We start from the raw sequence: 57,671 nt of genomic DNA on the forward strand, positions 1-57,671 counted from the left end.
TCTGCGAAAATATGTAAATTGGTTCGAAGCTCATCAATTCCTTTTTTTAACCAGGACGAACGGAGGGCAAAAGTTTGGTGACCTGTAAAGCTCGGAGCCTTCATTAGTAAGTCTCTTCCCGGAGAGGCTATTTTAGATGGTTTAATGATTGAGTTAGCTTGCGCCGGATTTTGCATTGAATAATATTATTTGAATAAAGAAGCACTACATTTTGCTGGAAGTTCGTAAAGAAAAACCAAAATAGCCTCCATTTCTATTTGTTTTTTTCTTATTAATTTATGGTTTATTAGCTTTATTACATAACCAATTGTGTGGCTTGAATTTACCAATGCTTGGGATGCAAATGGCTTGAAAAAATTCGAATTATTAATTTCTAAAAACGTATAGTATTTCGACATAATATGCCAGGGGACCTTATGTAAACAAGTAATCGCAAATTTTTAAAAGACACCTTCAGTGAATTGGAGCTGCTGAGGTATGTAATATGCTTTGGACACCATCCATGATTACTACTACCAATACTAGAAAACCGGTGTAGTGGTCATTGCAGTCCAACTTGAAACATTCCACAGACAATACTAAAGGACAACCACTCATTCTATTCCTAAAAGGCCGGTCTACCCAATATAACCTTCATAAGTTAAATTTAAATGAATAATTTAGACTTGGGAAAATATCAAAGATTTTATTCATTTTGACTATTACTTCTAGGTTCTGGAACGGTAACTAATTCCAATGTTTCACCTAGTATAGAGTCATTCTTATCTGTAGCTTTTGACATTTGCCCCTTTTTTGCAGAATTAATACTGGGCTGCTTTTCTGATTTCTTTTTATCCGTCTTTGATGCAGGTTTAACTTTTTGTTCTTTACCTAGTAAAGTCTCTTGCTGAATAGATTCACTTGCTTCAGTTACTATTATAGGGACCCCTGATTGAACATCACTTTGATTAAGCTCTCGTGCTGAACCAGCGAATGTTAAGTCTAATTGCTCAATAGTCTTTATTTTTCCTACTCTTGATTCTTTTTTTGTTTTTGGAGAAACAGACTTACCCCGTTCCTTAAGAAGGGCCTTCTTAACCGTCCGGTCCTCCTTTAAAATTTCTAATTCAGGTGTTAAAGTCTGTTCCTGCATTCGAACATCATCTGCAGAAATGGTATGTTCCGTAAATTGTTGAGTTGTTTGCCCTATCTCGGTGGCAGTATTTATTGATATTACTTGATGTTCCATTTGCTGGGGTACACTAGCAGTTGGAGTGGCTTCATCTATTTCTTTACCTTCAGTAAGGTCTTTATTTATTAAACTTTCCTCTTTCTCATTACCATTTAGGCGCTTTGTATCGATTTCTGGAGCTTTAAAAAATGCCTTTACCGCAGGTAATTGAGGCTGTGCTTGGTAAATATCCAGGTTAAGTATATTGTAATATTCATCATAAAACGTTTTGAACTTAAAGAAAGCACCCAACAAAATTATAGCTGCTTTAAATTCTAGGGGAAAGGTGGTTTTAGCATAAGAGAAAGCTGGGGAGCCTTTAATAGCAGTAAAACTTTCAGCATTTCTTATTTCTTCTTTTAAGAATAAGAAAAGTGGCGCCAATACATAAAGTTTAAGCTCACCAAATTGAGATTTAGATTTATATCCAGCCGCCAATGGGTCATTTTCTATCTTTTCAACAATTTTTTCAAAATTTAATTTTTGGTTTAATGAAAAAAGTTGAGTTAGCAGGTTATGTAGTTTGCTGCCCTCAAAAGCTATTTCTTTGGAATAAGCAAATAATTGCCCCGCATCAAAAAAGTAACCAATTCGTTCTTTTGGAAAATAGTCGTACCGTTCGTAAGTAAGCAAGTATGCCCAGTACTCTTCATCTTCTAGCTCGCTCGCTTTTTTGCCTTTGCTTCTTAAGTCTAAACCATGAAATATTTTTTCAGGTCCTATAAGTGCTAAAACTTGGTCTTTATCAGTGGCCTCATCAAGGTAAATTTCCCAAAGCGCTTCAATCCCCTTGAGGCATTCTTGTTTAATTATAAATTCTTCGGCTATTGCCAGACTGGACTCAAACAAAGGTTCTCCCAAAACAATCCGATCATCTATCTTTTGAGAAATAGATAACTTAGCATGTTTAGAAAGCGGATAAACAGTAGTTAATTGTTGTATTTCAAACTTAGTATTACCTGGTTTTAATTCGCCTTCCTGTTGTAAATGGAGTATTACATATTCCTCATCATACTCGAAGGGGGTAATTTGGCTGAGAAGCTTTAGAAGTTCATCCTTTTGAGATTGCTGTATTGCTCCTTCAAAAGGTATAAGTAGTGCATCTGGCACAAAGGTATATCCAAATCTGTAGAATAGGGTAAATTGTTGCCTTAATACAGGCGTTAAGAAATGATTTCTCATAGCTAAAATTAAAAGTCAAAGTCGCTAACTGTCTTTTGTGGATTTTTAGGTTTTAAAAGGTTAGCAATATTAATTTCGGTACAATCATTTTTAAATTTGTCGAGGAAATCATGGGTGTACCCAAAATAGGTAAAGTATAAGTTCTTTCTACTGCGGGTCATTGCTACCATAAATAAGGTTTCTACCTTATTAGACCCTATATAAAGGCTGCTATTCACGAAAGGAATAAACACATTGTCAAAATCTAATCCCTTAGAGCTATGGTAGGTCATGATAATAATATCTCTGTTTACTTCTGCGTCGGTTAAAGAGCCATTTCCATTACCAATATATTGAGCTTTTATGCCATTGCTTTTGAGATGCCTATTCATTTTTCCAAAGTCTGGTTTACCATAATAATTGTTTACTACATTCCAGACTGGCTTATTCTCAGACGCGAGAAGTTCGTTTACAAACTTAATTATAAGCTTTGCTGTAGGAATAAGGATGGCACACGTATCACCTATACTAGCTCCATTTTTTGCTTCTTTGTACACATACTTTATTTCTTCTTCCGTAGAAGAAGCCTCGCATATTCGAATATTCACGTCAACTTTGGTTAAGTCTCTTTTAGCACCCCAAATATTTATAGAAGGCAGAATCTTTTGCACAGCTACAATAATAGACCGGGTTAAGCGGTGTATGGTATTAAGCATGAAAGGGCGTGCCTTAATAAGATCCCCTATACTATCGGGGTCTACTGTTGCATCACGCCATTTAGGGTCCTGGTCGTAAATGGACTGGTTGGAATCTCCAGCAACAATAACTTTCTTAGCTCTTGTTTGCATGGCATAAAGTACCCGTGATGGAAGGTCCTGTACCTCATCGCAAAACAGATAGTCATAGAAATCATGCCGCTTATCTACAAATTCATAATAAGTCATAACAGGAACTTTGTTAGAAATCCCCAGTTCTCTTAATCCTGCCTCAAACATATCTTTGAGAGAATGTGTGAAGACTATAATGGCAGCCTTGGCATTTGGCTCTTTTCTTAATATGTCCCGGAGAGAGTGGACCAGCAGAACAGATTTCCCACTTCCGGCAAATCCTTTAATCCAAATGTTACCTACCTTCCTTGACTCTGTATTGACAAAATCCCGCTGATCGGGATCTAATTGGTCTTCTCTAATCATCCAGGCCATATTATTTTTAATTAAACTTTTTTAAGTTTGTTTTCTACTGCGGTTTGGGTAAGGTTTTCTGAATTGTAGAGCGAATCACCTTTAAATCTTGGTGCAGCCTCTCTTACCTGCTGAGCAAAATCTTTCATATTCAGTTTCTCAGCAGCTGATGATAGCCAACCATAATTGTTTCGGGATAATTGATTTGTATCATATTCCTTCTTCCAGATATCAAAGGCTTTCTGTATCATCTTAACTCCTTCAGGATTTCCCTCCGTTTTATACAAAGAGCCTAGTTCATATAAGCTGTGTGGTTTCTCGGGGTCTAGTTCGATTGATTCCTCTAATATCTCTTTAAATTTTAGTTGGTCTTTATGTTTTAGCTTATAAGCATAATTGAAAGCAACTGTAGCATCTTTATCCTTTTCAAATGCTTGCTCATAATACTCTAATGCCTTGTCATCATAACCTGCACTTGAATAAAGAACCCCTAAATAATTAAAATTAGAATTTTGGGGATATAGTTGATTTAATAATTCAAGTGTCTCTGCGGCCCGTAAATAATTTTCTACCCTCTCATAAGCTTTAAAAAGAACCTTAAGTCCATCTTTAGTGGGTTTGCCCCCATTCATTTCAGCCTCTACGTTAGCTTGCCTCTCAGCTTTAAGCACAATACGTTCTTCAGCGGTAAGGTCCTTGTTGGCAAATGGGTTGATAGGTTCTACAATTACCATTTGTCCGGCAGCGGATGCTCTGGCATGCAGAACTTTATCTGAATTAACCTCCAGCTCAAGCCGTACTGCGGTATTTTTCTTAAAACCTAGCGGGTCGCCACTTACTATTTTTATATTATAAAGCAATTTGCTGGTATTTCCCAAGCACACAGGGAGCTCAATGGCTTGCTGGCCATCTGTGTGGGTTACCAGATCATCAATTACAATCAGGTCGCAAGGTATAGTGGTACCAGCCCTTAATATTACTTTCGGGGTTTCGTCTTTTGTAATAACCAATATAGGCTCACTCGTTATAGGTTGAATAATGTTTTTGTTAAAACCATTATAAACTAAAGAGTGGATAGCAGCACCTGCAGATACATGTGTTTGCAAGTCATTTGGAATTAATAATTCTGACTCAGGAAAATAATCTTTTAAAGAAGCCTGGATATAAGGGTTTTTAGAGCTTCCTCCTATAAAAAGTACATAATCAACATCATTTTTAGGAAGGTTAGCTTTGTTAAGGGCGCTGTAAATAGGGTTGTAGACACTGATAAATTCATCCTGACCAATTCCTTTTGTGGTCGATCTTTGATTTCCGACCTTGGTGAAGACAGCCATTGCATCGGCGAATTGTTTATATGTTAACTTAGGTTCCGTTAAGGTTAATAGTCCTTTGCTGGTGTCAATTTCTATAGAATAACCAAGAGATACGGTAGTGGTACTGACCGCAGTAGCCGGAAGTATTCTCTCAGACATTTGCAAGCCAACCGTATTACAAATCATTATTTTTAGCTGTTCTGCTGCTTTGAGCAGCTTAGGTACAAGACTTTTGTTAATTTCAGGTGTTCTGAAATCCTTTTTCGTTAAACCATTCTCTATCCAAAGCTGTGGTAATAGATATTCCAGCACTAAGTACCGGTCAATGTCGTCACCACCCAACTTCTCAAACTTTGAAATTGATAGGTTTTTAGAATAGATTCCCTGGTGGTCTTTACCAATTTCCAAAATAGAAACATCACAAGTTCCCGCACCAAAGTCAAAAACCAAAACATTTAAATTATAATTATCGGGCAATTTCAACGCTTGGCCTGTGGCTGAAGATTGTTGCACATAGCTTAGGAATGCTGCGTTAGGCTCGTCTATCAAAGCTTGTTTGTTGACCGATATGCCATTTTGCTCAAGGGCCTGCACCAATTCTTTCCTTTGGTTCGCTTCAAAAGATGCTGGTATACTTACTGCATATTGTATATGAGTAGGCAAGTTTTTACTTGCTATATACCTGTCTATCTGAGCTTTTAGATAGGTAAAAAATACTTTCGCTGCATCTTTTGGTGTTTGGATGGTATACTTGCTACTCTTATTCAGTTCGCTGTTAAAGTATTTTGGACCTAAATCTTCACCAAGCTCCATTTTAAAGGAATACCAAACATTAACACCTTTTTTTAACACATATTTTAAGTCTGATGCTCCTTCACCTACTAAAAGCTGTTCGTTATACCACGCAACCACCGTTGGTATTTTCTCCGAGGACATAACTGTGCCATCAACAAGCTTCTGATTAAGCCAGATTGCTTCAGTACTTAAACCTTTTTCTCCGCTGCCTAAAGTAGCTATTGTGACAACAGTAGTGGATGTTCCAAAATCTATACCGATGAAAGTCTTATTAGATAAGTTAACACTAGGTGTTGATAGGTTGTCATATTTTAGAGCTGGAAATAGACTTTGTACTGATATATTAGTTGGCATGTGATAAAAATATGGATGCTTAAGGGAAGGTTGATGCTTCAGTAGCAAATATTAATTTACTGCTGAAAAAAACAGTTTACTCTTTTAAGATAGTTAATATAGGTATTTCGAGTTTATGGACTGAGAACCTTTAAATAGGAAATTAATCATAAAATAAACAAATTTTTTTATTATTATTAATTAGCTATACTTAATACTTCCACTTAATTCAATAGCCTATCACCAGAGCGTTCAGGCAAAAGCTTTTCAGAAGCAGGTATATTATTATCGTAAATACATCAAATATCAATACCCTCCGGGCGAGTTGGGGCACTTACCGGATTTCCGTGGATGCAATTGAAAAAAAAGCCAGCAATAATTTACTTACTGCCTTGCCGGACCAGTTACAAGTAACGCTGTAATCTAAAGCAGATACTGGTCCCACGCAGTAATATTGTACCTGATAAAGTTAGACTTTAGGATTATCTCTATTTTATGTATAGTTTAGGTAAGCTAAGCTTATTATCAAACTAATAAGGTATCTTTAGATACACTATTAATTTCTAGCCTATGAAATTTCTACCCAATCTTTATTTGCGGCAAAGTCTTGTTTTTTGGCTATTCCTGGTCGCACCGGTTGTTCCTATACTGGCTCAGGAGGTAAACACCTACCAGACCCCTCCTAAACCACTGGCAGACTTGGTGACTGTGCCCCCCACGCCAAGAGTAAGTGTTTCGGATAAGACCCAGGTCATGCTCATCCTGGAACAGGCTGCTGCTCCTTCTATTGCCGAACTAGCGCAACCCGAACTTAGACTGGCGGGGTTACGAATGAACCCGGCCAACAATGGCCCTACCCGGACCCGCTATATTACCGGCATAAAAATCAAAAAACTTTCGGGCAAAGAGGAAGTGGCTTTGAAAGGATTACCTGCCCAGCCCCAAATTAGCAATGTGCAGTGGTCGCCGGACGAAACCAGGTTTGCGTTTACCAATGCTACTGATAACCAGATTGAACTTTACCTGGCCGATGTAGCCACTGCTACCGCTCGGAAAGTAGGCAACCTTGCCCTGAATAGTGTATTGGGTTCACCTTTCTATTGGGTATCCGATGGGAAGAGCCTTATTGTAAAAACTATTCCAGCCGGCCGGCCCCCCACTGTTACGCCCAGCCGCGTGCCCGCTGGCCCCACTACGCAGGAGAACCTGGGCCGCAAATCCCAGGCACCCACTTACCAGGATTTATTGAAGAACCCTTCCGACGAGCAACAGTTTATTTACTATGCCACCAGCCAAATCATGCGGGTAGGTTTAGATGGTCAAGCTACCCCTATTGGCAAGCCCGGCATTATTGCCTCCGCGGACCCTTCGCCGGATGGGAAGTACGTGTTGGTGGAGACCTTCCACACGCCTTTTTCCTACTTGGTGCCGGTGTACCGGTTTCCGCTTATAACCGAGGTTTACACCATAGCTGGCGCGCTTGTTAAAACCCTGAACGATTCTCCATTACAGGATTATATTCCCTACACCCCCGATGGTGCGCCTACCGGCCCCCGGGATTTTAACTGGCGGGCGGATGCGCCGGCTTCCGTGTACTACACCGTAGCCCAGGACAAAGGAGACCCGAAGGTGAAAGTGGACATCCGGGATAAGGTGTATCTGGTGGAGGTGCCTTTTACGGGTGAACCAAAAGAAATTTACGCTGCCCAGTACCGGTTCGAGAACTTTGCCTGGGGGAGCGAAACTGTAGCCTTAGCGCACGAGCAATGGTGGCAAACCCGGAAAGCCATCACGAAAGTAGTTAACCCGGGTACCTGGCAAGCGACTACCCTTTTTGACCGCTCGTATGAAGACCGCTACACCGACCCGGGAGAACCCGATATGAAGCACAACCAATTTGGCCGTCCGGTTCTCAACTTACTGGCCAATGACCAGGTGCTGATGCTTAACAACCTGGGCGCATCACCCGAGGGTGACAGACCGTTTGTCAGTTTGTTAAACCTGAAGACCAAGCAAGCCAAACAACTATGGCGTTCAGCGGCGCCTTACCTGGAACGTCCTATTTCGGTACTCGATGCCGGCAAGCAGGTAATCTTAACCACCCGCGAAACTCCCAGCGAGAACCCGAACTATTTCATGCGCAGCCTGAAAGGCCGCAGCAAGCCGGTGCAAGTGACTAGCTTTGCCCATCCTTACCCACAACTCAAAAACGTGCAAAAACAACAACTCCGTTACAAGCGGGCGGACGGGGTAGAGTTAACCGCCATGTTATACCTGCCGGCTGGTTACAAAAAAAGTCAGGGACCTTTACCTACTTTTCTGTGGGCTTACCCAGCTGAATTTAAAAGTAAAGATGCGGCGGGCCAGGTATCCGGTTCTCCTTACCAGTTTAACCGGATTAGTTATTGGGGAGCCGCCGCCTTTGTAACCATGGGCTACGCTATTCTGGATAACGCCAGCATTCCGATTGTAGGGGAAGGTGACAAAGAACCAAATGATACCTACGTAGAACAATTAGTATCCAGTGCGAAAGCTGCTGTTGAAGAAGGCGTTCGTTTAGGGGTAGTAGATTCTACCCGGATAGGTGTGGGTGGTCATTCTTACGGGGCATTCATGACGGCTAATCTCTTATCCTACAGCCGCATGTTCAAAGCCGGGATTGCCCGCAGTGGTGCTTACAACCGGACCTTGACGCCTTTTGGCTTCCAGAATGAACAGCGTACTTACTGGCAGGCACCTGAGGTATATAATAGAATGTCCCCTTTTATGAATGCCGATAAGATGAAAACGCCCTTGCTGCTTATCCACGGGGAAGCGGATAACAATACCGGTACTTACCCCATCCAATCCGAACGTTACTTTAATGCCCTAAAAGGCTTTGGGGCCACCACCCGGCTGGTGCTACTGCCTTACGAAAGCCACGGCTATACGGCCAAAGAATCCCTGCTGCACATGCTCTACGAAATGAATACCTGGTTAGACCGGTACGTGAAGAATGCCAAGACAAATGCCACGTTAACAGGACAGGCAAAATAGGTATAGGTTGTTATTTTTTTCTTTAAGATTACTTATCAAAGCCCTGGCACATCCAAGCCGGGGCTTTCTTATTGCCTAGACTTCATTAGTTAAGTTGAAGAAATCTACCAATTACTGCTCGGCCGATTAACTAATTACATCCGATAAGTCCACCAAATCCAAATAAGGCTCCAGGCATTGTTGGCACTTGAATGTTCGCACTTTAACAATATGATTCTGCACCTGGTCAAACCAGACCTCGGCAAAGAATTTACCCATATAGTAAACTATTAAGGTTGGCTAGGATATGGATTATTATCAGCAGGAATAAATTCTTTTGGCCTTATAATTTGAAATGCTATTTGGGGATTCTTGGTAGCTAACCATTGAAAAAGTTCTTCGGCTTTACCAACCCTGTGGGGACTAGGTAATTCAACCTTCTTATTATCTACATAAACCCATAGTTTTAAAGCTTTATTATGGGTAAAGACCATCTTGCTTATTTCTGAATAATTTACTCTAACCTCCTTTTTAAAGAGACCTTCTTTTAGGAGCAGAAATGAATCCTGGAACCCGACAACTGAGTCAAAAATGGTAAAATACTGCCGAAAGAAAAGGAATAGTATAGTTATTATTCCGGCATCCATTAACGCTACCATTCCAAACTCAAATTGGCTTTGGAGGTAACTTACTATAAGGCTGTTAAGAATTATAAATAAGAAAAATGTTTTCCAATTTCCCTTGGAGAATTTAAATCTGGTCATCCTTTCGCTCCTTTACCATTTAAACAGAAAAGATAAATACTTTATTTTATTAATGCACAAACCAAAATCTTTCTTCCTATTCAATTAATTGTCATCTTACTAAATTACTTATTTATTATCTCCTAGTTACCAGAATTGTATTATCAGTAAACAAATAAAATGTAGAAGCAGGTGCCTGTTTGCTTCACTAAAAACCCTCTCTTTCCGTAACCTTTTTTATAGAATTATTATAAGTACGATTATACTGTAAAAAATAATTATATGTGCGGACGTTACTCCTTGGTTAAAAAGAGCATTCCCAAAGAACACCGATATGCGGCTAAGTTTGCTGGCATTGAACCGGAGCCTACATACAATGCGGCCCCTTCCCAACTACTGGCTGTTATACCAGCTGCCACGGATATAGCCCAGTTCTTTTCCTGGGGTTTGCTGCCGAGTTGGGCCAAAGATGCAAAGATGCACCGCCCCATTAATGCCCGGGCTGAAACGCTGACCACCAACGGCATGTTTCGGAATCTGCTCTCCCGCAAGCGCTGCCTGGTACCCGCCGATGGCTTTTATGAATGGCAAGTACAAACCCAACCGCAGACGGATATGTTTGGCAATCCCCAAGCCAGCAAAGGCAAACCTAAGAAGCAACCTTTTCGGATTGCCTTGAAGAATGAGGAGCTGTTCAGCTTTGCCGGCTTGTATGACTCCTGGGTAGATAAAAGCAGTGGTGAAGAAATCAAAACCTTTACCATCATCACCACTGAGGCCAATGAACTGGTCAAACCCATTCACGACAGAATGCCCGTTATTCTCACGCCGGAAGCCGAAGAACTGTGGTTGAACGAACAGGAGAAAGACGTAAAAGACTTGCTTAAGCCCTATGATGCAGACAAAATGAAAGCCTTCCCCATTTCTAATCTCATCAATTCTCCCACCAACAACAGCCCGGAGGTGCTAAATTCGTTATAGGAACTACCATTAATTTTCGCCCAAGAATCTGTTGGTATCTGGTCTAACGTTTTATGGTATTGACTTAGTTAAGCCCTGGCAAAAGCTACTGGATTACCATCCGCATCGGCAAAAAGAGCCCCTTGGATATATGGTCTTTCACCTTTACCCTGTTTTAGATACAGCCGATGAAACTCCACCCAGAAAGCAGCATCATACCCCAAATACTGCTGTTCTATTATGCTATTTTGCGCCTTATAGACAACCTTCTCAATCTGGTGCTCCATAATTTGGCCATTATTAGGCAGCCGTTTCATCACCTCCAAAAGCTGGTCTATTTTTTCTTCCCGGCTGCTGGCGGGCAGTTCAACCACATCAGCGAAAATTTCTACTGCTAAGCGCTCGCTGATAGATTCGGGAATAGGTAACTCACCATTTTCGTAATGGCTAATTATCTTTTCGTCTGCTAAGCCTAAGAAAGTAGCCATTTGCAACAAAGACAAACACTTTTTTTTGCGGAATGCTCTAAATTGTTCTTTTTTCATAGTCGTAGTTATGGTTAACTGATAAGCATTGATTCTGAATAATATAAAGCTAATATCTATAGCAAATAAATAGTAAATGAAAATAATTGCTAATAAATATTAATATTAATTTCTCTTATATATGGCTTTTTTGTTCTTAAGTTTCGTATTTGCTAAATATTTTAGCTTATATAACTATGAAAAACGCGCCTCCTTTACTCGTGGATACTTCCGGTGTGAAGTTCCTGCCTATTAGTTTAGACAGCTCTTTGCTTTTGCCGCTGTATGGTTCCAGGATTTCGGCTGGCTTCCCCAGTCCCGCCGAAGATTACCTTGAACTTAGAATTAGTATAGGCGAGTTAATTACCAGTAACCCCACCAGTACTTTCTTTGTCCAGGTGCACGGCGACTCCATGCAGGATGCCAAAATCTATGAGGGCGATATTTTAGCCGTGGATAGGTCTGTTAAAGCCCAATCCGGGGATGTAGTAGTGGCTAAGGTATACAATGAGTTTACGGTTAAGCGGCTTATAATCAAAGGCCAGAAATATTATCTGGTACCCGAGAATAAGAAGTATCAACCTTTGGTGATAACTGAAGAGATGGGCTTTGAGGTTTGGGGGAAAGTAGTTACGGTGCTGCATAAACTATAAGCCCATGACCAACTTATTTGCTTTGGTGGATTGCAATAACTTTTATGTGCGTTGCGAGACCCTTTTTAGGCCGGACTTATTAGGTAAACCGGTTGTAGTGCTGAGTAATAATGATGGCTGCGTGATTTCCCGCTCCCAGGAAGTTAAAGATTTAGGCATTAAGATGGGAACGCCTTTCTTTGTGATGAAGGAGTTAATCCAGCAGCAAGGTATTACTTACTTTTCCAGCAACTACGAACTCTACGGCGATATGAGCCTGCGGGTCGTGGAAACCTTACGTACCTTCAGTCCCAATGTAGAGGTTTATTCGGTGGATGAATCTTTCTTGGACTTAGGAGACTTTAAGTTTATAGACCTGCCGGCATATGCCCGCAACATCAAAGAAACCCTCTACCAGAACTTAGGCCTACCCGTCTGCGTGGGGGTTGCGCCTACCAAAACCTTAGCCAAGATTGCGAACCGGCTTGCCAAGAAATCAAAGAAAGCAGAAGGTTGTTTAATCCTGACGGACCCTTACCACATCGAAGAAGCCTTAAAACGAACGGCAGTGGAGGATGTCTGGGGAGTAGGCCGTCAATATGCTAAGTTCCTGGAGAGTGCTGGGATTAAAACGGCTTATGAACTACGAAATACGACAGATGCCTGGATAAAAAAGCATTGCAGCGTGGTGATGCTGCGCACCGTGAAAGAACTCCGGGGAGAACCCTGTGTAGACCTGGAGTTAAACCCGGCCGATAAACAAAACATCTGCACCAGCCGTAGCTTTGGTAAACCAGTAGCTGAATTCGATGCCTTACTGGAGGCAACTACCAGTTATGCCGCTAAATGTGCCTATAAGCTGCGTAAACAAAACAGTTGCGCGAAAGAACTAGTTGTCTTTGTTACCACCAACCGCTTTGCCGATACCATCCAGTATTTTAACAGCCAAAAGATAAAGCTGCCCACAGCTACTAACAGTGACCTGGAATTAATCCGGTATACCAGACAGGCCTTGGAAAGCATTTATAAGCCTGGGTATCAGTACAAGAAAACTGGTGTAGTGGTAATGGACATCGTGCCAGAAAAGAACGTACAACTAAATCTGCTGGATACGACCGACCACGCTAAAGAACAAACCCTCATGCATTTTCTGGATGACCTTACGGCCAAGTTTGGAAAAGATACGGTGAAAGTGGCTTGCCAGGGTACGAAGCAGAAGAAAGGCTGGAACCTGAACCGGGAATTTCTTTCCCCCTGCTATACTACCAGGTTTCAAGATATACTGACAATAATTATATAAGGCTATCTCTTGAAAGAAAAAATAAAAGACCAACAGCAAAGTAATAGTATTATATAATTATTTTAGCAAGATATAAAAGTCATAATACTTAATTGATTATTAATAATTGTAAAATATTTTTATAAACATTTTAATTAATAATTTTAAAATACCTAAATATAGGTATGGATAAATATTAAATATCCCTCTATATTGCCACTTTCATGCATTCAGAAACTTAACCATTGAAGTGAGCAACTCTTTTTCAAGCCTATTAATTTATTACCTCAAGAAAGTACATCCTAGTTAAAGTACATCCTAGTTTTAGCTGTCTATCTTAACCTTGGTCTATGGCTCCGCTTTTTATGCCGTAGGGTACTATTCTTTTGTGCTTTCAAAAAATCTAAACCTAAATATTTTTATAACACATGGAACACTTCAACGAAAATTTAAAACGGTACTATCCTGAAAATTCTAATAAAGTAAGGTCTATTGGTTTAACGTGCAGGAGTCCTAATAAATCTAATACAATAGCAATAGGCCTTTCTTGTCTATTTTTTTAATAATAAGGGCAAGCTGCTCATAAAGCTTTAAGCATGCGGTGCAGCTTCCAGCTAAGATTAACTCAATCTAAAAGGAGCAATTTTTCAAATCTTAAATCAATATTAATTTAGTTAGATACTACATGAAAATAAAATTTATACCCATATCTCAATTCCTTAACCTAAATATTAACAATACATTACCCTCTATTTTACTATCCCTAGTTTGTTTTCTTACCTTAAGCCAATCACTTTTTGCCCAGTCATTAGCACAAGGAGGAGGAGGTGTTAGCTTTAGCTCCTTAGTTGTCACAGCAGATGGCAGAACCTTCACTTGGGGAGGGGAATCTGATGTACAATTAGGAAATGGAACTATAGGTAATAGTACCACCCCTATTGACATATCAGCTTATGGGGACCTTGCTGGGAAAACTATTGTGAAAATAGCCAGCGGTCGTTGGAATTCCCTAGCACTTGATTCTGATGGTAGTGTTTATGCTTGGGGAAAAAATAGTCTAGTGGGTTTAACGAGCGGTAATAATGTAGAAAGTGACAAACTGCCCCGGAAAGTGGATGGGCTTTCTGATATTATTGCTATTGCCGTAGGCTTTGAACACTCTCTGGCCCTTAAATCTGATGGTACAGTTTATGCCTGGGGATATAGTTCAAAAGGAGAGTTGGGGAACGGCCTTACTTATCAAAACAATAATCCCTATTATCCTTATTATTATAGTTTTTACCCAGTGCAAGTGAAGGACCTTGCCGGGGTTACCGCAATAGCAGCGGGTGCCTGGACTTCTTATGCCGTTAAATCAGACGGTACCGTTTATGCCTGGGGTTATCATACTGGCAATTTATTAGAAGATGGTACTTATGGTAATAGCTCCGTGCCGGTCATGGTAAATGGAATCAATGGAGTTACGGCCATAACAGCTGGCCCTGACAACATTCTGGCTCTTAAATCTGACGGAACAGTATATAAATGGGGATACCTAAGCGAAGTTGGAAGTAATCCATTAGCATTTGGCAGAGTGCCGGAACAAGTTCCTGGTTTAACAGATATTATTAAAATAGCATCCGGCACCTACCATGACTTGGCCGCTAAATCAGATGGAACTGTTTATGCGTGGGGTAATGGTAGTAGTGGTCAATTAGGGGACGGAATTGTTTACAATGGGCCCGACGTTTATGGCAGTGCAGTGCCAGTGTTAGTTAAAAATCTAACAGGAGTTGTTGATATTGCTGCTGGCTTTACCCACTCTCTTGCCATCAAGGGAGATGGCAAAATGTATGCTTGGGGGAATGGATATAATGGTGAATTAGGAGTTGGTACTTCTGAGAATAGTGCCGAGCCTGTGCTGGTACCAGTTTCACTTAAACCTTCGATTGCAACTAATTCTTTACCGAGTAACATGTTTTACGCGGGACAAAAACTCAATGTAGGTTTCACAACGGACAATTACAAAGATAGTGATAACTATTCGGCTCAGTTATCCGATGCAACCGGCAGCTTCAGTTCACCTGTAACAATTGGCACCTCATTTGGATGGACAGGAAATTATTTTCAGATTATCTGTACTATACCTGCTAATACACCTCCCGGAACCGGGTATCGTATCCGTGTAATAAATTCTAACCCTGCTTTGTATGGCTCTGACAATGGAGTTAACCTCACTGTTCATGCCTCACCTGCAAGTATTACCTGGCAAGTACTAGAAGATTTTGAGCGACCTAATCCTTGGTCTTGGTTACCATGGAAGGGGCCTGGGGATAACGTGCCAGTTTCCGGAACAATTTCCACTTCTGCGGCCCATTCCGGCCAAAATGGAATCAGAGATGTTTATTGGGGTTATAGAGCTGATGTGGCAATTGGAAATTCAGGAGACAAAATTTCGATGTGGGTTAAAGACAGAGCATCTATTGGATTTCAGGCACATTATTTAGAAACTCATTCCTTTGCTGTAGGCGATAACAAAATTTCCTTTAACTATCTTCCAGGGTATTTGTGGTACCCATGGCGGGAGCTGAGTTCGAAAGAATTCGAAATGCAGCCTGATAAATGGTATAGGATTGAAGTTACCTTTGTAGGGGGAGCTGTTGAGGGAAGAGTTTTTGATACGGATGGGGTAACGGAATTAGCCTATTTAAGGTCCAGTTATTACTACAGAGGAACAACAGGTATAGCCATGTCAGGCAACTATATAGATGATATTTCCTATTATCTAGCACCTCAAAGTTCAATTGCAACTTCTTCCATATCGGGTGATGCTTTTTGTCAAGGACAGGCCATTCATGTACCGTTTGTAGTTACAGGACTTTTCAATTCAGATAATACCTTTACGGCACAATTATCTGATGCGGAAGGGAATTTTAGTTCTCCGGTAACTATAGGAACTATCACCGGCACGGCCTCTGGCACTATCAGCGCCACAATTCCGACTAATACACCAGTTGGAGCAGGTTACCGCATTCGGGTAGTAAGTTCAAACCCTGTAATTACCGGCACAGATAACGGCGTTAATTTTAAGGTAAACCCTGCTCCAACCTTAAATAGCATTACAGCCCCAATTACACCGGTACAGGTTAATGCCCCTATCACAACTAGTGCTACCTTTAACGAGATTAACCTCAAAAATGCTAGTTGGGCTTGGGGAGATGGCCATACGTCTGCGGGAAAAGTAAATGGTTCTGTAATATCAGGCAATCATTCCTATTCTTCTCCGGGTGTATATACCGTATCATTAACAATTGAAGATGCCTGTGGCAATACCGCCACCAGTGAGTATCAATATACAGTAGTCTACAACCCGCAGGGCTATTTTGTAACCGGCAGTGGATACATCAATTCTCCGAGCGGTGCTTTAAGAGGCCAAACTGAGGTGAAAGGTAAGGCTATTTTTGGTTTTGAAGCTAAGTATCAGAAGAATGTGGCTACTGGTCCGGGAACGTTACAGTTTCAGGTTGGCAATTTCAACTTTAAGAGTACCTCTTACGAAGAATCTGTAACCACAATTTCCGGCAATAAAGCTTATTACAAAGGTAAAGGGACAATAGCTGGTAGAGCTGGTATTTTTGGCTTTATGGTCTCTATCATAGATGGCCAGTACAATGGCGGTACTGGTCCGGACCGGTTCAGGATTAAGATATACGAATTATTAGCCGGAGGAAAAACTGGCAAAACAGTATATGATAACTTACTACCGACTAAAAAAGGGGAACAGGCTGATAATGCTGATTTAACCAAAGATAACAACACCATCATTGGTGGAGGCTCCATTCTGATTCAAAATTCAACTGGCAAGAAAAACGAGAGGGTGGCTGACCAGGTAGATTTAGGAACAGTAGCGTCCATGCTGACAACCTATCCTAACCCATTTAAAAACAAGACTACCATTGCAGTTTCATTTAAGCAGGATGAAGAATATACCTTAGATGTCTATGACCTGAAAGGTGGTTTCGTAAAACACCTCCAAGTTGGAAAGGCGAAAGCCGGGACATCAATCCAAGTCACATGGGAACCCAAGGAGTCTGTTAAAGGTGTTTATTTAATCCGGTTAGTTACCCAAAATGGTGTTCAGCATTTACGAACGGTGAAAGAATAAAAGCCTACACAAACATTTTCAAAATAGCCGTCTGAATTAATTAGACGGCTATTTCTTTTTATTTACTATTTTATCTTACAAGGGGTTTGGAATATGCCCCAATTGATTGGGAAGAATATGTTATTTCCTCAATTATCCTTTCATGAAAAAAGTTAATTCCAACAACTGCCTTTTGCTGATGTTGCAATAGAACAATCAATTACGTTGCAATAGAACAATCAAGTACAAGAACAAGGCAACTGAGGATATTGTTAGGGCTTAATAATAACACAAAATAACCAATAGGGTATTAACGGATATTGTGCTGTAAAACAGGGTGCAGCTAAACCTGCTGGATACCACCGACCACAGCAAAGAACACATCCTGAAGCAGTTTCTGGATGACCTTACGGCCAAGTTTGGGAAAGATACGGTGAAAGTGGCTTGCCAGGGTACGAAGCAGAAGAAAGGCTGGAACCTGAACCGGGAGTTCCTTTCTCCCTGTTATACTACCCGGTTATTAGAAATCTTAACCATCCAGATATAAAAGAAGATTGTTGCTAAGACAGAAAAACAATTCTTCTGATAGAAGGTAATTAAAAACTCATCCAGCCATTCCATTGCCAATGTGTAACCTTCTTTAAATACCCGCAGGGGTACGCATGTTCCAACGGGCATGGGCGCTCCACCAAGAATCTCAAGGGAACTCTGCGCGACATCCGTCACCGATGGCATTGTTGCCCTCCGTCCGGGTGGTGCGCCCTGCCAAGTAAACAGCAGCGAACCGAACTCGTTTCAAGAAACACTGTGGCCTGCCCCGTGGTCGGTCCTAATACAGAGTCGGTCTACCACACAGAGCAACCAAGGTCCATCGGGTCTCCGCAGTTGATTTACTTAGCGATGAGCCGCTCGATTGCAGCGCGAACCCGACCCATGTCATTCGCGCACATCGCGTGCTGCTCGGAACCGTTGTTATCGTGGTATTCCATGCCCGGATGGACGAACTGGATAACCCCGGACTTGTCCAGGATGAACGTCACCGAGGTCGCCGGTCTCTCGGGTCCCGTCAGCCACCACTCCTTGAGGGTTTTAGTCCGCCACTCCCAGTCTATCGCTACCGGGAACTGGAATTCCCTGGCATTGACCGCACGCTGAACGCGCTCGACATCGAGCGGATCATCCCTCCCGGCCTTCGGATGGAACACGCCGATTACTGTAAGGCCGCGGTCTGCGTATTCCTCGTGCAGCGCTCGAAGCGCAGGGGCGCTGCTGGCACAGAAGGGACAGGTGTCCGTCCACCATCGAATCAGCACAACCCGTCCCTTTAGGTCCTCCAGTGACAAGGGCTCAGAGTTGAGCCAGGCATTGAACTGGAACGGGGGCGCGGCAACACCGATGCGGTCGTCACCGGCAGAGCGGTCCAAGGCGGCTAGGTCCGTTAGCCCCTTTACGATTTTGGCATCCGCATCAGACGCAGACATTCCACTCGCGATGTAGATCTCCCGTTGGTGCGCCCAGGACATCACAGGTGTGTATTTGTTACTGGTGGCCGCCTCTGAGTGGTGTGCCTCGTGGTTTTCAATGGTGGGGGCAGGCGTGATACACGAGAGCATCGCACTACATAGTGCCAGGACCAAAATTCCCCCGAGTACATCTATTCGCTGTTTCATTGGGTTTTTCTTTTAGATATGGTTAGTCATTTATTCAATTTTTGTCACTAATTACCACTTACTTGTGTGTAAACACCATTATTACTTTTAGCTACCCTTATCCTAAAATTTCAACTATATTATACTTACTAATATACAATATTTTTATGTTAAAGTACAGTACTAAAGGGTGAGAGGATTATGTTTGATTTTCTAGGGAAAGTACAAGAAAAAGCCATCGAAAAATTGCCGCTCAGAATGCTGGAAAGAGGTTTCTGCTGATAACTCCTATTATCCTATGTTTGTAATGATGGTTATATTAGGGTAAAAAGAGAAGAAAGGAAGGAGTAAGATTTATCCTTTTATTTGGCCTGAAGAGCCTGTTTAACATGAGAATCCCTTTCCTTTTCTATGGTTACTTTGGACAGTTCCATTAAGCCTTTAGAGCTTGCATCAGGATAGAGAAAGCCACCATAGTCTGCTCTTTTCAAATTATTTTTCTTCCCTTTACTAAAAACTTAAAGTTATGGCTACCCCAGCCAAACCCAAAGTAGTAGGTATTGATGTGAGTAAAGATTCCTTAGCCATCTGCCACCTGGTAGAGGAGAAGGTGCAGCACTTGGAAATGGAAAACAGCAAAGCTGGCTTCCAGCAGTTGGTTAAGCAATGCGGCACGGAGAGCCTTTATGTCATGGAGGCTACGGGTATTTATTACCTACAGCTGGCTTATTACCTGTATGAGCAGGGAGCACCGGTAGTGGTAGTGAATCCGGTTATTATCAAGCGCTTCATCCAGATGCATCTGGGTAAGGGCAAGAGCGACAAGAAAGATGCCCAATGGATTAGGCGTTATGGAGAGCAGACCCAAGTGGCTTACTGGCAACCAGAAGAGCAGGTAATTGTGGAATGCCGGCAACTAGAGCAGCTTACCGAGCAGTTCATCAAGCAGAGGACTATGGTCATCAACTCCCTGGAGGCGCTGGAGCGGCAACCTGTGGTAAGTGAGCTCGCTGTTAAAAGTCTGAAGCAAACCCTCAAGATGCTGGAAAAGCAAATAAAGCAAATTCAGGATAAGTTACTGGTCACACTGGAAAAGGCTTTTGCGAAAGAGATAAAATTGCTCTCTTCGATTCCAGGGATTGGCAGAAAAACGGCCGGCATGCTGCTTTTATTTGCCGGTGGCTTTCGGAACATAACCAACTATCGGCAACTGATTGCCAAAGCTGGTTTGTCGCCTCGGGAGTTTACCTCTGGTTCTAGCATCCGCGGCAAGGTGCGTATCACCAAGATGGGCGGCAGCTTAATTCGAAGCAAATTGTTTATGTGCAGCTTCTCAGCTAAGGGGTCCAATGCGGCATGCAAAGCGCTCTACGAGCGGCTGGTAGCCAAAGGCAAGAATGGAAAAGTGGCTTTAATTGCGGTCTGCAATAAGCTCCTCAAACAAGCTTTCGCCATTGTCAAATCTTCCATTCCCTACCGCCCTGATTTTGCTAATATTTCGGCCTGAAAACCTTGACTTTTAACACAGTTCATGTTAAACAAAGGTGGTTCTCTGGGTTTAGTTATATTATAAAGAGGGACATTGGGTGAAGACTTAGAGCCAGGAAGGGCTAAAACACGAGTAGTCGTGCCAACAAGCGTAGCTTAATGGAGAGGTGAACCTTTACACTATTTGAAGTTGCCGAAACTTAAAGCAGGTATGTTATTTGAATTACTGAAATATATCTTAAATTACTTCTATTAATATTGAAGGTGCCCAAAATTTGAGCTTGATTCCTCTTTCTTATTGGCAGATTAACGTATGGAACTACATTCATTATCCGCTGGCATATACGAGTTCCGCAATTCCTATCTGCACCTGGTGGTAGATGATGCCATTAAGCTTTTGTATTCAGAGTGGCTCCGCCCGCCCTCCAGTCAGGAATATCGGGAAGCTGCTACTATTTTTGCCGGTTGCCTGCAGCAGAAAGGTATCAAGTACTGGATTCAGGATACCAATAACTTGGGGGAGGTACCAGTGGAAGACTTAAAGTGGGTGCTCCAGGAGTTAGTACCAGTTGGGGCCGCATCCGGCCTCCAGAAATTAGCGCGCATTACCTCGGACGATAGAAATCTAGGAAGATTTATGGAAACAGCTGCCCAAACCCAAGCGAAGCTCAATGCCGCGATTGAAGTACAACAGTTTGAAACGTATCGAGAAGCCGCTTCCTGGATTGATGACCAACTATGATTTACTTTAACCTTAATCCAGTAAAACCCTTAACAATGTTCGTTAGATTAGTTCTCCAAAGGATAAAGCAATTTGTCTTTATATTTATGCTATTCCTAACATACCTTATTATGGTAATAGGAACAAATTTTTTACTTCCTTAAAAAAAACTTATTAGTTTATTTAGGGGCATGGTTCTTTTCAATGAAAAACACCTGAAGCTAACTTTAGACCTGAAGGCAGAAATCTTAATAGCAGATTGGATAGGCTCTACCGATGCGGAGGAATTTAAACAAACCAACCGCATTACGCTTCTGGTGCTGAAAACCTTTGGAATTAAGAAGTTCCTCATGGATGCCCGCCAATCAGTAACCCCCTCGCATTTAGCCATGGATTGGGGAAGTGAATTATTTTCTGTGCATTTCAAAGACACTACTTTGCATAAAATAGCCCGGATAGAATCACCTAATTTGCAAAAAGAAGCCAATCTAAAATCCTTAACCCAGCAGTTTGAAAACAGAGATGGTTTGGGATTGGAGCTAAGGTATTTTTATTCCTATGAAGAAGGCTACCAGTGGCTCCTGTTGCCTTAAGCTCTTCTAAGAGACCATTTTGATTTATGCCTCAATCATAACGGGTATTTAAATAAAAATGATGTGTATACTACATCTTCAAGCTTGTATGAATTAGGCAACCTTGAGAACGGTTATATAGATTAGGGTCTTAGTACATGTTTTTATAAAACTACTTTGCTTTGACCAATAAGTAAGAATATGTAAAGTCTCCCCTCCTCATCTCAGTATTCTATAATATAGGATGGTTTTTGAGATGCCCATTTGAGATGGAATTACAGCAAAAAAGCCCTGACAGCCCCAGGTCTTTTTCAGTATCCTTTTTCCGTCGTTTTATGAGACATATTTCACCTCTTATTTTTTGTTGACTCGTCCTGAAAAAAGTTGACAGTTTACATTGTTAATCCTATACCAGGTTGACAGCTGTTTCTTAATCCTGCCAGCCCTTTACACCTTATACCGTCACCCTAGGTAAAGGGTTCTGGCAACGGCAAGCCTTCTTGGCCTGCACCTTACTGCATGGGCACCTCCTTTCCCTTCTTGGCTGTATAATAGTTTTTCCAGTGTCTCTTCAGCTCGCCGGTCCTGCCGTGTGCCTCCACCGGCGTGAGCATGTCCACGCTCGAGTGCGGGCGCTGATAGTTGTAGATGCTCACTGCCGTGGCCACGGCTAGCTGAGCCGCCGCCATGTCAGGGTACACTGTCTCCAGGAGCTCCTGTTTGAGGACACCGTTCACCCGCTCGGCCAGCGCATTCTCCAGTGGGTCGCCGCTCTGGGTCATGGAAATAGCAATGCGCCGATCCTGGAGCAGCCTAACATACCCTTGGCTGCAGTACTGAATACCCCTATCAGAGTGATGGATCAAATAACCTTGCCAGGGACAGTTAGCAAGGGCCATCTCCAGAGCCCGGATGCATCCCATAGCAGAAAGATCTTCATTGAGAAAGAACCCGACGATCTTGCGGCTGTAGGCATCGGTGATTAGACTCAGATAGGCAAAGCCTTCCTCCAGGTGAATGTAGGTAATATCGCTCACCCATAGCTGCCCGGCCGCCTTGGGTACAAAACCCACCGTCAGGTTCTCGTACTTGTGCAGCCAGTGACCTGAGAAAGTAGTCTGGGGCTTAGAGCGCCTTCGTTTCCTGACTAGCAGATCGTGCCCACGCAGGAGTTCAAAAAAAGCGTCTCGGCCTATTTCAATGCCATGATCAGCCATAAAAGAGGACATCATCACCAGCAACTTGCGCGCCCCCAGCCGCTTCTGCGTGCGACGAATTCGTAGTACTTCTTGCACAAGCAAGTCCTCTTGCAGCGCTTGCTGCTGCCTGGTTTTGAGATGCTGGTAGTACGCCTGTCTACTGTAACCAAACAACCGGCAAAGCACTCCAACTACTTGGAAGGGCGTTCTTTGCTCTACTCTCAGGATTGCTTGGTACCAGACTTTTTTAAGATGGGAGTTCCGAGTTCTTCCTCGGCTATAAGGATCGCCTCCTGTAGGGCCTGGTTGTAGAGTCTGGCTTTGCGTAGCTCCGATTGCAGGGTCTCGACATTGGTCGGCAGCTTGTCTGTGGGCAGTTCCCGCAGCAGCCTGGCTCTTCTGATTTTGTGTGGTTTTTTCATGCGCCCTTGGTACTCTTTAACCCAACGGTGCAGGCTACGGTAATCAACTCCACATCTATCGGCCACTTCTCGATAGCTCTGCCCGGAGGTGAGATACTCTGCTACAATACGTTCTCTTAATGCTTTGTCCTTCATTTTCGTTGACTTTTTTGTCAACCTATTTCAGGACTAGACATGTTGTTAAGCGGTGAGCTGCTACTCGAAAGCAATTGATAGAAAATATCAGTTTTGCTTTGAATGTTCCATTTTGAACATAAATTGTTTTAAAATAATATTTTGCTTATATTCATATGACCTATAACTGCCGGGCTTTGCTTTTAGGTTGAAGAATCCAGGTACTCGTCCAAATTATTTTATAGTATCGTGACTATTGGCATGGGATTTCCTAGTGTATACAATGCCTAAATAGAAGTTACTAGTGAAGAACACCCACAAAAGCCGGAAAATCAGATTGCGGAAAATGCCATAGCAACCAACTTTAGCTTTACGAAATATACTTATGCGCCAACTTGCTGCCATAATGTTTTCCGATATGGTTGGTTATACTGCACTTATGCAGCAAAACGAACAATTAGCAAAAGAAAAGCGTCGCAGGCTGAAAGAAGTTTTGGAACATTCTGTTTCGGGTTACCAGGGAAAAATTCTGCAATACTATGGTGATGGTGCTTTAAGTATCTTTAACAGCGCTATTGATAGCGTTCATTGTGCGGTGGCAATACAACAAACATTACTACAGGAACCCAAAGTAGAGCTGCGAATAGGTATCCATACCGGAGATATTTCCATAGAAGAGGAAACGATTTATGGCAATGGCGTTAACCTGGCCTCCAGGGTTGAATCCTTAGCTGTTCCAGGTTCCATATTTATTTCAGAAAAAGTGTTTGATGAAATCAGGAACCAGGAAAACCTTTCCGCTCGTGAAATGGGTTACTTTGAATTTAAAAATGTACTAAAGCCTATCCGCATTTTTGCTATTGATAACAAAGGTCTTATTGTTCCTTCCCGTGATGCCCTGAAAGGAAAAACCAAAGAGCCTACTAATCGCCTGGCGGTGTTGCCTTTTGTAAACCTGAGTGCCGATGCGGAAAATGAATATTTCAGCGACGGTATTACCGAAGAATTACTCAATGCCCTTACGAAAGTAGATGGGCTTCAGGTAACCTCCCGCACCTCAGCCTTTGCTTATAAAGGGAAGAATACCGATATCCGTGAAATTGGCATCCAGCTAAACGTAGACAAAATATTAGAAGGAAGTGTACGGAAAGCGGGAAACCGGGTCCGCATTACAGCGCAGTTAATTAATGCAGCGGACGGCTATCATATCTGGAGTGAGAATTATGACCGAAACCTGACGGATATATTTCAAGTGCAGGATGAGATTAGCAGTATTATCGCCAATAAGCTTCGGGAGAATTTAACGACGAAAGAGCATGAGGAAACACTGGTAAAAGTACCCACTCAAAATCTGGAGGCTTATACGCTTTTTTTGCAAGGCTTACATTTTTATAATAAAATAACGCCCAAGGATGCTATAAAAGCAATAGCCTGTTTTGAAGAAGCAATAGCCCTTGAACCGGATTATGCCCAAGCTTACGCCATGGCCGCAGCTAGTTATGCTTTTCTGGGGGGAACCGGACAAATGCAACCAAAGGAAGCTTTTGAATTGGTGCATACCTACAGCGATAAAGCCTTACAACTGGATAGTTCCTTGGCAGGAGGATATGCGGCTAAGGGTGCGGCTTATTTACTTTACGATTGGAAATGGCAACAGGCCTATGATGCACTGCTAAAAGCGATTGAGCTTAACCCGGCTACCACGGGCGCTCACCAGCTCCTTTCTTTTTATTATATGATTACCGGGCAAAAGCAAGAAGCAGTGGCTATTATGGAAAAAGCCTTGCAGGTAGACCCCTTATCACTGTTAGTTAACAAGTCCCTTATAGATGCTTACAACAATGCGGGAAGAACAAATGAAGCCTCAAAACAAGTGGATTGGTTGTTAGACATGCATCCGCAGTTGCCGGTAGCATTAGAGTTAAAAGGTTGGTGCGCCGGCGTAAAAGGAGATTGGCAGCAGGCAGCCGAAATATTTGAAGAAGTCCACCGCTTAATAAAGCATCCCTTAAAAGGGCTTACCCCATTAGGATGTGCTTATGGTAAATTAGGAGAAGCCGAAAAGGCATTAGCTTGTATTCGAAAGATAGAGCAACGGCAGGCGGAAGAACCGGGAGTTGTTCTGGATGCAGACTTGGCCATGATTTGGTGGTCATTAGGAGAAAAAGACAAAGCTTTTTATCATTTATTCCAATGCGTTGAAAAAAGGATGGGGCCGGTAGCCATTATAATGGAGCATCTATTGTTCAAAGTAGCGGCGGATGACCCCAGGTATCAACAACTAAAAGAGAAGCTGAACCTGGTTGAATATACTCAGTCAATTAACTGAGCTAATAAGAGTTAAGTAAGGGATAAGCGAAATTAGTAATGCCAAAAGGTAAAAGTGAATCTTCTTCCAAAATGGGGTTGAGCATCCACCTTTGTGTTACAAATGACTGAAGAGAGCTCATTTTTCCTGTTTTCATTAATACCATTCTGACCCACATCCCTCCAAAAATTAGTTATTCTTTTTTCATCAAGTAGTTTTAGTTTTAACCAAAAATGAGGTAAAACATGAAAACAGACAAAAGAATTGGCTACTTGCTGATAGTAGGGGCCATTGGTGTTTTTGTGCCTTACTTCATTCTAACCATTACTTTCAATTATCCCGATATACTCCGGCAGGAAAGTGGTTTTATACTTACCGAATTTCACAAAGGCGGATCAGCGCTTATTTTTACCTGGTTGGCCTTTGCCTTATTCGGGTTACCCTTACTGGTAGCTTATTCCTTAATTGGTCAAAAGCTAGAATCCAAAGTGCCGAACCTTCGTTGGATAACCACCATTGGCATTATCTCGGGCGTGGTACAAATAATTGGGCTTTTACGTTGGGTGTTTGTAGTGCCGGTTTTAGCTACTGATTTTGTAAATACAACTAATCCTAGCGCGCAGGAAGCTATTAAAATTTCATTTAAAGTAATCCATCAGTTTGGCGGCGTTCTATTGGGGGAACATTTAGGACAACTCTTTACCGTCATCTGGACTGTTTTTATTTCGTCTGCCTTGCTGAAAATTAAACTTATTCCTGAATGGTTGGCCTGGATGGGCTTTATTTCCTCCTTTATTTATCTTTTGGCTCAAGCAGAGTTATTGGCAACTGTTATTGCTGGCTTTCCCATGATTGATGTTGCTGGCTTATTAGGAAGCACACTTTGGTTGATATGGCTAATTTTGGTAGGTGTGAATTTTATTAAAAACTAACAAATACTGCGACATATGCCAACGAATTTACAATACATTTAAAATAAGTAAGACAGAGATATGCTATTCTTTTAATTTAGGAAAAAGTGCAACAATATCCCTACAAGACCTTTATATATAATGCTGTTGGGCAAATTTAGCCCCTAACAAAGGTTACCGTCCTCCTTCTTTACATAATCCGGTTTATTGGACTATTTGCAACAAATGTCATATACTTTTAGATTTATTAAAAAGCTCTCCCTCTCTCCTATTAAGCCTTGTTGAACTTTCTTTTGAAAAGATGGGGCACAGGAAAAGATAATTTTATTTCAATCCTTTTCTACAAAATAATGAAAGAAGGCTTTGGCAAAATCAGAGGCCAGCAAAGTTTTATTAAGGTTGGAACGAAAGGGATTAAAGAAGCCGAAGCCCGGTACAGGTTGTACCAGGTGGTAAAAGGGCCGGCTTAAGTCCTGGGAATTGGCCAGCACAATAAAGGTAAGTGCTTGCTCGGGAATTCGGATAAACAAAGCCGAATAGCCCGTCCACCAACCCGTATGCCATGCCACCTTTACGCCCTTATAGTTTTTCACGTATCAGCCTAACCCGTATTGAATCTCCTTTCCTTTAGGGGTTACAAATGGTGTAAATACTTTTTCCCAGGTTTGAGGCTGCAAAAATTGTTGCGCATCTAACCCATTGGCGTAAACGGCTAGGTCCGCTACACTGCTCATCAGGCCGGCCGCTGGGCCAAAACCATAGGTATATTGCACGGGAACCAGTTGCTTTTTCTGCCAATCATAAGGCTTTGCTACTATGGTTATAAAGCTGTCCAGCTGGTAGCCGGTTAATTTAAAATTAACACTGTCATCCGTACTGGGAACTGTATTCTGTAAGCCTAGTGGCCGGATGATATTTTGCAGCAGTATTTCCCCAAACGATTGGCCCGCTGCTTTTTCTATCACCAAACCTAACCGGTTATACCAGTCCCTATTGTGGCGGAAGGTATAGCCCGGTTTGAAGGCATTCAGGGAATTAACCATGGCCGTATGCGTCAGCAGGTGCTTTACTTTAATCCGTTCATCACTGCCCCAGCGGGCACCCAGGTTAATATTGTATTTGGCAATAGGGTCATCCAGACTTACTTTGCCCTTTTCTACTTGTTGCATCAGCAAAATAAAACCAAACGTTTTGGTTACCGAAGCAATTTGATAGACCGTATGTTCGTCCGGCACTATTTTTTGTTCTACATCCGCATAGCCAAAGCCTTTCTGCCAAGCTAATTGTTTATCTTTTACAATGCCAACAGATATGCCTGGAATATGATTTCGCACCCGCAAGTTTTCTATTTCTTTCTCAAAGGCAGCTAACCTGGCTTGGGTCCAAACGTTATTATTCGCCAGAACAGGCTTTTTACAGGAATGGCTTTGGCCGTAAATATTGAAAAACGGGAGTAAAAAGAGGATTAAAATAAAGCGCAATTGGTTCATCTTTATTTTGAGAAAAGGTTCCGCTTGGTTAGGCACTTAATGCAGCCTGAAGCGCAATAGAATAGTAAAAGTCAATATAGAAAGAAATGATATAATTTCCTTTTTGCCATAGTATCATTTATTTAAACAGCCCCACTGGAGAGCATTAACGCAGTCCTTTCCTGCTGTTCTATAGAGGCAGCCCATTTAGCTTATAACAGATGTTATCCTATGTTTGCTTTAGATGATTAACTTGTATAAAAGAGAAAAAAGGAAGGAGTAAGATTTAAGCTGTTATTTGGTCTTGAGAACCTGTTTAACATGATAATCCCCTTTCTTTTCTATGGTTACTTTGGACAGTTCCATTAAGCCTAGAGCTTGCATCAGGATAGAGAAAGCTACCATAGTCTGCTCTTTTCAACTTATTTTCTTCCCTTTACTAAACGCTTAAAGTTATGGCCACCTCAGTAAAACAAAAAGTAATAGGTATTGATGTGAGTAAAGATTCCCTGGCTATCTGCCACCTGGCAGAGGAGAAAGTGCAGCACCTGGAGACGGAAAATAACCAGACTGGCTTCAAGCAGTTAATTAAGCAATGTGGCACCGAGAGCTTGTATGTGATGGAAGCCACCGGCATCTATTATCTGCAACTGGCCTATTACCTACATGAGCAAGGAGCGCAAGTAGTAGTGGTGAATCCGGTTATTATCAAGCGCTACATTCAGATGCACTTAGGCAAAGGCAAGAGCGACAAGAAAGATGCGCAGTGGATTAGACGCTATGGCGAGCAGACCCAAGTAGCTTTCTGGCAACCAGAAGAGCAGGTAATCGTGGAATGCCGGCAGCTGGAGCAGGTTATTGAGCAACTCATCAAGCAAAAAACCATGATCATCAACTCCCTGGAAGCACTCGAAAGACAACCAGTCAAGAGTCAGTTGGCAGCCAAAAGCTTGAAACAAACGCTTATGACACTTGAAAAGCAGATAAAGCAATTGGAGGAGCAACTACTTGATAATTTAGAAAAAGCTTTTGCCCAGGAGATAAAACTACTTTCTTCTATTCCGGGTATTGGCAGAAAGACCGCGGGCATGCTGCTTTTATTTGCCGAGGGCTTTCGGAACGTAACTAACTATCGACAGCTAATTGCTAAAGCCGGTTTATCACCCCGGGAGTATACCTCCGGTTCGAGCATCCGAGGGAAGGTGCGCATCACTAAGATGGGCGGCAGCTTAATTCGAAGCAAATTGTTTATGTGCAGCTTCTCGGCTAAGAAATCCAATGCTGCCTGTAAAGCTTTATATGAACGGTTGGTGGCCAAAGGCAAGAACGGGAAAGTGGCTTTAATTGCCGTCTGCAATAAACTCCTCAAACAAGCTTTTGCTATTGTAAAATCATCCATTCCCTACCGCCCCGATTTTGCTAATATTTCGGCCTAAAAAGCTTGACTTTTAACACAGTTCATGTTAAATTTCTAAAAACAAGTACTTCGGGTGCTTACTTGCTAAGGTGGATTAATGTATAGCCAGTTTTGCTGTTAACGTACAGAAAAACGGTAAAAGAGACGAAGTACTACTATTTACATTACATCAAACCCTCATCGGCAAAACTAAAGTAAGTATCATATGGGGTTATGATTACGTGGTCCAGCACTTTGATGCCGAACAGCTCCCCCGCTTCTTTGAGCTGTTTCGTAAGCTGCTTATCTGCTTCTGAAGGCTTTAGTTGTCCCGAGGGATGGTTGTGAGAAATGATGATGCCCGTACTCAGGCCTTTAAGCGCAACCGCCAGAATCAGCCGTATATCGGCCACGGCAGCGGTGATACCGCCGCTAAACCCTTTGTATACACCCAGTACTTTGTTGGCATTGTTCAGGTAGAGCACAATTATCTCTTCCCGAATGGCCAGATAGTCCTGGTCATAGTGTTCCTTCAAAACCTCATAGGCCTTCTCGGCAGAGGTGATGATGGTTTCGTCCGCACCCATTAATTTTGATTTGTATTGCAGCCGTATTTCTCGTACCGTGTTGTTCTTTTTGTTCATGACTTATAATTTAAAAAGCCCACCCCGCTATGCTGCGGGGTGGGCTCGTGAGTTAAGGTTTTACATTAAGTTATCTCAATTCAGAAACCAGCTGGTATTACCGCCATCCAGTGCCTGCTGTACCTGGATGGTGAACTCCAGTGCGTTCACCGACCTATCCAGGAACTGGTCAATGTAAGTAGACTTATTGGCTCCGGTAAACAGGTTGTACAAGCGCCAAAGGTTAATATTCCCGTCCGCTTGCCGGCAGAAGCTGCTATCCTTGTAGTAGTCATGGCACACCGCGTTCAGCTGCTGGTCACCATATAATAGCGATGGAATTTGCTTCTTCTCCTCCCCTGGTAAATAATGATACATCCGGCAGCGGCCTAATAGATGGGCAAACTGCTGTTCGGTAATGGCGTACTCCGATAAGGTCTGCATTTGCCGCAGGTGCCGGTGCTGGTCATAGTTATCTAACAACCGGTAAATACCTGACCTTAGTCCGCCTAAGTCCGTTACTTTTAAGTCCGCCAGGTAACCATCCGTTCTAACACACAGATTGGTGCACACCAGGTTTTGAAAGCCAACGAAAAGCTTAAAGTGCTCCGCGGCTCCTTTCCTGTTGTAAAGGTTATCCTGGTTGTAAGCTTTAACCCCACCTACTAATAAGGTTAAGGTATTCCCATCAATGGTATCCATAATCGTGGGAATTTCCAAGCAGAACATCATGCGTTCGTAGTAGATGGTGCGCTCCCATTCCTGCAGCTGGTTAGCTGGTTTGTCTTTGGCTTCGGGAATCCGGCCCTTGATGGGGTGAGATACCCGTATCTGTGGCGAGAGTATCTCCTCTCCCCGGAACAGCTCCGTTACAATGTCATGGGTAGCGTTGATAAAATCCGCCTGGCTAATCAGGGGTTCATTGTCTTTGACGAACACCGGGATGATGTGGTCTTGCCGGAGTTCCCGGTAGCTCATGCAAGTGGTATTCGCCTCGATAAAAGCACGAGAGCTGGATTGTTGGTCCAGCTCTCTATTTACATACATTTGGGCAGGTTGATTAATCCGGCTGAGGGTTGTTGTTTCCATTTTGATTTAAGGTTTGGTTTAAAAGTTGATTGGTGAGTAAGGAGGATTGAATAATGAACTGTTTCTGCTGCTGGAATAAGTTGAGCAAGGTTTTCTTTTGCTCATTGGTGCAGCGGTGAAAGATTTGGGTCAGCTCGTTCAAACTGGTACACTGGCTTACCTGCTGCTGAATAGCTTCATCTTCCAGGATGGCTATGATAGGCTCTGATTCGGCTGCTTCGGCACTCTGGCACCAGGCTAGTATTTGCTTACCGGTTTCTACCGAAAGCTTTTGCTCGGGTTTGCCCTGAAACAAGCTGGTGCGGTCCTTAGAAGCGACCGCTTGGTTTTTCATGTCCAGGTCAAAAACTAAAGTAAACTCGTAATCCATACCGTCCCGCTGAATAGTTTTGAGGCCTACTTTCTCGGGTACCATTTTGCCGTTCTTATCGGTTAAGACATAGTCCTGCTTGGTGCGGGCGGTGGCAATGACATGACAAGGTGATTGGAGGATGGACTGCACAAACCTGTTGTGCCGGGGGGTGACTTTGCTCCAGTTGGTAAAGCTGTTTCCGGTTAAATTGGCGTGGTAATCGAGTAAGTATTCCCATTCAAAGGAGATGCCATCAATAACAATGACTTCCATGCCAGCATCCTGGCATAGCAATAAAGCTTCAATGTACTTCTCCGGGGAGAACGGCTCTCCTAAGGTGAGCACGTTGTATTCGCCCAGTTGGTTATACAGGGAGGCCGAGCCGTGCTCGGTGTCAATGACAGCTACCCTGGTCCAGTTGGCACATAGCCCGAAAGAGACGAGTAAGGCACTGTAAGTTTTACCGGAACCAGATGGCCCTTGCAGACACAGGCGTATACGGGCCTGCGTTCGTTTTGCTTTTTGTAGTTGCATAAAGAGTTAAATTAAGTTGAGAAAAGAGGATAATCCAATACCAGCTACTGGTACTGTTAAGTGATTAGGTAAAGGCTGAACCGGCTTAATGATTCACTGCTTGCAGGTAGTCAATGACGCGCTAGGCTAGCTTTTCATAGAAAGGCAGCCATAACCTTGGAATAGATAAAGGAAAGTTGAAGGAGATAGAATAAATGACGAACTCTGCGGATGAGCCTGAAATCTCATAACAAGTTGCCTGAAAAAGAGCTTAAAGGTTTGCACCCGTAGGGGTGCAGACCTTTAGAGCTGAACAATATCACCGATGCCCTGCCAGGTGGGAACCTTTAGGGAGCGCGGTACACCATCCTTGGTGTAGTTCACGCAACGGGCATCCGGATTAGCGGTATCTAACGTGCATTTGTACTGGGTGTAAATAATGCCGCTGCCAGCATAAGCCAATGAGCTCAGGTCTTTGGGCGACATCTTCTCAATGTCCGCTTTGTTCCAGGGTTCCGGAGCAGGATACCTCTCGCCTTCCCGGATGCCCAAAGGCAGAATGCCCATTTTACTTTTCACTTCTTTAACTGCCTTGCGTTGTTCTTCGCTTAGGTTTACTTGAATTGCTCTTGCCATAACTTTAGTGTTGGTTAAGTTGAAACTGATTTTAAATTCCGACTTGGGTGGGGGGGTATGGCCAGGTTGGTTGGCCGTCTTGAAAAAATTTATAAATTTTTTTTCTTAGCACCATGGTAGGACTGGATAAAGAATACCCTATGAGCACAGAATTTTCCTGTTCATAGGGTTTAATTATATTACCTTTTTGAGTCGCTTGGATTTCATCCACAAGACCCAACTACGCATTTCTTTTTATATTCGAAAGCATCAGGGTACAGGCGGAAGCTCATTCCCCAGAATAGTTTACAAAAAGGGCTAACTGCACATTTTTATTTATTTCCAGAACCATTAGAATTTCTTGTTAGCCTGAAAAAGGTTAAAAAGGGTGAGTGTCGGACTACTGCCGCGTCGCCTGAGCCAGCATGAACTGTTAACGGTTTTGGTCGGCACACTAGATAAATTCCCGATTCAAAAGGGACTATGATAATGATGGTCTAGTTTAGAGGGTTAGTAGTTTAAAGTAGTTATAAAAAACTACCTCTTGGACTAGTTTAGTGGTTTAGTGGTTTACCTGTATAAATACAGGTAAACCACTAAACCACTAAACTAGACAGGTACTGGTTCAAGTTGGTAAAAGCAGCCCTTCGTTTTTTCCTTGCCCTGCTTGGAGATGTGCCCATTACTCTGGTACCAGGTTATGAATTCTTTGGCTTTATTATCCCCTAGGTTGAGCCTGCATATACGGGATGCGTGTTTAACCTGGGTTAGTAATTCATTATACTTCAAATGAGGATTTTCCCTAAATACCAATTCCAGTAGTTGTTTATGGGTTTCAACAGAAACTTCGCCGGGTTCCTTACTTTTGGCTAAATTCTGGCTGGAATCTGGCGAGGTACTTTTACCGGGTTTAAAAGCTTCATCCTCTTCTGAACTCATTAACTCTTTTGGGTCTGCAGGTACCGGTATTCCATTTTCATCTATCCCAAATGCAAATGGCTGAAAATCCATATCCCGGCACAATACCGGCTCAACAAGTGACACTTCATTTTTCTTGGTAATAGAAAGTACCGTTTCGGCTTTATTCTGCAGTTCGGTACCCAAGTGGCCTCTCGCATTGGTATCACCTTTATTCTGATGCAGAACACTCATAATATGGATGTCGCACTCTTCGGTCCACTTCAAAAATTTATTAGCAATCATAGAGGCCTGCTCTTCGTCATTGATGGAGCTTGTTAAATCCCGCACCCCATCAATGACTACTAAGCCTAGATTTTTGGTTTTATAAATAGCTGTTTCTATTATCTTTAATCTTTCCTTAATATCATACTTCCGTAAGTAAACCACCTGTAAATTTTCAGTTGCAGATTTAGCTGCCATTTTTAAAACTCTTTTCCCAGCTTTCTGCACATCATGCTTACCTTGTTCCGTATCGAAGTACAACACCTTTCTTTTATTAGCCGGCAAGCTTCCTTTAATTAGGCCCAGTACTGGTTCCGAGTTTAAACTTGCTGCTACCACTATGGACAGAAGAAAGGTTTTTCGGCTCTTGGGTTTGCCAATAAGTAGGGAAAAGTTACCTCTGGTACCAATAGTTGATTTAATTTGGCCTTGGACTACTTCGAGGCAGACGGGTGGTGGTGCCAGTTCTTCATTCAGGTCAATTGTTGCATCCTTGAGCAGCTTTAGATAATCTGGTTTAATTTCTTCATTCAGAAAAAATTCGTAATCCCCCTTAGCTGGGGGCTGTCCTACCATTTTTTCTTTTTCTTCCTTAACTTCAGGCTTCATGTTAACCCAGGCATCATCAGTCACCTTAACAAAGCTATCCCAAGTAATTCTTACCGGGTCAAAGTTTCTCAGGCAATCACTAAATTGTGTATCGCTTTTCTCCTGGTTATAAGATGGGTTTAACTTGCTTGCGATATGAAAGATTTCTCGCCCGCTTTCGCCGTAATAGGCCAATGCCATACCTGCCCTATATATCCAATCGGGAAAATGTGGGGTAATAGCAATACCCCTTCGCTCCAGTGTGGTGAATGAGCTCCGAACAAATACCAATTGCTCCTCCTTACTATATAAATGGTTGGCTGCTTTCATAATCGAAGATGGTAATTGTGCTCTTAATTTTTGTCTTTCTGAAAAAGCCAGAAAAACACCTTAATGGTTGGTTGCTATTGCTCATGGTTGAAGGAAAAGAGGATTGATGTATACATTGGGATCATGCGGCAGATAACAGGCCCGGCTTACATGGAAGTACCTTGCATCAATTTTAAAAGGTGGTAGCCCATATATTTTTCTAAAGTAAGTGGCGTAGTGGTAATAAAATACTTTTTGGGAAAAGGAATGGATGTCCATTTCAAACAGCACCCTTAACCCATCACCCTCTGGACTAATAAAGCTCATTACCGTAATGGGTAAGGCATTAAGACTAGTTCTTATATCATCCCGACGCTGGCCAAGCTGGTCAAAGTCAATACAAATTAAGTCTGAGTGTTTAACCAGGTTTTGGTCGTGCCGTTTGGAGAAGGTTCCGGAGAAGGTTCCATAGCAGAGATTCTCTTTTTTGTATTGGATTCTTTCCTTTTCATCCGTTATTGCTCTTAGGGCAGTTGTTACCGCTACGAATTTCTCACCTTTTATCATTTCCGCAAATTGCGCCAGGTTCAAGTCTTCCTGCTGACCTAGCCTGATACTAGAAGGATGATACAAAGTGCATTCCTTTTCAAATACTGATGGCCAGGGTTCCACGGGAGCGTTTTTCCCAGTTAAATAATTTCTATAGCTGGTTAAAAGTGGATACCGGTGAACCGACCATTCTTTCCATTTACTGTGCTGGTGGGATACGCGCAGATACTGGTTTGCTAAATCAAGAGCCTGCTCCTCTCCAATTTTTGCGATTAAGTCATTTAATTTGAAAAGGCAATGTCTCTCGGCTTCCAAATGATAGTTTGTACTATTCGAATTGGATGTAAAATTTGAATCTTGAAATGTATTATTTTTAATAGACATGTTTTCCAGCCATTTGCTGTAAAATGATTGTTTTAGCTTTATTTAATGTAACAAGATTTAATTTTAACCAATCACCCTAGCCTTTGGGATATATACCTTTGCTCCTACATGAAATAGAAGAAATCTCCGCAACTGCCGTTGCAGGCATAAAATCCAGTGAGCACTTGTAAATTGAAAGACCTAATCAGCAGGTCCGCTGTGGTTCAGGTATTATGCTAGGGTGCAACGGTTGAACAGAGAAATATTCCTATTCAATTGAGTATACATTTATCCAAATAACTACCTGATTTAGTATAGAAGGTCTATTTTTAGGTTAAGGTTAAGGCTTACAAAACAGACATAGGGGATCTAAACATGGTCTTAAACGCCTTTTTCTGATAAGCTGCTATAAGTAGTTCTATTGAAAAATTACTGAACCTTTAATATTTTTCCGACCTATATGGAACAAGGTGAGGCAAGGAAGGCTGACATGAAAAAGGTGTATTCCTCTTCTTTGACTTCATTAAATAAAATCTCTGGAGAGTTATTATGCTTAAACATTTTTAGCTCCTTTCTTTTTCCTGGCAGACCTAGCTAATGCTAATTCAATAAGGCTAGTTTCGTTTTTGTCAATTGTTTTAGATTCAATCCAATCAAGCAATTGAAGGCGGGAAAATATGAGTTTTCTACCAAAGGTTTTAAAAGGTACTTGTTTTAAAGATGTGCTTTTATAAAATTGGGATCTACTTAATGGGAATCCTTGTTCGTTTACAAATTTCAAAGCTTCCTTAAAATCAAGATGGTCTGGTCGAGGGGGTTTGGCTGGCCTGAAGTCTTGTAATCGGCTGATTTCTTCCCTAATCAACCGAGATAATTGTTCAGCTGAAGTTACTATAATTTCCATAATCTACTTTGTTAATTTTTTACAAAGGTCAGAATGGAACATGTGGGAAATCTTGTGGGTTGCTGAAAAATTACAAAATATAAGATATTGATTTCAAGGGTGTTGATACAAAAAAACAAAATAGTTTGTGGGTAGTATGTGGGTTTACTTTCTATTTTATTTCAAAAGTTTATCTATCTTAGCCATTAACTTTTTATGTTTAGAATTGGAGGAATTTATTCGATTAGGTATTATATTATCAAAGTTACTGGCTGCTCCACCTCCACGCTCCAATAAGGGTTTAATGGATTTTTCTTGTGTTCTATCTGTCTGTGAAACATTATACATTTTCCATAGTAATGCACAAAAATCGTTGATTTTTCCTTTTAAAATTTCATATGAAATTTCATCACTATTATTCATGTCAAATAAGGTACAAAAGTTTGGAAATGCAATACACTTCCATAGCTTGCCATCAAACTCTTGGTAGATTTTTATTAAAGTTGGTAATGGTAATAAATAGTCCGGCTCTGTCAGATTTGGGATTTTTTTATTTCCATATAAGCCATTCTCCTCCGTGGCATCATATTCACCATAAACCTTGTAGATTGTAGATTTACATTCTTTCTCAACAAAGGAGATATTCCGTAAGCGTTTATAAATACGTGTATATTTTCTTAAATTATTTAATTCTTGCATTAGTTTTAAAAGTTAATTAATAAGGCTGCATTTTTCATCCGTTCTTCCTGCTCAAAAGATGCAAGGTAGTTTTCAGTTGTTTTAAGGTCATTATGGCCTAGGCTCTCTGATATAAAGGCTATTTTAGCACCTGATCGTTTTAATACACTGGCGTAACTATGACGTGCCGTGTAGGTACTAATGTTGCCAATTCCTAGGCGCTCTCCTAACCATTTCATTTTGTCATTAATAAGATGGGTAATATTTTTTATAACCCTTCTTTCGTCTAATGGTGTTTCATTACCTTTCAGAAATGGAAAAATAAAGTTCTCTGGTGCTTGTGTCTGATTTCCCCACCTTTTAATAATAACCTGCATTTCAAAGGTTAAAGTAGCTTGGATTAATTTTTTCTTTTTAGCCTTGGCTAAAGTCTTTTGTCGGTAAAAACATACTTCGCCATTCTGGATATTAGAAAATCTAAGCTTACAAATATCTGTTATGTTCGCACCGTTGCAGAGGTAAGAGAAAAACCACAAATCCCGGCACATAGCCAAACTGTCAGTTTCGCAGGTGTAATTGAAAATCAGGGAGATTTGATTAATGGTTAGTGCTATGTTCCGGCCTTCGTGTTGCGGTATCTCATATTTACCTTTTCCAAATGGGTGACTGGATGCTTTTACAAGTCCAGAAGCTTTACCTTCATTTATTATTACTTGTAAAGCCCGCATGTACATAGAAATGGTGGTATAGCTTTTACCTTCTGTTAATAAGTGCTGCTCGTATTTTTTAAGCCAATCTACAGTAACCCGTGTAAATTCAATGTTGTTGCCGGCAAAAAGTTCAATACTTCGCAAGGTGTATTTATACCAATCCGATGTACTTACTTTACCTTTTTCGCTCAAATCTTCAACTCTGGCCCTGAAGGTAATGTTGATCGTATTACCTGTAGCTTTACCTAGCCATACATTTAAAGTATCGAGAGAGAAATTGTCATTTTTAAGCAGTTCTTTTATAATCTCCTTTATTCTTTCTACCATGATTTGCACAAAGCTTTTTATTTCAGTAAAAGCTTTACTTTTTGCATCTGGTAGCTTTTTCCAACCCTCTTTCGATATATATTTTCCAGTAGGATAATACCTCGAATCTCTTTTAAAAGTAACGCGAATTCTTATTGGATATAAGCCGTCCCCATTGGCTCGGCGTCCATCTATTCCCGCAGATAAGGTTACACCTCCTTCTGAAAAATTAAGCATAATATTATCCTGTATTTTTAGAGCAGTATTGTTCGCAATCAATTCGCAAACAAAAGTATAAAATAATAGTGAATAAAAGAAACAAGATAAAAAGAAAAAACAGCCTTAAAAGGGTTTAAAGGCTCATTTATAGATGAGCTGAAAAAGATAACAAATTAATAAAATATAAATATTTTGCATGGCATGCAAGAGGTCATCGGTTCGACTCCGATATTCTCCACTTAAAAAAAGCACTTATGAGGTAAAACTTGTAAGTGCTTTTTTGTTGGGTTACCTAGTAGAATATTCGTTCTTAACGTTCATCCAGCATAATATTAAAGTAAAAAGAAAAAAGCACCAGTTACTCCAGTGCCTTTATACTTTTAAACAAATAATCCTTCTACCGATAAATATCGTTCGCCGGTATCGTAACAAAACGTAAGCACCCGCGAACCACTTGGCATATCGGGTATTTTTTTGGAAACAGCGGCCAACGAAGCCCCCGAAGAAATACCCAAGAAAATACCTTCCTCGCGCGCAGCCCGACGGGTAAATTCAAAAGCTTCCTGGTGCGATACCTGAATGGTGCCGGTTAATACCGACGTATCCAGAATGGCCGGAATAAAACCGGCACCGATGCCCTGAAGCGGATGCGGTCCGGGCGCACCACCACTAATAACCGGCGACAAAGCTGGTTCTACGGCAAAAGTTTTCAGTTCAGGAAATTTTTCTTTCAATACGCGGGTAACAGCCGTAATGTGGCCGCCAGTACCTACACCGGTAATATGGTAATCAAAGCCTTCCGGAAAATCTTCTAATATTTCGCGGGCCGTGGTTTCTACGTGAATACGGGTATTGGCTTCGTTCTCAAACTGCATCGGCATCCAGGTATTCGGCAATTCCTGTAATAACTCATTGGCCCGGTCGATAGAACCCCGCATGCCTTTTTCGCGGGGAGTAAGCTCCAGGTTAGCGCCATAAGCAATCATCAGGCGCCGGCGCTCCAGCGACATGGATTCGGGCATAACTAATATTAATTTATAGCCTTTTACTGCTGCTACCATTGCCAGACCCACCCCGGTATTACCCGAAGTAGGCTCAATAATTACACTCTCGGGATTCAGCAAACCTTTGGCTTCCGCATCTTCAATCATTGATAAGGCAATCCGGTCTTTAATACTGCCACCCGGGTTTGCCCGCTCCAGTTTAGCCCAAACTTCTATGTTTTCCGGAAATAACTTATTAATGCGTACTATAGGCGTTTTACCAATGGTTTCTAAAATATTATTATATCTCATTTTTAGTGATTAGTTGTAAGGAATAGTAGTTAGTAGTTAGTAGTTAGTTATTAGGAATTAGAATTTAATGCTTTTAGCGGTTTTTCCCTCAGTTAGTCGGTCGCTTGGTTGGCAGCAATAGCATAATGGCTTCAACAGCAATAAATTAAACAGGTATTGTCCGGATGCCAATTTATAATTGATAATACATTAGCCCCTAAGTTCCTACCAATATCCAAGCAACTATTTACCATATGTTGTTTTTACGTTTAGATTTCTCCTACTATTACTCAAAATCGCCAAAACGCACCAGCCCAAAATACGAAAGACTAACTACTAATAGCTAATAACTATTCACTAACCACTATTCACTTAAACCTAAATACTAAATACAATACTATCTTCAGGATCTTCGCTGCGACTTACCCGAATTTGGGCTTTGTGGTATAGCCGCGAATAAGGCGGCACACTTTCGGTTAGCCACACATTACCACCAATAATGCTGTTGCTGCCTACTACGGTATTGCCGCCCAAAATAGTAGCGCCGGCGTAAATAACTACATAATCTTCGATGGTAGGGTGCCGTTTAATCCGGGCCATTTCCTTGGCCACGCTCATAGCGCCTAAGGTTACGCCCTGGTATATTTTAACGTGGTTTCCAATTACGGTAGTCTCCCCAATTACAATGCCGGTACCGTGATCGATGCAGAAATAAGACCCGATTTTAGCACCCGGATGAATATCTATACCGGTTTTGGTATGGGCTGCTTCGGAGAGGATACGTGGCAATAATGGTACCTGAAGTTGGTGCAAAGCATGAGCCAGCCTATGAATGGCAATGGCCAGGAAACCAGGATACGTGCGAATTACTTCGTCTATGTTTTGTGCGGCCGGATCTTCGCTGGCAATAGCCTCGGCGTCTTTTAACAGCAAATCGTAAATAAAGGGCAGTTGGGTAATAAAATTTTTGGCCAGTAAGGCCGGCACCAAATGTTGGGGCAAAGGCATGCCCGTTAATATTTTTATTAAATCCTGCTCCAATAAATCCAGGTGCAGTAAAATATCTTTTTCCGAATTAAACTTTTGCTCGGCCAATTCCGGAAACAGCAACTGCAAGGTATTATCCATAAACTGGCAAATAGCCGACCGGGGCACAGACGAACTGGCCTGCGCATGAGCGGCAAATAATTGCTGGGCAAATTGTTTTTTCATGTAAGAATTTACGTCTTAGAATTGAACCAGGTAAATTTCTGATTAAAAAATTTATTTATTGTTAAAAATATTAATTCTTAATTCTCTTCTACTGGTGCTGGCATTTTGTAAAGCCTAAAGGATAATAAGCTTTAATAATTCGTATTTAACATATTAATTTAAATAATGTAAATATTTTTTAAAATCTAAAGGCACGTATTTTAAGTATATTAGATTTAAAATAATAGCCAGGAAAACTTTAACCTACTTTAACTTAATGGATGCAGCCTACGAAGCAAATGCCTTATTTGAATTAGCCAACTGGCAAAAGAAAATGCTGAAGCCTCCTTCTTTGCTTAACCACGTAACCCGTAAAATGCAGGTTAAAATAAATAACCTGATTCCGGAAAAAATACACCAGGCAGTTACCGCCACCATAAAGCAAATGATTCGGGCTACTTTGTTTGGCGCTAAGTTAACCACCCTTAAAACGGTGCCTTACCAAAGCTTAAGAATAAAGGAGGCAGTAGCTTTAGACCGCATAGCCTTTTATAAAAAGTTAGCCGCCGCCGAAGGTGGCGTTACGGGTGCAGGAGGCATATTATTGGGTTTAGCCGATTTTCCGTTGTTGCTGGGTTTAAAATTAAAATTATTGTTTGATATAGCTGCTATTTACGGCTATCCGGCAGATGATTACCGCGAACGGGTTTACCTGTTGCACATTTTTCAGTTGGCGTTTAGCAGTCAGGAACACCGCCGCCAGGTATATTTGCAAATGGTAAACTGGACTGAAAAAAGCAAAACCTTACCCGACGATATTCACCAGTTTAACTGGCGCTCTTTTCAGCAGGAATACCGCGACTACATTGATTTAGCTAAAATGGCCCAACTAATTCCCGTAATCGGCGCGCCCGTAGGCGCGGTGGTAAATTACAGGCTATTGCAAAAATTAGGGATAACGGCCATGAATGCTTACCGCCTGCGCTGGCACGAAGAAAAAATAGCCTCCGGAACCGCACCCACGCTTTTGCCCCCGCTGTAAGCTATGCTCAACTGCTAAATCCAATATTTAACCTGACTTGCTATATTTTGCCTAATCTGCCCAAAGTACCGCAACCGGTTACAAACTTAAACCTATCTGTTAAGAATCAGTAAACAGGTTTATTGCATTTACAACGGCAGTTGGTTTAGCCCATAACGAATAAGTAAAATATTCAGGTATTTGCTATAATAGGCGCAACAAGCATTATAGCTTTTGTCTATAGCAAAATTTAAAACGTACAGTTAGCCTGTTTTAAATGCTGCTATTTTGCTAATTCTGGTAAAAACAACTGCAAAAAATTAACTTAAATTTTTAAATGAAAAAGCTACAAACACTTTGGGTAACAATGGCTTTGGTAACGGGCTTGTGTGCCTGTGATGCATCGCAGGCAGATAAGCCGGGTAAAAAAAATAAAAAAGATAAAAAGGAAAAGAGCCAGGATGCTGCCAGCAGCAACGTAAAAGTTTTAGACAAATGGGATCTGCCTAATATTTTGCAGGAAGTATCGGGCATTGCTTATATAGATGAAAACCGCTTTGCCTGCGTGCAGGATGAATCGGGTGTAATATTTATTTATAATACCAACACCAATAAAATTGAATCTGATATTTCTTTTGGTGCTACCGGCGATTACGAAGGCATTGCCCTGGCAGATAAGATTGCGTATGTGGTGCGCAGCGACGGCAAAATATTTGAAGTTAATGATATTACCACTAAATCGCCGCAAGTTAAAGAGTACGCCACGGCTTTAACAGCCAAAAACGATGTAGAAGGAATAACCTACGATAAAAAACAGAACCGTTTGCTGGTAGCTATTAAAGGCAACGAAACAAACAATGCTACTTTTAAAGGCATTTATGCTTTCGACCTGAAATCGAAAAAGTTAAGCAATAACCCGGTAATCAAAATAGATTTAAACGATTCCGTTTTTGCCAATGCTAAAGCTAAAAAACTAAGGTCGCGCATTCAGCCCTCCGAAATTGCCGTACATCCGGAATCTGGCGATATCTACGTACTGGAAGGATCCAACCCGCAGCTCCTGATACTCGATTCCGGTGGCGCTATTAAGAACCGTTATAAGATTAAGGGGCCTGATTTTCCGCAACCCGAAGGTATGAGCTTTAGTCCGGGGGGTGAACTTTTTATTTCAAACGAAGGGAAAAAAGCGAGTGGCAATATTCTTAAAGTTGAAATAAACTAAACACTTCTTAACCGTATTTACACGGCATTAATCTAAAAACAGGTAATTTATTGCTTTACTTAAAGTAATAAATTACCTGTTTCATTTTAATACTATTATCAAATTGAAAATGCGCCTTAGTTTCTTTTCCAATATTTTCTAAAGCATACCCACTCAACCCGGTCATTCTGAAAGAATCTTATCGGTCACCTACTAATAAGATTCTTTCAGAATGACCGCTATGAGAGATAAAGCCTTTGCTTAATTCAAAAGCGCAGTATTCATTTGATAATCGTATAAGAATGTAGTTCATGCAGTAGCGGTAATAAATTTAAAGCTTGGTTCATACATCCAGCGCAAACTTAAAACCTTTGCAATCAACAAAAGCGCCTGAGAGATAACTTTCAGGCGATTTTGTTAAACCCGATTGCTAAAATTTAATTACACCGCAGCAATTATTAATGCTCAATTACTTTAATAAGCATTCCTTTTTCTACCCGGTCGGTTAATTCCATTCCGTTCAAAATGGCTAAATCCTGCATATCGGCGCTTCTGGCTTTGTAAGTGCTTAGCGCCTGCGACAAGGTTCCGCTTTGGTTTACCGGTTTAATCCGAATACGGGCGGGTTGCCGGTTTAATTTCTCAGAATCGGTCAGTTGCCGGAAATTTTGCATAGAACTGGCAAACACATTACCGTAACTATTAAAATTCTGAGCTGTGGATATTCCCATTAAATTATAAATATTACCTCCGTATTGAATTAAATAAATCAGCGCCCGGATTGCTGGAGATTGCTGCTGCTGTTGTTGCTGCTGCTGTTGTTGCTGGGCTTGTTGTTCAGCAACCAGCGCAAAAGCCGGCAAACCATTTACACTTACTTCTTTAGATTCCAATACAGTTAACTGGTAATTTTGCACCAGTTGCTGAGCCGCAGTTTGCAGCGAAGTGCCTTGGGCCAAGGTAAGCATCATCATGGCCTGACCGTCTTTAGGGGCCATTTGTACCTGCTGCGGCGTATTTTGCACGGCCCAACCAGTTGGTACCGGAAACTGAAACTTCATTACCGGATGATAAAATACATTATTCTCAACAAAGCCCTGTTTGGGGTCTTCTCCGTAAATAATGCCATCAATCATGCGCAGGTAAGAGTCGCGGTTCACTTTTAAATTGGTAGCATTTAATTTCTGCTTCATATCGGCCGCCAACTTAGATACGGTTTCGAAACGTTCGCCGGGCGAAGGGTGCGTAGACATAAAATTTGGAATTTCGGCAGCGCCGCTTTTCTCACCCTCCCGCTCCAGCGTATGAAAAAAGCCGGCCATTTCCTGGGCATCGTACCCAATTTTCGTAGAATATTCCACGCCTAATCTATCTGATTCGCGTTCATCGTCGCGACCAAATTTAAGAAAAAGCATACCTAAGCCTTGCTGCGCCGCTTCGGCAAATTGCCCAAACTGCGGCGATACCACCATACCGGCAATTAAGCCCACCTGGGCCAGCATAGATTTACTTTGCTGCTGCGCCGAATGGCGAGCCGTAATATGACCAATTTCGTGCCCCAATACCCCGGCAAATTCGGCCTCGTTGTTAAAGTGAGCCATAATACCGCGGGTAAAATATACATAGCCTCCCGGCACCGCAAAAGCATTAATTACCGGCGAATCCACAATCTTAAATTCATATGGCAAATCGGGCCGATGCGAAACAGCCGCCATAGCTTTCCCTTTTTGGTTAATAAAACTTTGCAGTTTTGCATCGTTATAAAGCCCTAAAGAAGCTACAATCTGGGGGTCCGATTCTTTACCCATGGCTAGTTCCTGGCCTTCCGATACCAGCATAATATCTCTTTTACCGGTAACCGGGTTGGTAGCGCAGGAATTTGTCAGTAATAGCACTACCGCTAAATAAGACGTAATTACATATTTTTTCATAGTTTAAAGTAGTTAAGCCAATCTCTTCTCAAGAGCCTCTTAAAAATTATATATCTCAAAAATGTTATATACTACTAGCAACGAGAATATTTTAGAATGGTTACTACCCGGAGATGGGGAACTTTGCGGATATTACGTACAAGCCACGGCAGGCCATTTTTTACTTAACCTGCTTAATAAAAATTATTTTTTAGGCAGATTTCCTTACCGGCCTTAAAAACCTGGAAATATTTGGCGCTTACTATAACCTTAGCCTTGCGTTAGCTGTCAGAATAAAATAATACCAGCTAGTATGAAGGTTCTTCCATAGTTGATAAAAGAAATCTCCCTATCAGCTGTCATTCCGCAGGAATCTTCTGCTTAGAAGGTGTTACAGGTAAATGCCAGACTAGGTTTATTAACTGTTTACCCAACTTATGCAGAAGATTCTTTTGGAATTCTTCGAATTCTATAGAATGACTGGGTGTGGAGAAAAGCTGTTTGCTGGGCTGCTATGGAACACAATATTTACTTCTTGGTAATATTTACTGCGCGCAATTGTTGAACCCCGTATCAGCGTACGCCTGAAAAATAAAGCGCATACGCTACACGGCGTTCCCTTTAACGTTGAATATTTATAAAACAGCAATTTACCGCTACCGGCTTGGCTGCTTTTCGGTGAGGTATTTCCAGTAGCGAAGCGGAATATGGCGGAGGTGCAGTTTACGGTTTTTGCGCTCCGGAATAGTGGCGTGGCGATAATATGTTTGCCACAGCTCCTGATACAATAATTCTTGTTGCGCCAGAATATCGGCGGGTAAATTGCCGCTACGGTCGGTTACTTCTTTTTCCAGGTTAACCTGGCTTACTTTTTCCAGGTCGTAGTACAGGCCGTAATGGCGCTTGGTGTCGTAAATAAGCCAGCGCTGATCGGCGTAGCGTTTTTCGAAATGCTTGGAAATAATAGGCAGAACATTAAAATCCGGCGCAACGGTAGCGTAATACAAATCGTCGGCGGTTTTCTGAAACCGGATAAAGGCTTCCATGCGGTGGCTCTCCCGGAACACTTGTTTATTCAAGTGCGCCAATTCCCGGACACAATCAGCCGCAAAATTATCTTCGATGCTGATGGTGCTGGCAAACGCCAGTTGAGCATACTGGTAAATCAGCATTCCGATTTGCGGCTGCTCCGATAAAAAAGCTTTATACAAGTGGGTTTGGGCCGTAGCCGATATTTTTTTACCCAAACCTTGCCAAACCCTATCGGCTTTAACCTCATTGGTTACAACCAGAATAGTTTGGGTAAAAAGCCCGGGCAACTCCGCCGTAGCATGTACAATTTGGGCGGGTGCCGCCTTGCGTTCGTAAATCTCGAAAATAACGGTAAGTAAGCCCTCAAATGTGCCATCGTAAAGGTAATTAACCACCTACAGCTTTTAAAGACAACGTTTGTATACAGCGCTGTTATAATTATGAGCGGCTTCAAGGTCTTGAACCGGTATAGCAGTTTTCTTAGCCGATAAGCTTTTCAGGTGCGGAATTAACACACTCAGTTTGCAATAGCACGACATAGGGGCCAGTTTGTGATTAGCTTTCATCATGGTAGTATATAATGTATTATATATTAATAGTTTATACTCTTAATTAGTTAAAAAAGATACACCTGGCATTAACCAACCTGCTGAAATAAATCCAACTGTTGCTTTACCAGGGCACTACGGTGCGAATTTTCGCCAAATATTATTTTTCTTCGAATTACTTCTTCGGCATAATCTTTTTGTTCGAGGCTGCGGCCGTTGCAGGTAATAAAATATTTGGCCCGTTTTAGTACCACCCCAATTTTGTGCAGATGGTCGAACGAAAGGGACGTGAAACGCCGCGCCGAAACAATTTTTTTGGCCGATTTAACGCCAATACCGGGAACTCGTAAAATAAATTCGTAATCGGCGGTATTAATATCTATAGGAAATAAGTAGCGGTTGCGCAGCGCCCACGCCAGTTTCGGATCAATTTGCAGATCCAGGTTGGGGTAAAACTCGTTTACCAGTTCGTTTACATTAAAGCCGTAAAAGCGCAAAAGCCAATCGGCCTGGTAAATGCGGTTTTCGCGGATTACCGGCGTTGCCGCCAGCACCGGCAAGCGATTATCGCTAGATACCGGCACATAACCCGAGTAATAAACCCGTTTCAGTTTATAATCCTGGTACAACTGGCTGGAGAGGTGCAATATTTGTTGGTCGCTTTCGGCGGAGGCACCCACAATTAATTGGGTGCTTTGTCCGGCCGGGGCAAAACTTGGCGCCAGTTTAAACAACTTGCGCTCTTCTTTATTTTGCACTAGTTCGCGGCTAATAGCGCCCATAGGTTGCAGAATTTGCGGGTAATTTTTCTCGGGGGCTAAAGCTTGCAAACTCAACTCCGTCGGTAGTTCAATATTTACACTCAGGCGATCGGCATACAAACCGGCTTCTTTTATTAATTCTTCGCTGGCACCGGGTATGGTTTTTAAATGAATGTAGCCGTTAAACTTGTGTTCTTGGCGCAGCTTTTTGGCAATGCGTACCAGCCGCTCCATGGTATAATCCGAATCCTTAAAAATACCCGAACTCAGAAACAACCCTTCGATGTAATTGCGGCGGTAAAAATTTAAAGTCAGGTTTACTACTTCGTCTACGGTAAAGGCCGCCCGCTTTATATCGTTGCTGCGCCGGGTAACACAATACGCGCAATCAAAAATGCAGTAGTTAGTCAGTAATATTTTAAGCAGCGATACACAACGCCCGTCTTCGGTATAGCTGTGGCAAATACCCATGCCTTCGGCGTTGCCCAAGCCCTTGTTCTCGTTCTTGCGTTTACCACCGCTCGACGAGCAAGACACATCGTATTTGGCTGCATCGGCTAATATTTTTAGCTTTTCCTGAACTTTGTCATTCATATGGTCAATATTACTAAATTAATTTAGAATATCCCAAACTATTTAGCTAATATTTTTAGCTTATACTTAAAAATCTTTACTGGTTAGTACCTCATTAATTTGGTGTAGAAATAATATACCGGGTAAATTAGAACTGCGTAATACTAGAAGTAAGGGCTATTGTCGTTATTAGGTAAATAATAGCAAATTCCCCATATTTGTTCTTTATCCGCAGCAGATGAAGCGTTTAGTGGCGATACCGGATTTAATGTTAATATGATTTTTTTAAAAGGGTTATTGTTCGCTTTACTCCTCCTGGTAGCAGGAAGTAGTTTACCCATTGTTGCCCTGGCCCAAAATCCCGTTATAGTCGCCGATTCGGTTAAAAGCAAGCCATTGCCGGATACGGTATTAAAGCCTAATACTTCGGATAGAATTCTGGAAAACCTGAAACAATTATCGAAGAAAAAAACTTTCTGGGGTCGGGTTACCAAATCATTGCTCCGGTTCGATAAAAAGGCTACGACTAATTACAACAGCCCCATCTTGTTAAACACGCCTACCGAAAAGCATAACTACAAAGTAATCCGGCGCATTGATTATAAAACCCTGAACAGTTTTGGCTATTCTATTTCGGATACCACCCGCCGTCCGCGTAATTTCCTGGAAAAAGCCGGCAATTCGGTACACATTAAAACCCACCGGGGCCGCATCCGGAATACCTTACTTTTTAAAACGAATGGCATTCTGGAGCCCCTGCATTTATCGGAATCGGAGCGTTTACTGCGCCAGAAAGAATATATTCTGGATGCCCGCGTGTTGGTGAACGAAAAAACCACGACCCAGGACAGTGTAGATATTATTGTTATTACCAAAGATGTATTTAGCTTAAGCGGTTCGGTGGCGTTAAACCCAAGCCAGGCTTATGGGCGCATTGGCCTCAACGATATTAATTTCCTGGGGTTAGGTCACCAGTTCCGGAACCTGTATACGTTTGGTGTAGACTCAGTAATTAACAACGGCAACACCCGGCGCACCTGGATGTATACGGGCAGCTATACCATCGAAAATATTTACAACACGTTTGCCTCGGCCCAAGTACTTTATCGCAACGAAGCCAACTACCAGCAGCGTGGCCTGAATTTATACCGCGATTTTTATACCGCCAATACCAAATACGCCGGTGCAGCCAGTGTAAATTATTACATGCACCCCATTTATATTAAAAATGATGCTGATACCCGTCAGCGGATGAATATTGAATATATGCGTCAGGATTACTGGCTGGGTAAAGCCCACAAATTAAAATCGTATGACTTGGGGTTCGAAAATAGAGCGCGTATTATTACGGCCGGCCGTATTATTTCTACCAATTACCTCAACTCGCCTAATCAGGATTACCAAAACAACACCTTGTATATAGCCGGCATTGGTTACAGTTTCCGGAAATATTACCGGTCGCAATATTTGTTTGGTTTCGGCCGCACCGAAGATATTCCGGCCGGCAATTTATTTTCTTTGTCGGCGGGCTACGAAGCCGGGCAGTTTTATGACCGCCGTTATTTTGGCGCTAAAATGGCTTTTGGCAAGTACCGGACTAACTTCGGTTATTTATACCTGGATGCGCAATACGACACTTATCTGCGGGGTAAGCGTTGGGAACAAGGCGAATTTGCGAGCGAAATACTATACTTTACCAAATTGCTTTCGGTGGGCACCTGGCAATGGCGGCATTTTATCTGGAACCGCACCAGCATAGGCCTGAACCGGAAATACGGCGAAAATTTATTGAGCATTAATCGCCAGGAAGGTATCCGGGGTTTTCGCACACCCGAACGGGGTACCAAACGCGTTGTGCTTAATTACGAAAGTAGTTTATTTACGCCAATTTCTTTCCTGGGCTTCCGGTTGGCGCTGGTTTCTTTTGCCGATGTGGCCTGGCTGTCGCAAACCGATAAAGGCAATCCGTTTAAGCACTTGCCTTACCAGGGTTATGGTTTTGGCATCCGGTTCCGGAACGAGTATATGGCTTTTAACACCATTCAGTTATTATTGGGCTACTACCCGCAAGGCTCAGCCCCGCTCCGCAATTTTAATTCTACCCGCCCTTACTACGATTTCAACGATTTCCGCTTTACCCAACCGCTGGTACCGGATTTCAGGTAGTTAGTTTATAACTTTTATTTCCTGAATATTTAACCCATAGGCACCCTCCCTCCTTCTCTATTTGCAACACCATTAATTACAATCGTTAAAAGAAACGGGCCTTTTCATAAGCCCTGAAGGGGCGTAATAACCTAGCCCAGGGTGCAGCCCTGGGTCCTGGGCAACAAACCAATATATTCAAAAGCCCTGAAAGGGCGAAATCCCTTCTCTACTCACGCCATCTCAATATTAAATATTCTGCCCATTAAGGGCTTATAAAATATGTTTGCCTTTTTCGATGGGCTACACCCATCGCTGGGTTATTACGCCCACTTCGGGGCTTATGGGTAGTTGTTTAACTTCATTCTTTCTGGTGAAAAAAGGATTCTCGTTATTCTGAAAAGAATATTTATAAACTAAAGAATCTTTGCAAACTATTATAACCGCGGTAAATCAAACAAGATCTAGCTAAATTTTTAGGTTTATGCCTTTCGAACACCATATAATTTCACCACTATCCTACCCCCAATACAACCAATCCGGTTAAATATAGATATAAGGAATAATTAGAATAAAACACTTCCTTAAAGATTGGGAACCATGGCCAATTGCGCGCGAATAGAAGACAACGGTAAAAAACGAATAGTAATTATAGGCGGTGGGTTTGGGGGCCTGGAACTGGCAAAAAGCTTGAAAGATGCCGATGTACAAGTAGTACTGCTTGATAAGCAAAATTTCCATACGTTTCAGCCTTTGCTGTACCAGGTAGCTACGGCCGGCCTCGAAGGCGAGTCCATTATTCATCCGTTCCGGCAAATATTTGAGGCGCAACCTAATTTTTATTTTCGCTGGGCCGAGGTGCAGGCCATAGATACTACCACCCAAATGGTAGAAACCACCATTGGGTTGCTCCGCTACGACTTGCTGGTAATGGCTACCGGGGCCACCACCAATTATTTCGGCGATAAACTAATGGAGAAAGCCGCTCTGGCCATGAAAAATATTGACGATGCCCTGGAACTGCGCAACACCGTTCTCAGCAATTTTGAAAAAGCGCTGCAAATCGACGACGAAGAACAACTCAACAGTTTAATGGATTACGTAATTGTAGGTGGCGGCCCCACCGGCGTAGAGCTGGCCGGTGCTTTAAGCGAATTGCGCAAACACGTATTTCCGAAAGATTACAAAGAGCTCGATTTTATTAAAATGGATATTCATTTAATTCAGAGCGGGCCGCAACTGTTGAAAGGTATGTCGGAAGAAGCTTCGCGCAAAGCCCAGCAGTACCTCGAAGATTTTGGCGTTAAGATCTGGCTCAACCGTCGCGTGCAGTCTTACGATGGCTATACCGTTACGTTAGATACCGGCGAAACCCTGATTACCCGCACCTTAATTTGGGCAGCCGGGGTAAATGGTGCTCCTATTGCGGGTATTAAGCCCGAAAGCATTTTAAAAGGCAACCGTTTACAGGTAGATGTTTACAACCGGGTAATAGGCTACGAGAATATTTTTGCCCTTGGCGATGTAGCCGCCATGGTTACCGACGAAAATCCGCAGGGCCACCCCATGATGGCGCAACCGGCTATACAGCAGGGCAAGTTGCTGGGCAAAAATATAATTAATTTATTAGCCGGTAAATCACTGACGCCTTTCCAATACCACGACCAAGGCGCTATGGCTACTATTGGCCGCAACCACGCCGTAGCCGATTTAAAAATATTTAATAAAGAAATAAGAACGCAGGGCTTCCGGGCTTGGGTAATCTGGATGTTTATTCACCTTATTTCTATTGTGGGCTTCCGGAACCGGTTTGTGGTCCTTTTTAACTGGATTTGGAGCTATTTCAGTTTTAACAAAGGCATCCGGTTTATTCTGGGCAAAACCCACGAAAATATTCCGGTAGAAGCCGTTACGCAAAAAGCGGTAATATAAATAAGGGTTAGTTATAGTTTGGTTAGCCCCAGCAATGGTTTATTCTGCTTTCTGCAGGCATAAAAACTTTTTTACTTTTGAAAGCTATAATTCCGGTTGCCTGTTTCGGTTTAAATAATTTAAAAATAACATGCTATAAATGAGCCCTTTGAATTGATTTATTTAGATAAAAAATCATTATTTATAAATAAATAACAGTTAAAACCCAACCAGGTATATCTCACTCTCTTTTCTTTCCGTAGGTTTGTACATAAAATATTAAAAAGAAATGGTAGCCCTCGGCGATTACAACGAACTGGAAATTATTAAGCAGGTTGATTTTGGTGTTTACCTCGATTCGGAGGATGGGGAAATATTGCTGCCCCAGAAATATTTACCCGAAGATTACCGGGTAGGCGATTTATTACGGGTTTTTATTTACCGCGATTCCGAAGACCGCATTATTGCCACCACCCAGCAGCCCAAAGCCAAAGTAGGCGATTTTGCGGCGCTGGAAGTAAAACAAACAAGTAATTACGGCGCTTTTCTGGATTGGGGCCTCGAAAAAGATTTGTTTGTACCGTTTCAGAACCAGCGCGACAAAATGCAGGCAGGCCGCAAATACGTGGTGTATGTTTACCTCGACGAGAACTCGGACCGGATTGTAGCCACCGCCAAGTACGAAAAATACCTGGATAAAGACCCCGTAACTTTGCGCGAGGGCGAGGAGGTAGATTTACTTGTAGCCGGCTTTTCCGATTTGGGTATTAAAGTAATTATTAATAGCCGCTACCAGGGCATTCTGTATAAAAACGAAGTTTTCCGGCAACTACACCTCGGCGATAAAACTACCGGCTACATTCGCAAGATTAGAGAAGACCAAAAAATTGATGTAAGCCTGCAGCGCAGTGGCTACGCCGAAGTGCCCGATGCCGCAGAACAAATTCTGCAAAAGCTAAAAGCCGGCGGCGGCCAACTACCTTTATCGGATAACAGCACGCCCGAAGCTATTTACGAAATATTGGGTATGAGTAAAAAAACCTTTAAAAAAGCCTTAGGCAGCCTTTACCGGAATGGCAGGGTAAGCTTAAACCCTGATTCTATTATTTTAAAATAAGCACAATACGGCTGCTAAAAATATTTAAAAGTAAAATTAAATATTATATATAAAATTAAATATTCATCTAAATTGCAGACAGTAAGTTGCTTACCCTCATAATCAGAAATTTTAAAATATAATATGACCTTGCCTCAAAAAACGGCTCTGATTGCGGGAGCCAGCGGGTTGGTTGGCAGTTATTGCCTGCGCTTGTTATTACAAAGCAACCGGTACGATAAAGTAATTGCCATTGGCCGGAAAGCCTTGCCCATGCAGCATCCTAAACTTAGGCAGTTAATAATAGATTTTAATAAACTAGATACCTATAAGCACAGCCTGATTGCCGATGATATTTATTGCTGCCTGGGTACTACCATTAAAGAGGCTGGTTCTAAAGAAAATTTTTATCAGGTAGATCATACCTACGTGGTTAATTTTGCGGCTATTACTTCGGCTAATTTTGCTTCTCAGTTTTTGGTGGTGTCTTCACTGGGAGCTAACGCCAACTCACCTATTTTTTACAGCCGGGTAAAAGGCCAGATGGAAAACACCGTTCAACCTATGCCGTTTTTAGGCGTTCATATATTTCAGCCTTCCTTGTTGCTGGGTCCGCGCCAGCAAAAACGTTTTGGTGAAAATATTGGTGCAGTGCTCATGAAAACAGTTGGCTTCCTGTTGGTAGGGCCTTTAAAGAAATACAAAGCCATTGCAGCCGAAGATGTAGCCAAAGCCATGTTGTACGCCGCCACGCAAGACGGTGCCGGCATTAAAATGCACGATACCGAAACTATCCGGAAAGAAGCCTCTTTACTGAACCTTTAGCCCGCAAATTCAACCTTACATAAAAAACAACACAACTTATCGGAATTAATTATTAGAGAAAAAATATCTTCTTTCCTCGCCTAAGTCTAAAATGGTTTAGAATTGATTGTTTTTTTTGATTGATTGCCGGCAAGTACTGTTCCTATCTATACCAAGTATAATTTTATAACCACCTTTAATTACCTGCGTATTGTTGGGTTACCAAACCTAAACGCATGAGCCCTTACCCACCGGTACGTTTAAAATCATTATTCCCCAGAGCCACCAAATACGACCAGAAATGGGTTACGCAGCACTCCATGGGTGAGAATGTACTTTTTAACCTGGAGAGTTTAACGGCTATTCTGCCCTTAAAAGCCGGTATGCGGGTTTTGGATTTAGGCTGCGGCAAAGCCATTAGCTCTATTTTTTTAGCCAAAGAATTTAAGGTGCAGGTTTGGGCCGTTGACGAAGCCATCTCCCCCGCCGATAACCTGGCCCGCATTACTGAAGCTGATTGTGAAAATCAAGTTTTTCCGTTGCAGGCCGATGCGCGCAGTTTACCTTTTGCCGAAGGTTTTTTTGATGCCATAATCGTGATTGATTCTTACACCTATTTTGGCACCGACGAAAAGTACCTGCCATATATTTGCCGTTTTTTAAAACCGGACGGTTACATAGCTATTGCGGATGTTTGCTTTAAAGAAGAAATTGAAACCCTGCACCAGGTACCGGCCTTTTTACGCAAAGATTTTCAGGATTACTGGTATTTTATACATTCGGTAGATTGGTGGCGCAAGCTTTGGGAAAAAACCGGCCTGGTTACCATTAAAGCTGCCGAAATATTGCCGGCCGCACCAGTTATCCGGGAACAATATATTAAAGATTTTGCCGCTTCGGGTAAAAAAGATCCTTTTGCCAAAGCCCTACAGAAAGATACCAAAGAGGTTATTTCCTTTTTCCGGTTGGTTGGGCAGCGTACTTCCAAAGAAGTTTACCTCCAGTCTTACAAGTAAATATTCATTACTAAGCTTATTCTTAAAGCTTTTTAGCATTTAAAAAATGCATGAATGCATTGTTCTTGCTGCGGAGACACCAGCAAGTAGTTTGGCAGTAGCATTAAAATTGGCGGTGATAACACCATAGCCGTTAGGCTAAGAGAAAAGAATTACGACATGCATCTTACCTCAATCGCCTGCCTTTGCATTGCCCCTGACTTTAGTCAGAGGTACGGAATATTTCCCCTGATCGGCCCTTAAATCCGGGGCTAAAGCACCCGGGCAATACATTGCTGCGCTTAACCTGCATGCCATTGGTGATAACGCCATTAATGACACCAGATTCTGTTCGAAACAGAAAAACCCATTTTAAACCTTCCCTCAGTTAACCCAACTGGCTTTAAAATATTAACTTAATATTTTTAAGGCCGTTATACAAATATCAAGACCTCAAGAGTTCCACACAAACAACTAGATACTAACTAAAACTAAGAGCAAGCAAATGACATAAAGCTACAAAATAATGCTTAACAGAACTTGGCGATTAACGCTAGTAATGGGTTGGTGTTGGTTGGTTTTGCCATTTTGGACGATAGCGCAAACGATTCACCCGCAAGTACCGCGCTTACTGCAAGCGCTGGAACATTACCGCCAATTGGCGGCGCAAAACACCTGGGCCAGCTTCCCGGCAGATATTTTTTTGCTTCCCGGTACCAGTAGTCCGCACATTCCTAATCTCCGGCATAATCTTTTATTAACCCACGACCTGCCCCAGCCCGATACCAGTTCGCTTCTTTTGTATGATAATGCTTTACTAGCGGCGGTTATTAAATTTCAGGAGCGGCACGGCCTAAAACCCGATGGGAAAGTAGGAAGATTAACCATAGAAGCGCTGAATATTACACCAACCCAGCGCATCCGGCAACTAGAGTTTAATTTGCGCCGTTGGCAGGCCGATACCATAGCCCTTACTGCTCAGCGGGTACTGTTAAATATTCCGGATTTTACCTTAAAGTTACTCGATGGCAATTACCAATTGGTATGGCAAACCCGCGTAATTGTGGGGCAACCGCAAACCGGCCGGCAAACGGCCTTGCTCACCAGCAAACTTGCTTACCTGGTTTTAAACCCAACCTGGAATATTCCGGCCAGCATCATCCGGAAAGAAATTATACCGGTACTTAAGAAAGACCCATATTACCTGGCCCATAACCAGATGCGCGTGTACAAAATTAAGCAAGGTAAAAAATATCCGGTTTCGGTTAGGAGTATAAACTGGCAAACCGCCAACCCGGAGCGCGATTCTCTTATGATAATACAAGCCCCCGGCAAAGACAATGCCCTGGGCCGTATTAAGTTTATTTTTGATAACGCTTACCAGATTTACCTGCACGACACTCCGGATAAAGATTTATTTAACCAGGAAGTACGCCATTACAGCCACGGGTGCGTTCGGGTACAAAACCCCGAAATGCTGGCGGCTTACCTGCTTAACCAAAACTGGCAACAAAAACTACCCAAACCACTAGAATTTAAAGAAAGTCGCGCAGAAAAGATTGTTTACCTGCCCAAGCCGCTGCCCATTAAAATTGGTTATTTTACCAGTTGGGTAAACGACAAAGGGTTGGTGCAGTTTCGGGCCGATATTTATAACCTGGACCACTTTAATCCGGCTTTTGAAATTTCTGGCACTAAATAAAAACCGGCAACTTCATTCTTTAGCCCTCAAAAATAGAACGCCAAAAGCTATTATCTTTTGTAAAGATAAATTTGCACTACCAACTTTCTTTTTTATATTTAGTGTGCGTTTTTATATTTTAAGCAGTTGTGCGACAGAAAAGCTACCTTATTACCCTGTTTATTTTCTTACCATTTTTTTGCCTGGCCCAATTGGCCCAACAGCTTAATTTTCAAAATTCCCTTACCGATCAAGGCATTATTAATTCTACCGTTTACCATTCCCTGCAGGGTCCGCAAGGCTTTATCTGGTTTGCTACTGAGTCGGGTGTACTGCGGTTCGATGGCAACGAGTACAAACACTTTACCGTAGACGACGGCCTATCTGATAACGAAGTCCTAAAAATACACGCCGATTCAAAGAACCGCATCTGGTTTCTGACCTTATCGGGGAAGTTAAGCTATTATTTAAATGGCAAATTTTACAACGCCGGCAACGACGAACTGATTCGTAAAACCAGCATCAACTCGGCTTTTACTTCTTTTTACGAAGACAAACAGCACAATATCTGGTTTTTAGCCCTCGATAATATTTGTATTAAAATATCGCCGCAAAATAAAGTTACCCGGCTCGATTTGGGCAATAAACTACAGGGGCGTGAATGCTTTTTTTACGAAGATGCGCAGGATGGCTTAATAATAGTATCCAGAAGTGGGTTTTATCAGATAGCCGGCGATAAACAAATGCTGCTCAAATACCCTTTTAGCCTTTCTAAAAGCAAGAGTTATGCTTATACCTCCGGTGGTGGTATTTTATTTTTAGCAGCCGAAGGCATTGTACACATGCAGAATGGCGAGCAGCAATTAATGATCCCGGCCCGCTACCTGCCAGCTACCGATTTGTTAAGCTATTTACTGCTGGATAAACACAACAATTTATGGATAAATACACTGGGTACCGGCACTTACTTATTCGCTGATTTATTTAATTACCCTAAATCTTACAAGCAATATTTGCCCGGCTCCATTATT

Annotated in this window: 49 protein-coding genes (2 of these 49 running past the window's edge); 21 read left to right on the forward strand and 28 right to left on the reverse strand. The window is 42.1% G+C overall.

Going from position 1 to position 57,671, the window contains the following annotated elements:
* The 4 genes from F0145_RS06395 to F0145_RS06410 all read right to left on the reverse strand — a co-directional run.
* Positions 1-176, reverse strand: the start of a protein-coding gene (locus F0145_RS06395; RefSeq protein ID WP_150087482.1) for a DUF4007 family protein. The gene continues 811 nt to the left of window position 1, outside the view; 176 of the gene's 987 nt are visible here — the first part of the coding sequence; it begins with the start codon at positions 174-176; its stop codon lies beyond the left edge, outside the window.
* Positions 177-685: 509 nt separating this feature from the next.
* Positions 686-2,392: a hypothetical protein gene (locus F0145_RS06400; RefSeq protein WP_150087483.1), complete on the reverse strand. Its 1,707-nt coding sequence runs from the start codon at positions 2,390-2,392 to the stop codon at positions 686-688.
* Between the two features lie 8 nt (positions 2,393-2,400).
* On the reverse strand, positions 2,401-3,564 hold the full coding sequence (locus tag F0145_RS06405; RefSeq protein ID WP_223815850.1) for a 3'-5' exonuclease: 1,164 nt from the start codon (positions 3,562-3,564) through the stop codon (positions 2,401-2,403).
* Between the two features lie 20 nt (positions 3,565-3,584).
* A complete protein-coding gene (locus F0145_RS06410) occupies positions 3,585-6,014 on the reverse strand; it encodes an Hsp70 family protein (RefSeq protein WP_150087485.1) in 2,430 nt (809 codons plus the stop codon).
* 549 nt (positions 6,015-6,563) lie between these two features.
* On the opposite strand from F0145_RS06410, the gene F0145_RS06415 reads away from it, so the two are divergent.
* Positions 6,564-9,029: a S9 family peptidase gene (locus F0145_RS06415; RefSeq protein ID WP_150087486.1), complete on the forward strand. Its 2,466-nt coding sequence runs from the start codon at positions 6,564-6,566 to the stop codon at positions 9,027-9,029.
* Positions 9,030-9,155: 126 nt separating this feature from the next.
* On the opposite strand, the gene F0145_RS26795 is transcribed toward F0145_RS06415, so the two are convergent.
* Both F0145_RS26795 and F0145_RS06420 read right to left on the reverse strand, forming a co-directional pair.
* Positions 9,156-9,287 (reverse strand): hypothetical protein, encoded by a 132-nt coding sequence (locus F0145_RS26795; RefSeq protein WP_262719609.1) that lies wholly within the window; start codon positions 9,285-9,287, stop codon positions 9,156-9,158.
* A gap of 11 nt (positions 9,288-9,298) precedes the next feature.
* Positions 9,299-9,772: a hypothetical protein gene (locus F0145_RS06420; RefSeq protein ID WP_150087487.1), complete on the reverse strand. Its 474-nt coding sequence runs from the start codon at positions 9,770-9,772 to the stop codon at positions 9,299-9,301.
* Between the two features lie 261 nt (positions 9,773-10,033).
* On the opposite strand from F0145_RS06420, the gene F0145_RS06425 reads away from it, so the two are divergent.
* Positions 10,034-10,732, forward strand: a complete 699-nt coding sequence (locus tag F0145_RS06425; RefSeq protein WP_150087488.1) for an SOS response-associated peptidase — start codon at positions 10,034-10,036, stop codon at positions 10,730-10,732.
* Between the two features lie 68 nt (positions 10,733-10,800).
* On the opposite strand, the gene F0145_RS06430 is transcribed toward F0145_RS06425, so the two are convergent.
* Positions 10,801-11,256 carry a helix-turn-helix domain-containing protein gene (locus tag F0145_RS06430; protein WP_150087489.1) on the reverse strand — a complete coding sequence of 152 codons (456 nt, stop codon included), beginning with the start codon at positions 11,254-11,256 and terminating at the stop codon, positions 10,801-10,803.
* Between the two features lie 176 nt (positions 11,257-11,432).
* Between F0145_RS06430 and F0145_RS06435 the strand changes: the two genes are divergently transcribed.
* The 4 genes from F0145_RS06435 to F0145_RS06450 all read left to right on the forward strand — a co-directional run bounded on the left by F0145_RS06435 (position 11,433) and on the right by F0145_RS06450 (position 17,816).
* Positions 11,433-11,888, forward strand: coding sequence for a LexA family protein (locus F0145_RS06435; protein ID WP_150087490.1), 456 nt, complete (start codon positions 11,433-11,435; stop codon positions 11,886-11,888).
* A gap of 4 nt (positions 11,889-11,892) precedes the next feature.
* Entirely contained in the window at positions 11,893-13,167 is a 1,275-nt protein-coding gene (locus F0145_RS06440) for a Y-family DNA polymerase (protein ID WP_150087491.1), read from the forward strand.
* A gap of 664 nt (positions 13,168-13,831) precedes the next feature.
* Positions 13,832-17,290 (forward strand): RCC1 domain-containing protein, encoded by a 3,459-nt coding sequence (locus F0145_RS06445; RefSeq protein ID WP_150087492.1) that lies wholly within the window; start codon positions 13,832-13,834, stop codon positions 17,288-17,290.
* A gap of 316 nt (positions 17,291-17,606) precedes the next feature.
* Positions 17,607-17,816: a DUF4113 domain-containing protein gene (locus tag F0145_RS06450; RefSeq protein ID WP_150087493.1), complete on the forward strand. Its 210-nt coding sequence runs from the start codon at positions 17,607-17,609 to the stop codon at positions 17,814-17,816.
* Positions 17,817-18,159: 343 nt separating this feature from the next.
* Here F0145_RS06450 and F0145_RS06455 read toward each other — a convergent pair whose 3' ends face one another.
* The gene (locus F0145_RS06455; protein WP_150087494.1) at positions 18,160-18,939 is read right to left on the reverse strand and encodes a peroxiredoxin family protein; all 780 of its coding nucleotides are present in this window, start codon (positions 18,937-18,939) and stop codon (positions 18,160-18,162) included.
* Positions 18,940-19,280: 341 nt separating this feature from the next.
* Positions 19,281-19,409 carry a hypothetical protein gene (locus F0145_RS26800; RefSeq protein WP_262719611.1) on the reverse strand — a complete coding sequence of 43 codons (129 nt, stop codon included), beginning with the start codon at positions 19,407-19,409 and terminating at the stop codon, positions 19,281-19,283.
* A 35-nt stretch (positions 19,410-19,444) separates the two neighbouring features.
* Between F0145_RS26800 and F0145_RS06460 the strand changes: the two genes are divergently transcribed.
* From F0145_RS06460 to F0145_RS06470, 3 genes are all read left to right on the forward strand, one after another.
* Positions 19,445-20,425, forward strand: coding sequence for an IS110 family RNA-guided transposase (locus F0145_RS06460; RefSeq protein ID WP_150087495.1), 981 nt, complete (start codon positions 19,445-19,447; stop codon positions 20,423-20,425).
* 294 nt (positions 20,426-20,719) lie between these two features.
* The gene (locus F0145_RS06465; protein WP_150087496.1) at positions 20,720-21,148 is read left to right on the forward strand and encodes a hypothetical protein; all 429 of its coding nucleotides are present in this window, start codon (positions 20,720-20,722) and stop codon (positions 21,146-21,148) included.
* 170 nt (positions 21,149-21,318) lie between these two features.
* Positions 21,319-21,720 (forward strand): hypothetical protein, encoded by a 402-nt coding sequence (locus F0145_RS06470; RefSeq protein ID WP_150087497.1) that lies wholly within the window; start codon positions 21,319-21,321, stop codon positions 21,718-21,720.
* A 491-nt stretch (positions 21,721-22,211) separates the two neighbouring features.
* Here the strand turns inward: F0145_RS06470 and F0145_RS06475 are convergent, their stop codons facing one another.
* Positions 22,212-23,084 carry an IS3 family transposase gene (locus tag F0145_RS06475; RefSeq protein WP_262719612.1) on the reverse strand — a complete coding sequence of 291 codons (873 nt, stop codon included), beginning with the start codon at positions 23,082-23,084 and terminating at the stop codon, positions 22,212-22,214.
* 35 nt (positions 23,085-23,119) lie between these two features.
* Entirely contained in the window at positions 23,120-23,455 is a 336-nt protein-coding gene (locus tag F0145_RS06480) for a transposase (RefSeq protein WP_137761037.1), read from the reverse strand.
* 364 nt (positions 23,456-23,819) lie between these two features.
* On the opposite strand from F0145_RS06480, the gene F0145_RS06485 reads away from it, so the two are divergent.
* A complete protein-coding gene (locus tag F0145_RS06485; RefSeq protein WP_150087499.1) occupies positions 23,820-25,763 on the forward strand; it encodes an adenylate/guanylate cyclase domain-containing protein in 1,944 nt (647 codons plus the stop codon).
* Positions 25,764-25,987: 224 nt separating this feature from the next.
* Complete coding sequence (locus F0145_RS06490; protein WP_150087500.1) at positions 25,988-26,674, forward strand: DUF4386 domain-containing protein; 687 nt, start codon at positions 25,988-25,990, stop codon at positions 26,672-26,674.
* Positions 26,675-26,982: 308 nt separating this feature from the next.
* Here the strand turns inward: F0145_RS06490 and F0145_RS06495 are convergent, their stop codons facing one another.
* Positions 26,983-27,246 (reverse strand): hypothetical protein, encoded by a 264-nt coding sequence (locus tag F0145_RS06495; RefSeq protein ID WP_150087501.1) that lies wholly within the window; start codon positions 27,244-27,246, stop codon positions 26,983-26,985.
* Between the two features lie 3 nt (positions 27,247-27,249).
* The gene (locus F0145_RS06500) at positions 27,250-28,143 is read right to left on the reverse strand and encodes a serine hydrolase domain-containing protein (protein WP_150087502.1); all 894 of its coding nucleotides are present in this window, start codon (positions 28,141-28,143) and stop codon (positions 27,250-27,252) included.
* Positions 28,144-28,577: 434 nt separating this feature from the next.
* On the opposite strand from F0145_RS06500, the gene F0145_RS06505 reads away from it, so the two are divergent.
* A complete protein-coding gene (locus F0145_RS06505; RefSeq protein WP_150087503.1) occupies positions 28,578-29,558 on the forward strand; it encodes an IS110 family RNA-guided transposase in 981 nt (326 codons plus the stop codon).
* A 145-nt stretch (positions 29,559-29,703) separates the two neighbouring features.
* Here the strand turns inward: F0145_RS06505 and F0145_RS06510 are convergent, their stop codons facing one another.
* The 11 genes from F0145_RS06510 to F0145_RS06560 form a co-directional block, all read right to left on the reverse strand.
* Positions 29,704-30,162: a JAB domain-containing protein gene (locus F0145_RS06510; RefSeq protein ID WP_150087504.1), complete on the reverse strand. Its 459-nt coding sequence runs from the start codon at positions 30,160-30,162 to the stop codon at positions 29,704-29,706.
* Positions 30,163-30,237: 75 nt separating this feature from the next.
* Positions 30,238-31,230 carry a DUF3871 family protein gene (locus F0145_RS06515; RefSeq protein ID WP_150087505.1) on the reverse strand — a complete coding sequence of 331 codons (993 nt, stop codon included), beginning with the start codon at positions 31,228-31,230 and terminating at the stop codon, positions 30,238-30,240.
* Positions 31,202-32,116: an AAA family ATPase gene (locus tag F0145_RS06520; RefSeq protein ID WP_150087506.1), complete on the reverse strand. Its 915-nt coding sequence runs from the start codon at positions 32,114-32,116 to the stop codon at positions 31,202-31,204. The genes F0145_RS06515 and F0145_RS06520 overlap by 29 nt, the downstream gene beginning before the upstream one ends.
* A 282-nt stretch (positions 32,117-32,398) precedes the next feature.
* Positions 32,399-32,731 (reverse strand): hypothetical protein, encoded by a 333-nt coding sequence (locus tag F0145_RS06525; RefSeq protein WP_150087507.1) that lies wholly within the window; start codon positions 32,729-32,731, stop codon positions 32,399-32,401.
* A 588-nt stretch (positions 32,732-33,319) separates the two neighbouring features.
* Positions 33,320-34,810 (reverse strand): AAA family ATPase, encoded by a 1,491-nt coding sequence (locus tag F0145_RS06530; protein WP_150087508.1) that lies wholly within the window; start codon positions 34,808-34,810, stop codon positions 33,320-33,322.
* 81 nt (positions 34,811-34,891) lie between these two features.
* A complete protein-coding gene (locus F0145_RS06535) occupies positions 34,892-35,722 on the reverse strand; it encodes a BT4734/BF3469 family protein (RefSeq protein ID WP_150087509.1) in 831 nt (276 codons plus the stop codon).
* A gap of 532 nt (positions 35,723-36,254) precedes the next feature.
* Positions 36,255-36,605, reverse strand: a complete 351-nt coding sequence (locus F0145_RS06540; protein ID WP_150087510.1) for a hypothetical protein — start codon at positions 36,603-36,605, stop codon at positions 36,255-36,257.
* A gap of 156 nt (positions 36,606-36,761) precedes the next feature.
* Complete coding sequence (locus F0145_RS06545) at positions 36,762-37,283, reverse strand: hypothetical protein (protein WP_150087511.1); 522 nt, start codon at positions 37,281-37,283, stop codon at positions 36,762-36,764.
* 5 nt (positions 37,284-37,288) lie between these two features.
* The gene (locus F0145_RS06550) at positions 37,289-38,515 is read right to left on the reverse strand and encodes a site-specific integrase (protein ID WP_150087512.1); all 1,227 of its coding nucleotides are present in this window, start codon (positions 38,513-38,515) and stop codon (positions 37,289-37,291) included.
* 362 nt (positions 38,516-38,877) lie between these two features.
* A complete protein-coding gene (cysK, locus tag F0145_RS06555; protein WP_150087513.1) occupies positions 38,878-39,792 on the reverse strand; it encodes a cysteine synthase A in 915 nt (304 codons plus the stop codon).
* 357 nt (positions 39,793-40,149) lie between these two features.
* Positions 40,150-40,983: a serine O-acetyltransferase gene (locus F0145_RS06560; protein WP_150087514.1), complete on the reverse strand. Its 834-nt coding sequence runs from the start codon at positions 40,981-40,983 to the stop codon at positions 40,150-40,152.
* A gap of 256 nt (positions 40,984-41,239) precedes the next feature.
* Between F0145_RS06560 and F0145_RS06565 the strand changes: the two genes are divergently transcribed.
* Both F0145_RS06565 and F0145_RS06570 read left to right on the forward strand, forming a co-directional pair.
* Positions 41,240-42,004, forward strand: a complete 765-nt coding sequence (locus tag F0145_RS06565; protein ID WP_150087515.1) for an EcsC family protein — start codon at positions 41,240-41,242, stop codon at positions 42,002-42,004.
* Positions 42,005-42,320: 316 nt separating this feature from the next.
* On the forward strand, positions 42,321-43,205 hold the full coding sequence (locus F0145_RS06570) for an SdiA-regulated domain-containing protein (RefSeq protein ID WP_150087516.1): 885 nt from the start codon (positions 42,321-42,323) through the stop codon (positions 43,203-43,205).
* A 437-nt stretch (positions 43,206-43,642) separates the two neighbouring features.
* On the opposite strand, the gene F0145_RS06575 is transcribed toward F0145_RS06570, so the two are convergent.
* The 4 genes from F0145_RS06575 to F0145_RS06585 form a co-directional block, all read right to left on the reverse strand.
* On the reverse strand, positions 43,643-45,115 hold the full coding sequence (locus F0145_RS06575; protein ID WP_150087517.1) for a M48 family metalloprotease: 1,473 nt from the start codon (positions 45,113-45,115) through the stop codon (positions 43,643-43,645).
* A 635-nt stretch (positions 45,116-45,750) separates the two neighbouring features.
* Positions 45,751-46,521 carry a TIGR03915 family putative DNA repair protein gene (locus F0145_RS06580; RefSeq protein WP_150087518.1) on the reverse strand — a complete coding sequence of 257 codons (771 nt, stop codon included), beginning with the start codon at positions 46,519-46,521 and terminating at the stop codon, positions 45,751-45,753.
* A 9-nt stretch (positions 46,522-46,530) separates the two neighbouring features.
* The gene (locus F0145_RS26115) at positions 46,531-46,695 is read right to left on the reverse strand and encodes a hypothetical protein (RefSeq protein ID WP_190277480.1); all 165 of its coding nucleotides are present in this window, start codon (positions 46,693-46,695) and stop codon (positions 46,531-46,533) included.
* A gap of 68 nt (positions 46,696-46,763) precedes the next feature.
* Complete coding sequence (locus tag F0145_RS06585; protein ID WP_150087519.1) at positions 46,764-48,029, reverse strand: putative DNA modification/repair radical SAM protein; 1,266 nt, start codon at positions 48,027-48,029, stop codon at positions 46,764-46,766.
* A 255-nt stretch (positions 48,030-48,284) separates the two neighbouring features.
* Here F0145_RS06585 and F0145_RS06590 point away from each other — a divergent pair, with 255 nt between their 5' ends.
* From F0145_RS06590 to F0145_RS06620, 7 genes are all read left to right on the forward strand, one after another.
* Positions 48,285-50,174 carry a BamA/TamA family outer membrane protein gene (locus tag F0145_RS06590; RefSeq protein ID WP_150087520.1) on the forward strand — a complete coding sequence of 630 codons (1,890 nt, stop codon included), beginning with the start codon at positions 48,285-48,287 and terminating at the stop codon, positions 50,172-50,174.
* A 579-nt stretch (positions 50,175-50,753) separates the two neighbouring features.
* Positions 50,754-52,085 (forward strand): NAD(P)/FAD-dependent oxidoreductase, encoded by a 1,332-nt coding sequence (locus tag F0145_RS06595; RefSeq protein ID WP_150087521.1) that lies wholly within the window; start codon positions 50,754-50,756, stop codon positions 52,083-52,085.
* Positions 52,086-52,353: 268 nt separating this feature from the next.
* Entirely contained in the window at positions 52,354-53,181 is an 828-nt protein-coding gene (locus F0145_RS06600; protein ID WP_150087522.1) for a CvfB family protein, read from the forward strand.
* Between the two features lie 123 nt (positions 53,182-53,304).
* Entirely contained in the window at positions 53,305-53,985 is a 681-nt protein-coding gene (locus F0145_RS06605) for an oxidoreductase (protein WP_150087523.1), read from the forward strand.
* A 215-nt stretch (positions 53,986-54,200) separates the two neighbouring features.
* The gene (locus F0145_RS06610; protein WP_150087524.1) at positions 54,201-54,980 is read left to right on the forward strand and encodes an SAM-dependent methyltransferase; all 780 of its coding nucleotides are present in this window, start codon (positions 54,201-54,203) and stop codon (positions 54,978-54,980) included.
* A 505-nt stretch (positions 54,981-55,485) separates the two neighbouring features.
* A complete protein-coding gene (locus tag F0145_RS06615; RefSeq protein ID WP_150087525.1) occupies positions 55,486-56,661 on the forward strand; it encodes a L,D-transpeptidase family protein in 1,176 nt (391 codons plus the stop codon).
* 128 nt (positions 56,662-56,789) lie between these two features.
* Positions 56,790-57,671: the 5' portion of a ligand-binding sensor domain-containing protein gene (locus tag F0145_RS06620; protein ID WP_150087526.1), read on the forward strand. Its footprint extends 2,049 nt past the window's final position; the window shows 882 of its 2,931 coding nt (coding positions 1-882); its start codon is at positions 56,790-56,792; its stop codon lies off the right edge, out of view.

Source organism: Adhaeribacter rhizoryzae, from assembly GCF_008629685.1.
Taxonomy (GTDB): Bacteria; Bacteroidota; Bacteroidia; order Cytophagales; family Hymenobacteraceae; genus Adhaeribacter; species Adhaeribacter rhizoryzae.

Excerpts from the sequence above, each read along its gene's own strand:
- F0145_RS26115 (WP_190277480.1), bottom strand. The coding sequence starts at position 46,695 with ATGATGAAAGCTAATCACAAACTGGCCCCTATGTCGTGCTATTGCAAA.
- F0145_RS06410 (WP_150087485.1), bottom strand. The coding sequence starts at position 6,014 with ATGCCAACTAATATATCAGTACAAAGTCTATTTCCAGCTCTAAAATAT.
- F0145_RS06545 (WP_150087511.1), bottom strand. The coding sequence starts at position 37,283 with ATGCAAGAATTAAATAATTTAAGAAAATATACACGTATTTATAAACGC.
- cysK (WP_150087513.1), bottom strand. The coding sequence starts at position 39,792 with ATGAGATATAATAATATTTTAGAAACCATTGGTAAAACGCCTATAGTA.
- F0145_RS06595 (WP_150087521.1), top strand. The coding sequence starts at position 50,754 with ATGGCCAATTGCGCGCGAATAGAAGACAACGGTAAAAAACGAATAGTA.
- F0145_RS06590 (WP_150087520.1), top strand. The coding sequence starts at position 48,285 with ATGATTTTTTTAAAAGGGTTATTGTTCGCTTTACTCCTCCTGGTAGCA.
- F0145_RS06400 (WP_150087483.1), bottom strand. The coding sequence starts at position 2,392 with ATGAGAAATCATTTCTTAACGCCTGTATTAAGGCAACAATTTACCCTA.
- F0145_RS26795 (WP_262719609.1), bottom strand. The coding sequence starts at position 9,287 with ATGGGTAAATTCTTTGCCGAGGTCTGGTTTGACCAGGTGCAGAATCAT.
- F0145_RS06425 (WP_150087488.1), top strand. The coding sequence starts at position 10,034 with ATGTGCGGACGTTACTCCTTGGTTAAAAAGAGCATTCCCAAAGAACAC.
- F0145_RS06465 (WP_150087496.1), top strand. The coding sequence starts at position 20,720 with ATGGAACTACATTCATTATCCGCTGGCATATACGAGTTCCGCAATTCC.
- F0145_RS06615 (WP_150087525.1), top strand. The coding sequence starts at position 55,486 with ATGCTTAACAGAACTTGGCGATTAACGCTAGTAATGGGTTGGTGTTGG.
- F0145_RS06500 (WP_150087502.1), bottom strand. The coding sequence starts at position 28,143 with ATGAACCAATTGCGCTTTATTTTAATCCTCTTTTTACTCCCGTTTTTC.
- F0145_RS06575 (WP_150087517.1), bottom strand. The coding sequence starts at position 45,115 with ATGAAAAAATATGTAATTACGTCTTATTTAGCGGTAGTGCTATTACTG.
- F0145_RS06505 (WP_150087503.1), top strand. The coding sequence starts at position 28,578 with ATGGCCACCTCAGTAAAACAAAAAGTAATAGGTATTGATGTGAGTAAA.
- F0145_RS06610 (WP_150087524.1), top strand. The coding sequence starts at position 54,201 with ATGAGCCCTTACCCACCGGTACGTTTAAAATCATTATTCCCCAGAGCC.
- F0145_RS06430 (WP_150087489.1), bottom strand. The coding sequence starts at position 11,256 with ATGAAAAAAGAACAATTTAGAGCATTCCGCAAAAAAAAGTGTTTGTCT.
- F0145_RS06520 (WP_150087506.1), bottom strand. The coding sequence starts at position 32,116 with ATGCAACTACAAAAAGCAAAACGAACGCAGGCCCGTATACGCCTGTGT.
- F0145_RS06470 (WP_150087497.1), top strand. The coding sequence starts at position 21,319 with ATGGTTCTTTTCAATGAAAAACACCTGAAGCTAACTTTAGACCTGAAG.
- F0145_RS06515 (WP_150087505.1), bottom strand. The coding sequence starts at position 31,230 with ATGGAAACAACAACCCTCAGCCGGATTAATCAACCTGCCCAAATGTAT.
- F0145_RS06525 (WP_150087507.1), bottom strand. The coding sequence starts at position 32,731 with ATGGCAAGAGCAATTCAAGTAAACCTAAGCGAAGAACAACGCAAGGCA.
- F0145_RS06435 (WP_150087490.1), top strand. The coding sequence starts at position 11,433 with ATGAAAAACGCGCCTCCTTTACTCGTGGATACTTCCGGTGTGAAGTTC.
- F0145_RS06490 (WP_150087500.1), top strand. The coding sequence starts at position 25,988 with ATGAAAACAGACAAAAGAATTGGCTACTTGCTGATAGTAGGGGCCATT.
- F0145_RS06510 (WP_150087504.1), bottom strand. The coding sequence starts at position 30,162 with ATGAACAAAAAGAACAACACGGTACGAGAAATACGGCTGCAATACAAA.
- F0145_RS06560 (WP_150087514.1), bottom strand. The coding sequence starts at position 40,983 with ATGAAAAAACAATTTGCCCAGCAATTATTTGCCGCTCATGCGCAGGCC.
- F0145_RS06445 (WP_150087492.1), top strand. The coding sequence starts at position 13,832 with ATGAAAATAAAATTTATACCCATATCTCAATTCCTTAACCTAAATATT.
- F0145_RS06540 (WP_150087510.1), bottom strand. The coding sequence starts at position 36,605 with ATGGAAATTATAGTAACTTCAGCTGAACAATTATCTCGGTTGATTAGG.
- F0145_RS06460 (WP_150087495.1), top strand. The coding sequence starts at position 19,445 with ATGGCTACCCCAGCCAAACCCAAAGTAGTAGGTATTGATGTGAGTAAA.
- F0145_RS06570 (WP_150087516.1), top strand. The coding sequence starts at position 42,321 with ATGAAAAAGCTACAAACACTTTGGGTAACAATGGCTTTGGTAACGGGC.
- F0145_RS06405 (WP_223815850.1), bottom strand. The coding sequence starts at position 3,564 with ATGATTAGAGAAGACCAATTAGATCCCGATCAGCGGGATTTTGTCAAT.
- F0145_RS06485 (WP_150087499.1), top strand. The coding sequence starts at position 23,820 with ATGCGCCAACTTGCTGCCATAATGTTTTCCGATATGGTTGGTTATACT.
- F0145_RS06420 (WP_150087487.1), bottom strand. The coding sequence starts at position 9,772 with ATGACCAGATTTAAATTCTCCAAGGGAAATTGGAAAACATTTTTCTTA.
- F0145_RS06440 (WP_150087491.1), top strand. The coding sequence starts at position 11,893 with ATGACCAACTTATTTGCTTTGGTGGATTGCAATAACTTTTATGTGCGT.
- F0145_RS06415 (WP_150087486.1), top strand. The coding sequence starts at position 6,564 with ATGAAATTTCTACCCAATCTTTATTTGCGGCAAAGTCTTGTTTTTTGG.
- F0145_RS06530 (WP_150087508.1), bottom strand. The coding sequence starts at position 34,810 with ATGAAAGCAGCCAACCATTTATATAGTAAGGAGGAGCAATTGGTATTT.
- F0145_RS06600 (WP_150087522.1), top strand. The coding sequence starts at position 52,354 with ATGGTAGCCCTCGGCGATTACAACGAACTGGAAATTATTAAGCAGGTT.
- F0145_RS06605 (WP_150087523.1), top strand. The coding sequence starts at position 53,305 with ATGACCTTGCCTCAAAAAACGGCTCTGATTGCGGGAGCCAGCGGGTTG.
- F0145_RS06550 (WP_150087512.1), bottom strand. The coding sequence starts at position 38,515 with ATGCTTAATTTTTCAGAAGGAGGTGTAACCTTATCTGCGGGAATAGAT.
- F0145_RS06480 (WP_137761037.1), bottom strand. The coding sequence starts at position 23,455 with ATGAAGGACAAAGCATTAAGAGAACGTATTGTAGCAGAGTATCTCACC.
- F0145_RS06455 (WP_150087494.1), bottom strand. The coding sequence starts at position 18,939 with ATGAAACAGCGAATAGATGTACTCGGGGGAATTTTGGTCCTGGCACTA.
- F0145_RS06585 (WP_150087519.1), bottom strand. The coding sequence starts at position 48,029 with ATGAATGACAAAGTTCAGGAAAAGCTAAAAATATTAGCCGATGCAGCC.
- F0145_RS06535 (WP_150087509.1), bottom strand. The coding sequence starts at position 35,722 with ATGTCTATTAAAAATAATACATTTCAAGATTCAAATTTTACATCCAAT.
- F0145_RS06565 (WP_150087515.1), top strand. The coding sequence starts at position 41,240 with ATGGATGCAGCCTACGAAGCAAATGCCTTATTTGAATTAGCCAACTGG.